This is a genomic window from Sphaerisporangium aureirubrum, from assembly GCF_042658925.1.
Classification (GTDB): Bacteria; Actinomycetota; Actinomycetes; order Streptosporangiales; family Streptosporangiaceae; genus Sphaerisporangium; species Sphaerisporangium aureirubrum.
Genome location: NZ_JBHSRF010000029.1, coordinates 1 through 57,468, shown reverse-complemented (window position 1 = coordinate 57,468; position 57,468 = coordinate 1). Strand labels below are relative to the sequence as shown.

At 72.5% G+C, this 57,468-nt stretch carries 47 protein-coding genes; 29 read left to right on the top strand and 18 right to left on the bottom strand.

Annotation, left to right across the window (positions count from 1 at the left end; genetic code table 11):
• The first annotated feature begins 48 nt into the window (after positions 1–48).
• A complete protein-coding gene (locus ACFP1K_RS20295; protein WP_380755568.1) occupies positions 49–909 on the top strand; it encodes a hypothetical protein in 861 nt (286 codons plus the stop codon).
• Between the two features lie 56 nt (positions 910–965).
• On the opposite strand, the gene ACFP1K_RS20290 is transcribed toward ACFP1K_RS20295, so the two are convergent.
• The 3 genes from ACFP1K_RS20290 to ACFP1K_RS20280 all read right to left on the bottom strand — a co-directional run bounded on the left by ACFP1K_RS20290 (position 966) and on the right by ACFP1K_RS20280 (position 7,332).
• The gene (locus tag ACFP1K_RS20290) at positions 966–2,270 is read right to left on the bottom strand and encodes a M1 family metallopeptidase (RefSeq protein ID WP_380755566.1); all 1,305 of its coding nucleotides are present in this window, start codon (positions 2,268–2,270) and stop codon (positions 966–968) included.
• 21 nt (positions 2,271–2,291) lie between these two features.
• A complete protein-coding gene (locus ACFP1K_RS20285; RefSeq protein WP_380755564.1) occupies positions 2,292–6,260 on the bottom strand; it encodes a Pls/PosA family non-ribosomal peptide synthetase in 3,969 nt (1,322 codons plus the stop codon).
• 277 nt (positions 6,261–6,537) lie between these two features.
• Positions 6,538–7,332 carry a hypothetical protein gene (locus tag ACFP1K_RS20280; RefSeq protein ID WP_380755562.1) on the bottom strand — a complete coding sequence of 265 codons (795 nt, stop codon included), beginning with the start codon at positions 7,330–7,332 and terminating at the stop codon, positions 6,538–6,540.
• A 193-nt stretch (positions 7,333–7,525) separates the two neighbouring features.
• Between ACFP1K_RS20280 and ACFP1K_RS20275 the strand changes: the two genes are divergently transcribed.
• Complete coding sequence (locus ACFP1K_RS20275) at positions 7,526–8,083, top strand: DinB family protein (RefSeq protein ID WP_380755560.1); 558 nt, start codon at positions 7,526–7,528, stop codon at positions 8,081–8,083.
• Positions 8,084–8,141: 58 nt separating this feature from the next.
• On the opposite strand, the gene ACFP1K_RS20270 is transcribed toward ACFP1K_RS20275, so the two are convergent.
• Both ACFP1K_RS20270 and ACFP1K_RS20265 read right to left on the bottom strand, forming a co-directional pair.
• Complete coding sequence (locus tag ACFP1K_RS20270) at positions 8,142–9,104, bottom strand: FkbM family methyltransferase (RefSeq protein ID WP_380755558.1); 963 nt, start codon at positions 9,102–9,104, stop codon at positions 8,142–8,144.
• Positions 9,105–9,211: 107 nt separating this feature from the next.
• Positions 9,212–10,624 (bottom strand): M1 family metallopeptidase, encoded by a 1,413-nt coding sequence (locus ACFP1K_RS20265; protein ID WP_380755556.1) that lies wholly within the window; start codon positions 10,622–10,624, stop codon positions 9,212–9,214.
• 372 nt (positions 10,625–10,996) lie between these two features.
• Between ACFP1K_RS20265 and ACFP1K_RS20260 the strand changes: the two genes are divergently transcribed.
• From ACFP1K_RS20260 to ACFP1K_RS20240, 5 genes are read left to right on the top strand one after another with little or no spacing between them, the layout of a single operon-like run.
• Complete coding sequence (locus ACFP1K_RS20260) at positions 10,997–13,501, top strand: glycoside hydrolase family 97 catalytic domain-containing protein (RefSeq protein WP_380755554.1); 2,505 nt, start codon at positions 10,997–10,999, stop codon at positions 13,499–13,501.
• Positions 13,502–13,550: 49 nt separating this feature from the next.
• Positions 13,551–14,825: an ABC transporter substrate-binding protein gene (locus ACFP1K_RS20255; protein ID WP_380755552.1), complete on the top strand. Its 1,275-nt coding sequence runs from the start codon at positions 13,551–13,553 to the stop codon at positions 14,823–14,825.
• The gene (locus ACFP1K_RS20250; RefSeq protein ID WP_380755550.1) at positions 14,822–15,751 is read left to right on the top strand and encodes a carbohydrate ABC transporter permease; all 930 of its coding nucleotides are present in this window, start codon (positions 14,822–14,824) and stop codon (positions 15,749–15,751) included. Before ACFP1K_RS20255 ends, ACFP1K_RS20250 begins: the two co-directional genes overlap by 4 nt.
• Positions 15,744–16,589 carry a carbohydrate ABC transporter permease gene (locus ACFP1K_RS20245; protein ID WP_380755548.1) on the top strand — a complete coding sequence of 282 codons (846 nt, stop codon included), beginning with the start codon at positions 15,744–15,746 and terminating at the stop codon, positions 16,587–16,589. The genes ACFP1K_RS20250 and ACFP1K_RS20245 overlap by 8 nt, the downstream gene beginning before the upstream one ends.
• 12 nt (positions 16,590–16,601) lie before the next feature.
• Positions 16,602–18,758 carry an alpha-galactosidase gene (locus ACFP1K_RS20240; RefSeq protein WP_380755546.1) on the top strand — a complete coding sequence of 719 codons (2,157 nt, stop codon included), beginning with the start codon at positions 16,602–16,604 and terminating at the stop codon, positions 18,756–18,758.
• 10 nt (positions 18,759–18,768) lie between these two features.
• Here ACFP1K_RS20240 and ACFP1K_RS20235 read toward each other — a convergent pair whose 3' ends face one another.
• The gene (locus tag ACFP1K_RS20235; protein WP_380755544.1) at positions 18,769–19,632 is read right to left on the bottom strand and encodes an AraC family transcriptional regulator; all 864 of its coding nucleotides are present in this window, start codon (positions 19,630–19,632) and stop codon (positions 18,769–18,771) included.
• A 153-nt stretch (positions 19,633–19,785) separates the two neighbouring features.
• Here ACFP1K_RS20235 and ACFP1K_RS20230 point away from each other — a divergent pair, with 153 nt between their 5' ends.
• From ACFP1K_RS20230 to ACFP1K_RS20210, 5 genes are read left to right on the top strand one after another with little or no spacing between them, the layout of a single operon-like run.
• Positions 19,786–20,517, top strand: coding sequence for an SDR family NAD(P)-dependent oxidoreductase (locus tag ACFP1K_RS20230; RefSeq protein ID WP_380755542.1), 732 nt, complete (start codon positions 19,786–19,788; stop codon positions 20,515–20,517).
• 34 nt (positions 20,518–20,551) lie between these two features.
• Positions 20,552–21,697 carry a galactonate dehydratase gene (gene dgoD / locus ACFP1K_RS20225; RefSeq protein ID WP_380755540.1) on the top strand — a complete coding sequence of 382 codons (1,146 nt, stop codon included), beginning with the start codon at positions 20,552–20,554 and terminating at the stop codon, positions 21,695–21,697.
• On the top strand, positions 21,691–22,527 hold the full coding sequence (locus ACFP1K_RS20220; RefSeq protein ID WP_380755536.1) for a hypothetical protein: 837 nt from the start codon (positions 21,691–21,693) through the stop codon (positions 22,525–22,527). The genes dgoD and ACFP1K_RS20220 overlap by 7 nt, the downstream gene beginning before the upstream one ends.
• Positions 22,520–23,167 carry a bifunctional 4-hydroxy-2-oxoglutarate aldolase/2-dehydro-3-deoxy-phosphogluconate aldolase gene (locus ACFP1K_RS20215; RefSeq protein WP_380755531.1) on the top strand — a complete coding sequence of 216 codons (648 nt, stop codon included), beginning with the start codon at positions 22,520–22,522 and terminating at the stop codon, positions 23,165–23,167. Before ACFP1K_RS20220 ends, ACFP1K_RS20215 begins: the two co-directional genes overlap by 8 nt.
• Positions 23,167–24,099 carry a sugar kinase gene (locus ACFP1K_RS20210; protein WP_380755527.1) on the top strand — a complete coding sequence of 311 codons (933 nt, stop codon included), beginning with the start codon at positions 23,167–23,169 and terminating at the stop codon, positions 24,097–24,099. The genes ACFP1K_RS20215 and ACFP1K_RS20210 overlap by 1 nt, the downstream gene beginning before the upstream one ends.
• Positions 24,100–24,242: 143 nt before the next feature.
• On the opposite strand, the gene ACFP1K_RS20205 is transcribed toward ACFP1K_RS20210, so the two are convergent.
• Positions 24,243–25,520: a S1 family peptidase gene (locus ACFP1K_RS20205; protein ID WP_380755525.1), complete on the bottom strand. Its 1,278-nt coding sequence runs from the start codon at positions 25,518–25,520 to the stop codon at positions 24,243–24,245.
• Positions 25,521–25,652: 132 nt separating this feature from the next.
• Here ACFP1K_RS20205 and ACFP1K_RS20200 point away from each other — a divergent pair, with 132 nt between their 5' ends.
• Positions 25,653–26,108, top strand: coding sequence for a GNAT family N-acetyltransferase (locus ACFP1K_RS20200; protein WP_380755523.1), 456 nt, complete (start codon positions 25,653–25,655; stop codon positions 26,106–26,108).
• Positions 26,109–26,163: 55 nt separating this feature from the next.
• On the opposite strand, the gene ACFP1K_RS20195 is transcribed toward ACFP1K_RS20200, so the two are convergent.
• A complete protein-coding gene (locus ACFP1K_RS20195; protein ID WP_380755521.1) occupies positions 26,164–28,992 on the bottom strand; it encodes a hypothetical protein in 2,829 nt (942 codons plus the stop codon).
• 276 nt (positions 28,993–29,268) lie between these two features.
• Positions 29,269–31,557, bottom strand: coding sequence for a carbamoyltransferase HypF (gene hypF / locus ACFP1K_RS20190; RefSeq protein ID WP_380755519.1), 2,289 nt, complete (start codon positions 31,555–31,557; stop codon positions 29,269–29,271).
• 196 nt (positions 31,558–31,753) lie between these two features.
• Between hypF and ACFP1K_RS20185 the strand changes: the two genes are divergently transcribed.
• The 3 genes from ACFP1K_RS20185 to ACFP1K_RS20175 all read left to right on the top strand — a co-directional run bounded on the left by ACFP1K_RS20185 (position 31,754) and on the right by ACFP1K_RS20175 (position 34,835).
• Entirely contained in the window at positions 31,754–32,407 is a 654-nt protein-coding gene (locus tag ACFP1K_RS20185; RefSeq protein ID WP_380755517.1) for a TetR/AcrR family transcriptional regulator, read from the top strand.
• A gap of 101 nt (positions 32,408–32,508) precedes the next feature.
• The gene (locus tag ACFP1K_RS20180) at positions 32,509–34,029 is read left to right on the top strand and encodes an MFS transporter (RefSeq protein WP_380755515.1); all 1,521 of its coding nucleotides are present in this window, start codon (positions 32,509–32,511) and stop codon (positions 34,027–34,029) included.
• A gap of 182 nt (positions 34,030–34,211) precedes the next feature.
• On the top strand, positions 34,212–34,835 hold the full coding sequence (locus ACFP1K_RS20175) for a LysE family translocator (protein ID WP_380755513.1): 624 nt from the start codon (positions 34,212–34,214) through the stop codon (positions 34,833–34,835).
• A 7-nt stretch (positions 34,836–34,842) separates the two neighbouring features.
• Here the strand turns inward: ACFP1K_RS20175 and ACFP1K_RS20170 are convergent, their stop codons facing one another.
• Both ACFP1K_RS20170 and ACFP1K_RS20165 read right to left on the bottom strand, forming a co-directional pair.
• A complete protein-coding gene (locus ACFP1K_RS20170; RefSeq protein WP_380755511.1) occupies positions 34,843–35,253 on the bottom strand; it encodes a hypothetical protein in 411 nt (136 codons plus the stop codon).
• 64 nt (positions 35,254–35,317) lie between these two features.
• Positions 35,318–35,605, bottom strand: a complete 288-nt coding sequence (locus ACFP1K_RS20165) for a hypothetical protein (RefSeq protein WP_380755509.1) — start codon at positions 35,603–35,605, stop codon at positions 35,318–35,320.
• A 381-nt stretch (positions 35,606–35,986) separates the two neighbouring features.
• Between ACFP1K_RS20165 and ACFP1K_RS20160 the strand changes: the two genes are divergently transcribed.
• Together ACFP1K_RS20160 and ACFP1K_RS20155 are read left to right on the top strand one after the other, a co-directional pair.
• A complete protein-coding gene (locus ACFP1K_RS20160; RefSeq protein WP_380755507.1) occupies positions 35,987–36,865 on the top strand; it encodes a helix-turn-helix domain-containing protein in 879 nt (292 codons plus the stop codon).
• A gap of 45 nt (positions 36,866–36,910) precedes the next feature.
• On the top strand, positions 36,911–37,120 hold the full coding sequence (locus ACFP1K_RS20155; protein ID WP_380755505.1) for a DUF397 domain-containing protein: 210 nt from the start codon (positions 36,911–36,913) through the stop codon (positions 37,118–37,120).
• A gap of 16 nt (positions 37,121–37,136) precedes the next feature.
• On the opposite strand, the gene ACFP1K_RS20150 is transcribed toward ACFP1K_RS20155, so the two are convergent.
• The gene (locus tag ACFP1K_RS20150) at positions 37,137–37,358 is read right to left on the bottom strand and encodes a DUF397 domain-containing protein (RefSeq protein ID WP_380755503.1); all 222 of its coding nucleotides are present in this window, start codon (positions 37,356–37,358) and stop codon (positions 37,137–37,139) included.
• A 135-nt stretch (positions 37,359–37,493) separates the two neighbouring features.
• Positions 37,494–38,366, bottom strand: a complete 873-nt coding sequence (locus ACFP1K_RS20145) for an LLM class F420-dependent oxidoreductase (protein WP_380755501.1) — start codon at positions 38,364–38,366, stop codon at positions 37,494–37,496.
• A gap of 297 nt (positions 38,367–38,663) precedes the next feature.
• Between ACFP1K_RS20145 and ACFP1K_RS20140 the strand changes: the two genes are divergently transcribed.
• From ACFP1K_RS20140 to ACFP1K_RS20120, 5 genes are all read left to right on the top strand, one after another.
• A complete protein-coding gene (locus tag ACFP1K_RS20140) occupies positions 38,664–39,209 on the top strand; it encodes a (2Fe-2S)-binding protein (protein ID WP_380755634.1) in 546 nt (181 codons plus the stop codon).
• Positions 39,209–40,183: an FAD binding domain-containing protein gene (locus tag ACFP1K_RS20135; protein ID WP_380755499.1), complete on the top strand. Its 975-nt coding sequence runs from the start codon at positions 39,209–39,211 to the stop codon at positions 40,181–40,183. The genes ACFP1K_RS20140 and ACFP1K_RS20135 overlap by 1 nt, the downstream gene beginning before the upstream one ends.
• Positions 40,180–42,387: a xanthine dehydrogenase family protein molybdopterin-binding subunit gene (locus tag ACFP1K_RS20130; protein WP_380755497.1), complete on the top strand. Its 2,208-nt coding sequence runs from the start codon at positions 40,180–40,182 to the stop codon at positions 42,385–42,387. The genes ACFP1K_RS20135 and ACFP1K_RS20130 overlap by 4 nt, the downstream gene beginning before the upstream one ends.
• 334 nt (positions 42,388–42,721) lie before the next feature.
• Positions 42,722–44,140, top strand: coding sequence for an amidase (locus ACFP1K_RS20125; RefSeq protein ID WP_380755495.1), 1,419 nt, complete (start codon positions 42,722–42,724; stop codon positions 44,138–44,140).
• Positions 44,141–44,244: 104 nt separating this feature from the next.
• The gene (locus ACFP1K_RS20120) at positions 44,245–44,967 is read left to right on the top strand and encodes an SRPBCC family protein (protein WP_380755493.1); all 723 of its coding nucleotides are present in this window, start codon (positions 44,245–44,247) and stop codon (positions 44,965–44,967) included.
• A 21-nt stretch (positions 44,968–44,988) separates the two neighbouring features.
• Here ACFP1K_RS20120 and ACFP1K_RS20115 read toward each other — a convergent pair whose 3' ends face one another.
• Complete coding sequence (locus ACFP1K_RS20115) at positions 44,989–45,561, bottom strand: TetR/AcrR family transcriptional regulator (RefSeq protein ID WP_380755491.1); 573 nt, start codon at positions 45,559–45,561, stop codon at positions 44,989–44,991.
• 144 nt (positions 45,562–45,705) lie between these two features.
• Here ACFP1K_RS20115 and ACFP1K_RS20110 point away from each other — a divergent pair, with 144 nt between their 5' ends.
• On the top strand, positions 45,706–47,031 hold the full coding sequence (locus ACFP1K_RS20110; protein WP_380755489.1) for a serine hydrolase: 1,326 nt from the start codon (positions 45,706–45,708) through the stop codon (positions 47,029–47,031).
• A 1-nt stretch (position 47,032) separates the two neighbouring features.
• Here the strand turns inward: ACFP1K_RS20110 and menC are convergent, their stop codons facing one another.
• Both menC and ACFP1K_RS20100 read right to left on the bottom strand, forming a co-directional pair.
• Positions 47,033–48,133, bottom strand: a complete 1,101-nt coding sequence (menC, locus tag ACFP1K_RS20105) for an o-succinylbenzoate synthase (protein ID WP_380755487.1) — start codon at positions 48,131–48,133, stop codon at positions 47,033–47,035.
• A 168-nt stretch (positions 48,134–48,301) separates the two neighbouring features.
• Positions 48,302–49,444 carry a M20 family metallopeptidase gene (locus tag ACFP1K_RS20100; RefSeq protein ID WP_380755485.1) on the bottom strand — a complete coding sequence of 381 codons (1,143 nt, stop codon included), beginning with the start codon at positions 49,442–49,444 and terminating at the stop codon, positions 48,302–48,304.
• Positions 49,445–49,586: 142 nt separating this feature from the next.
• On the opposite strand from ACFP1K_RS20100, the gene ACFP1K_RS20095 reads away from it, so the two are divergent.
• The 4 genes from ACFP1K_RS20095 to ACFP1K_RS20080 all read left to right on the top strand — a co-directional run bounded on the left by ACFP1K_RS20095 (position 49,587) and on the right by ACFP1K_RS20080 (position 53,256).
• Positions 49,587–50,399 carry a hypothetical protein gene (locus ACFP1K_RS20095; RefSeq protein ID WP_380755484.1) on the top strand — a complete coding sequence of 271 codons (813 nt, stop codon included), beginning with the start codon at positions 49,587–49,589 and terminating at the stop codon, positions 50,397–50,399.
• 104 nt (positions 50,400–50,503) lie between these two features.
• On the top strand, positions 50,504–51,481 hold the full coding sequence (locus ACFP1K_RS20090; protein ID WP_380755482.1) for a phosphotransferase enzyme family protein: 978 nt from the start codon (positions 50,504–50,506) through the stop codon (positions 51,479–51,481).
• Between the two features lie 365 nt (positions 51,482–51,846).
• A complete protein-coding gene (locus tag ACFP1K_RS20085) occupies positions 51,847–52,977 on the top strand; it encodes a HesA/MoeB/ThiF family protein (RefSeq protein ID WP_380755480.1) in 1,131 nt (376 codons plus the stop codon).
• A 156-nt stretch (positions 52,978–53,133) separates the two neighbouring features.
• Complete coding sequence (locus ACFP1K_RS20080; protein ID WP_380755478.1) at positions 53,134–53,256, top strand: hypothetical protein; 123 nt, start codon at positions 53,134–53,136, stop codon at positions 53,254–53,256.
• A 53-nt stretch (positions 53,257–53,309) separates the two neighbouring features.
• On the opposite strand, the gene ACFP1K_RS20075 is transcribed toward ACFP1K_RS20080, so the two are convergent.
• Positions 53,310–53,924 carry a TetR/AcrR family transcriptional regulator gene (locus ACFP1K_RS20075; RefSeq protein ID WP_380755476.1) on the bottom strand — a complete coding sequence of 205 codons (615 nt, stop codon included), beginning with the start codon at positions 53,922–53,924 and terminating at the stop codon, positions 53,310–53,312.
• Between the two features lie 128 nt (positions 53,925–54,052).
• On the opposite strand from ACFP1K_RS20075, the gene ACFP1K_RS20070 reads away from it, so the two are divergent.
• Positions 54,053–54,724 carry a methyltransferase domain-containing protein gene (locus ACFP1K_RS20070; RefSeq protein WP_380755474.1) on the top strand — a complete coding sequence of 224 codons (672 nt, stop codon included), beginning with the start codon at positions 54,053–54,055 and terminating at the stop codon, positions 54,722–54,724.
• On the opposite strand, the gene ACFP1K_RS20065 is transcribed toward ACFP1K_RS20070, so the two are convergent.
• Positions 54,708–56,660: a sigma-70 family RNA polymerase sigma factor gene (locus ACFP1K_RS20065; protein WP_380755472.1), complete on the bottom strand. Its 1,953-nt coding sequence runs from the start codon at positions 56,658–56,660 to the stop codon at positions 54,708–54,710. The two genes, ACFP1K_RS20070 and ACFP1K_RS20065, sit on opposite strands and share 17 nt — an antisense overlap.
• Between the last annotated feature and the right edge of the window lie 808 nt (positions 56,661–57,468).

Sequence of the window (57,468 nt, the reverse complement as noted above, 5' to 3'; positions counted from 1 at the left end):
CGACCGAATTCGCCGCCAGGTGGCGTCCTATTGGGAGGGGAACAACGCGTGCATCCGTACAGCGAGCAGGGCAAGGATCCGCAGGGCGAAGGCGGCCCGGACCAGCAGTTACAGCTGCTGTTGGAGGAGGAGCAGGCGAAACGGCAGGCCGAGGAGGAGGAGCAGGGGCAACCGCAGGTCCAGGTACAGGTACAGGTACCGGTGCCGGCCGCCGCGGCGCTGCCTGGTCACACCCTGCCGGAGTTCACTGTCACGGGGGAATTCCAGACCAACGTGACCCTGGAGAACGCGGTGGTCACCACGTCCGCGATCCAGGCGCACGCCAATATCGACCGCAGAGTGGTCGGTGCCGAAATCGGTACCGACCTCGGCTGGGTCCAGACCATGTTCAGCGCGCGAATGCAGGCCGACTACCACCACCCCCCACTGCAGGTCTACGGCCATTCCCTGGTCAGGCGGACGACCGAGCCCGTGATAGACGGCAACGACAACGACGACATCTGGTACGGCGACCCGCGCCGTTTCGACGGCGGCGACCCCTTCATCGGGATCGACTTCTACGACTCGCCACAGTTCAGCGTCCCGCTGGCGTCTCCGCTGGGCGGCCGGCTCACCCGGTTCTCGGGCTCGTGGGAGTTCGGCTGCTGGCTGGTCACCCGCAGTCAGAACCTGCGCTCCAAGTTCCTCTACCACCAGATCTGGACCGCGTCCTTCCATGCGGAACGCGTGCCTCAAGGGCTCGAGCTGTCCAATTACGACCTGACCCTCGGGGACGCCGGCCCCGGGCCCGGAACGGTCCACCCTCTGATGGACGGACCGCCGTCGACCACCTTCCTGGACGCGCCCGGTACGTGGATCGTCCTCGACGCGCCCCAGCGCCTCCCTCCGGACGGGGTGGACTTCACCTGACCGGGTCGGAGCAGTACACCGGCCACCGGGGTGGAAGCCCCGGTGGCCCGCGGGGTTCAGGACATGCCGCCGGAGAGGGGGGGCAGGCGCTCGGTGTGGAGCCAGGCGGTGAAGAGGGGGGTCAGGGGGGCCGGGGAGTGGCGGGTGGCCAGGTTGACGAAGTGGGGGGTGGTCGTGGTGCTGTGCTGGTAGGTGGTGGTCCATTCGCGGAGGAGGGTGAAGAACGGCTCGTCGCCAAGGGTTCGTCTGAGGGCGTGGAGGGTGAGGGCGCCGCGTTTGTAGACACGGTCGTCGAAGAGGCGGCGGGGGCCCGGGTCGGACAACAGGAAGTCCTGGGGGAGGGTGGAGAGTTTGCGGTGCCAGCGGGTGGCCAGGGTGTCTGCCGATTCGCCGCCGGAGGATTCCGACCACAGCCACTCGGCGTAGGCGGCGAAGCCCTCGTGCAGCCAGATGTCGCGCCAGCAGCCGACGGTGAGGCTGTTGCCGAACCACTGGTGGGCCAGTTCGTGGGCGACCAGGCGTTCCTCGCCGCGGCGGCCGTTCAGGTGGTTGCGGCCGAAGATGGACAGGCCCTGGGCCTCGACCGGGATCTCCAGGTCGTCGTCGACCACCACCGCGGTGTACGACGGGAAGGGGTAGGGGCCGAACAGGTCGGTGAACAGGTCGATCATCTGGCCCTGGCGGGCGAAGTCGGCGCGGGCCCGCGACGCGAGGCGGAGCGGGTAGAGCAGGTGCTGCGGCACCGGGCCGGGGATCTCCGCCACCTGGTAGCGGCCGATCTGCACGGTCGCCAGGTACGTCGCCATCGGCTCGGCCTGCTCGTACACCCAGGTGGTCGTGGACGCGGCGCGGCGGGAGGAGGTCAGGCGGCCGTTGGCGGCCACCGTGTACGCCGATCCGGTGGTGATCGACATGCGGTAGGTGGACTTGTCGGCGGGGCGGTCGTTGCACGGGAACCACGACGGCGCCCCGGTCGGCTGGCTCGCGACGATCACGCCGTCCGTCAGCTGCTCCCAGCCGAGGCCGCCCCAGCGGCTCGGCAGGGGGCGCGGACTGCCCCCGTAGCCGACCTCCACGACGAACAGCGTGCCTTCCTGCAGAGGCCGCGCCGGGGCGACGCGCAGCTTGTCGTCGCGGTGCGTGAACCGGGCGGGCACGCCGTCGACGGTCACCCGGGTGACGCGGAGGGCGTCCGCCAGGTCGAGCGTGAATCCGTCCAGGGACCCGGTCGCGAACGCCGAGATGACGGCCGACGCGCGCAGCCGGTTGGCGCCGACCCGGTAGTCCAGGGTCAGCTCGTAGTGCTCGGCCCAGTAGCCCTCGTTACCTCGTTCCGGGAAGTAGGAGGATCCCACGCTCACGTTCGGTCAATGCCTTCCGGATCATTTCGACGAGGGCGAGGCCCACGGCCTGATCGGGTTGCCGAACCAGCGGGTGCGCTCAGGCACCGTCTCGCCGCGCATCACCAGGGACGCCGGTCCGATCGTGGTGTCCTGCCCGATCGTCGCCGCGGGGAGGACGACTCCGTGCGGCCCGAGCGTCGCCCCGTTCCGCAGGACGACCCTATCGATGCTCATCACGCGATCATGGAAGAGGTGGGTCTGCAGCACGCACCCGCGGTTGACGCTGGCACCGTCGCCCACCTCGACGAGGTCGGCCTCGGGGAGCCAGTAGGTGTCGCACCAGACCCCGCGGCCGACGCGCGCGCCGAGCGACCGCAGCCACAGATTGAGCGGCGCGGTGCCGAGCCAGCCCTCGGCGAACCAGGGCGCGGCGAGCACCTCGACGAAGTTGTCGGCCAGCTCGTTGCGCCACACGAACGAGCTCCACAGGGGACGGCTGCCCGCGGTGATCCTGCCGACGAGCGCCCACTTGGCCGCGGTGGTGACCGCGGCGGCCACCGCCCCGGCGCCCGCGAGGACGAATCCGACCGTCAGGGCCGCCACCGGGAAGCCGTACGAGCCCGCGAGGGACTCCAGCGTCGCCGCGACCAGCACGGCGAGCGCCACCGTGGCCACCGCGGGGACGATGCGGCAGATCTCCACGACGGCCCGCGCCGCCTTGAGCCGGGACGGCGGGTCGTAGGTGCGGCTCCGGTCGCTCGCCTCGGCCGTCCTGCGCAGCTCGACCGGGGGCATGCCGAGGTAGGACGACCCCGCCTTGGCCTTCTTCGGCGTGGCCGACAGCACGCCGACCAGGCCGTCCTTGGGGACCTTGCGGCCGGGCGCCGTCATGCCCGAGTTGCCGAGGAAGGCGCGCTTGCCGATGCGCACGTGGTCCACCCGCAGGCTGCCGTTGACCAGCTCGTACGGGGCGACCATCGTGTCGTCGGCCAGGAACGCCCCGTCGCCCACGGTGGTCATCGTGGGCAGCGCCAGCACGGTGGACAGCTCGACGTCGCGGCCGACTTTCATGCCGAGGGTGCGCAGCCACGCGGGGGTGAGGATGCTGGCGTACAGGGGGAACAGCCAGACGCGGGCCGAGGCCATCAGACGGCCGGTCGCCCAGGCCTGCCACGCCTGGCGGCTGTGCACCGGGTGCCGCCCGGGGCGCAGGCCGATGCCGAGCAGCCGCACGCACACCACGACGATCAGTGCGAAGGCCGCCAGCGAGGTCACCGTGGCGGGCGCGACGCCGTAGAGGGCGGCGGGCAGCGCCTCGGTGAGCGTGGCCGCGTCGCGGACGAAGACGCTGAGCACGACCAGGCCGCACAGCGCCGCCAGGATCGGGATCAGGCTCAGGAACATCGCCGACACCCCGTACATCACTTCCCAGCGCCGGGACCGCGGCGGCCGTTCCGACGGGGGGAACCGCCGCGCCTTGCCCTGCCGGGTGGCGGGAGCGCCGGCCCAGCGTTCGCCCGAAGGGACGGCGCCTTGGACGACGGCACCCGGTGCCACCTGCGCGTTCTTGCCGACGCGGGCGCCGGGGAGCAGGGTGGCGCGGGCGCCGATCGTGGCGGCGGCGCCCACGCGGATCTCACCGACGCGCAGCACGTCGCCGTCCAGCCAGTGGCCCTGCAGGTCCACCTCGGGTTCGATCGCGGCGTTCCTCCCGAGCCTGAGCATGCCGGTCACCGGGGGCAGCGTGTGCAGGTCGGTGCCCTCGCCGATCTGCGCGCCGAGCGCGCGGGCGTACCGGGCGATCCACGGGGCGCCGGACAGCTGGCCCACCCCGATCTGGAGGGCGAACTGCTCGGCGAACCACAGCCGCAGGTGCGTGCCCCCGCCGCGGGGGTAGGCGCCGGGCTTGAGCCCGCGCAGCAGCAGCCGGGCGACCGCGGCGGCGACGCCGATGCGTCCCCAGGGTGAGATGAACAGCAGCCAGCCGGCCAGGACCCACCACCACGAGACGGTGGGAGCCCAGGGCAGCGACAGGACGTTGTTCAGCGTGGCCAGGCCGACGATCCAGCGCATGCCGCCGACGGTGAGCAGCGGCACCATCAGCGCCGCCTGCGCCAGCGCGGCGCGGCGCGGCACCGGCGTCACGGCGCGCTCGGCGGCCGTCACCTCCGGAGCGGCCAGTGCGCTCAGGCGCGCCGCCAGCCCGCCCAGCGTCGGGTGCGCGTAGACGTCGCCCACCGCGGCGGCGGGGTGGCGGGTGCGCAGGGCCGACACCAGCCGGGCGACGGCCAGGCTCGTGCCGCCCAGGGCGAAGAAGTCGGCGTCACGGTCGCCGGCCTCCACGCCGAGGATGCCGGTCCACTGCTCCGCCACCCACCGTTCGGCGTCCGACAGCTCGGCGGCGGTGGCGGAGGACGCGCCGCCGGGCAGGGGCCACGGCAGGGCGTCCCGGTCGATCTTGCCGGAGGTGCGCGTCGGCAGGTCGTCGACGAGCGCGATGCGGGGGACCAGCGCGGCGGGCAGCGCCTCGGCGAGGCGTTCGCGCGCGGCCTCCGGGTCGAAGCCCTCGCCGGGTACGACGTAGCCGACCAGGAGCTGGTGCCCCGAGCCGGTCGTGCGGACGGCGGCGGCCGCGCCGAGCACGCCTGCGAGTGACCGCATCGCGGCGTCGACCTCGCCGAGCTCGATGCGGCGGCCACCGAGCTTGACCTGCTCGTCCGCCCGCCCGACGAAGATCAGGCCCTGCCGCTCGGCCTTCACCAGGTCGCCGCTGCGGTAGGCGCGGGCCCAGCCGAGGGACGGCAGCGGCGCGTACTTCTCGGCGTCCTTGCCGATGTCCAGGTAGCGGGCCAGGCCGGCGCCGCCGATCACGAGCTGACCGGTCTCGCCCATGGCGACGGGCTCGCCCCGGTCGTTCACCACCGCGAGGTCCCAGCCGTCCAGCGGCAGGCCGATGCGCACCGGCTCCTGGCCGGTCAGCGGGGCGGCGCAGGCGACGACCGTGGCCTCGGTGGGGCCGTAGGTGTTCCACACCTCGCGCCCGGGCACGGCCAGCCGCTCGGCCAGCTCGGGCGGGCAGGCCTCACCGCCGAAGATCAGCAGGCGTACGTCGTCGAGGTTCTCGACGGGCCACAACGACGCCAGGGTGGGCACCGTCGACACGATCGTGATGCCCTTGTCGGCCAGCCAGGGACCGAGGTCCATGCCGGTGCGCACGAGCGCGCGCGGGGCCGGGACCAGGCACGCGCCGTGCCGCCACGCCAGCCACATCTCCTCGCACGACGCGTCGAACGCCACGGACAGGCCGGCGAGGACGCGGTCGCCGGGACCGATCGGCTCGTCCGCGAGGAACAGGCGCGCCTCGGCGTCGACGAACGCGGCGGCGCTGCGATGCGTCACCGCCACGCCCTTCGGCTTCCCCGTCGAGCCCGACGTGAAGATGATCCAGGCGTCGTCGGTCGCCTCGGGCGGCCCTTCGCCACGGTCGCTTCCGGCGCCGCGCACGGTGATCGTGCGGCTTTCGCCGATGACCGCGTGGACGGCCGCTTCGGCGAAGACCAGTTCGGCCCGTTCCTCGGGGTCGTCGGCGTCGACGGGGACGTACGCCGCGCCCGCGGTCAGCGTCGCGAGGATCGAGACGTAGAGATCGGTGGTGCCGGACGGCACGCGGACGCCCACGCGGTCGCCGCGGCCGACGCCCGCCGCCCTGAGCCGCCGGGCCAGGCCCTCCACCTCTTCGCTCAAGCTCTTGTAGTCCAGGCGGGTCACCCCGTCGTCGAGCGCGGGCTCGCGGGGGTGGCGGCGGGTGGTGTCGGCGAGGATGTCGACCAGGGTCCGTGGCGGCGGGGCCGCCGGTCCGGCGAGGAAGAGGGCCGGGTCCGCGTCCGGGACGGCCGGGCCGGGGGTGCTCGGACGATGACGGTCGTCCAGGAGCGTGGGGTCCGCGCCCGTCAGCATGTGGTGCGGCGAAGGGGGGCTCTGCTCGGTTTCCACCGGTGATGGGCGCAAGAAAGCTCCTGGTGAGTGCCCGGACGATCGCCTGGGTCTACGTCAGAGGTTAGGTGATCTACGGATCCGGCGGATCACCCTTGTTCGCCTCTTCGGGCTCCGAACCGGCCCGACGACGCTTTTGGACATCGCCCGATACTAACTTCCGTCGCCTGACCGCCTATTCCCGGCAACCCGCCGTACGCCTCCAGGACACCTTCCGGATCGCGGACGTGCGCGGGGCCGGGGCGAGATCGACGTCTCCCGGCCCCGGTCACCGCCCGGCGAGGATCACGGCCTAGTTGTACTTGTACAGCCGGGTGGCGATCCTGTGGCCCTGGTCGAACACCGAGGCGCGGTACATGCTCACCGAGAGATCGCCGTGCACCGCCTTCCCGCAGGTGTTGGACCCCGCCAGCTGGTGGATCTCGAAGCGCGCCGTCGGGTCGCCCGCGAGGAAGTATTCGGCGCGGGCCTGGTGCGCGTCCGCACGCGTGTCACAGGCGAAGACGAAGGTGGTCCTCTCGGCGAAGCACGTGCTGGCGGCGCGCCTGGTCGAGGTGCAGACCTTGGAGCGGGCCTGCGCGGAGGCCGGGGTGACACGGGTTTCCCGCTTGACGGGGTACTCGGTGTCGGTGCGCACCGTCTTCCATCGGCTGGCCTTCACCCGGTGGCCACCGCGGTACAGCGCGGCCCGGAACGTCACCGTCTTGCCGACCTCGCGGTTGCCCCGGACGGTGTCCGCGCCGGCCAGGTTGTGGATGACGTACTTCGTGCCCAGGTAGCCGTTCATGTAGTAGTCGACGACGGCGTGGAGTTTGTCGCTCGCCGTGTCCTCGATCGTGATGCCCGGCCGATCGCTCGTGTCGGGGCCCACGCAGGCCGCCGCGCCTCTGACGCGGACGCAGGTGGGCTTGTCCTGCCCGGTCACGGCGGCGGGGGTCACGGCGGCGGGCGGGTGGGCCGCGGGGGAAGCCTTGCTCAGGGAGGCCGGGGCGGGCTCGGCGAGTGCGGGGGGTGCGGTCAGGGCCGTCGTGGCGGTGACGATCGCGATCACCGAGATCAGGACCCGGACCGGGATTCTGTGCTCCATGTTCACTTAGATGCCGGGCGGCGCGGTTGTGTTGGGCCTGGAAACCGACATTTTCCTCGGGGACCGCTGCGGGCTCACCCGTCACACGCCGGAGGGAATTCTCGTCGACGGGATATTCAGGTCAGGAAGTGGCCGCTATGGCTCGTAACGTGGGGTTCAGAGAACGGGCCGGGGAACGGAGAGGGTGGAGATCATGACCGTTGGCGGGCAGATCGTGGAGGACGAGCAGATGGGGTCGTCGGAGATCGGGGGAGAGCGGGGCGATCTGCTGGCGCTGCTGGGGAAGAGCCGGCATTTCCTGCGGTTCACCACCCGAGGGCTCAGCGACGAGCAGGCCAGGCAGCGGACCACGGCCAGCGAGTTGTGCCTGGGAGGGCTGATCAAGCACGTCATGGGGGTCGAGCGGGGGTGGGCCGGCTTCATCCTGGAAGGGGCGGGCGCGATGCCGGACTTCTCCGCGATGACCGAAGAGGACTTCGCCGAGTGGGGGAGCCAGTTCCAGTTGCTGCCCGGGGAGACCCTGGCCGGGGTGCTGGACGAGTACGCCGAGGTGGCCCGCCGGACGGACGAGCTGGTCGTCTCGGTGCCCGATCTGGATCTCCTGCGGGAGCTGCCCAAGGCGCCCTGGTTCCAGGAGGAGGCGTGGTCGGTCCGCCGGGCGTTCATGCACATCGTCGCGGAGACGGCGCAGCACGCCGGGCACGCCGACATCATCCGCGAGTCCCTGGACGGGGCCAAGACCATGGGGTGAGACCGCCCACGAGCGGCTGGGACGCGGGAGGGCGCCGCGTAGCCGGGGGTTCGCCCGGCTACGCGTGGATGAGCCGCCCGACCGCGTCCAGGTGCTCCTGGCGGCCGATCGCCAGGAGGTTGGAGCGGTAGAGGCCGATCGTGCCGGGGGCGTCGAGGGCGGCCCGGGTGCACGGGCGCAGGTGGTTGCTCAGTTCGTCGATCAGGAAGACCTGGGGATAGTGGGCGAAGACCAGGTCGAGCAGGGGGCCGGTGGGGGAGCCGCAGTTCTCCTGGAGCTCGGGGTGGAGCTCGAACAGCAGGGTGGGGGAGGCGGCCATGGCCTGGACGGCGCCCTGGAGGACGAAGCCCTCGTAGCCCTCGACGTCGATCTTGATGATGTCGGGCGCGGGGAGGCGGTTGGCGGCGAGGTAGGCGTCGACCGAGGTCATGGGGATGGTGATCGCGCCGGTGCGGGTTCCGACGTTCGCCGCCGCGGCCGAGTGCTTGCCGGACTGCTCGGCCGACAGGTGGACGGTCAGCTCGCCGGGGGACGCGCCCACGGCCATCGGCTCTATGGTCACGCGGGGGGCGAGGCCGTTGCGGTCCACGTTGCGGCGCAGGTAGGAGAGGTTCTCCGGGACCGGCTCGAAGGCGATCAGCCTGCCGGCCGGGGGGAGGTGGGTCGCGCCGGTGCAGGCGTAGACGCCGATGTTCGCGCCGACGTCCAGGATCGAGTGGCTGGCCTCGGCCAGCTGCTCGAAGATGCCCACCTCGAATTCCTCGTAGTAGCCGCCGGAGACCGACGGCATGATCGTTTTGTCCCAGAGCGGGCCGGTCAGGACGACGCCCCGGTACCGGGCCTCGGCGTCGCGATCGCCGGCGGTGACGGCCAACCGGAAGACCTGGTGGTAGATCCGGTTGACCAGGGGTAAGCGCCGGACGCTCCGGCCGCGTAACAGCACGCGGGCCACCCGGCTCCTGTTCGCCGCCCTGGCCGCTCGCATCGCCGTGACGGCGAGATCCCGCCGGAGTCGCTTCATCGATATGGCCATGATGTGAAGTCTGCTGCGGCCGGCGGCCGTTCGGGGAGAAACGCGGGAGGCCGCCGGTCGCGCCCCACGGGGCGGACCGGCGGCCTCCCGACGGGTCACCAGGTGGTGGGCTTGCCCTTCTGGTACAGCCACACGTCGAAGAAGGCGGTCAGGTCCATGCCGGAGACGCTCTGGGCCTCGGCGACGAAGTCGGCGGTGGTGGCGTTGCCGTACTTGTGGGTGGTGGCCCAGTCCTTGAGGAGCTTGAAGAAGGCGGGGTCACCGATCTTGCCGCGGAGGGCGTGGAGGGTCATGGCGCCGCGGTTGTAGGGGACGTTGCCGAACATGTTCACCGGGCCGGGGTCGGTGGTGACGGTCTGCCAGAAGGACGACGTCGCGGCGCGGCCGTAGTTGCCGCTGCCGTCGAAGGTCTGCTGGGCGGTGGCGCCACCGCTGTGCTCGGTCCACAGCCACTGGGCGTAGGTGGCGAAGCCCTCGTTGAGCCAGATGTCGGACCAGCGCTTGACGGAGACGCTGTCGCCGTACCACTGGTGGGCGATCTCGTGGGCCATCGTGTTGACGCTGGGCGCGCTGGAGAAGATCGGCTTGGTCTGGCTCTCCAGGGCGTAGCCGACGTCGGGGGCACGGTCGACGATCGCGCCGGCCGAGGCGAAGGGGTAGGGGCCGAACAGGGTGTTGAAGTACTCGATGATCTCGGGGATCTTCGCGACGGTCGCGGCGGACTGGGTCGCGAGCTGCGGGTCAACGGCGGTGTAGATGGGGATTCCGCCGGGCGTGGACGACTCGGCCACCTGGAACCTGCCGATGGTGATCGTGGCGAGATAGGTCGCCATGGGCTCGGTGGAGTCCCAGACGAACGTCGTGCGGCCCTTGGCGGTCTTCTGCGACAGCAGCTGCCCGTTGCCGACGGCGGTGAGGCCCTCGGGGACGGTGGCGTGGAAGGTGAACGTCGCCTTGTCCGTGGGGTGGTCGCTGCCGGGGAGCCAGGCGGCGGAGCCCTGGGGCTCGCCGGGGACGAAGACGCCGTCGTCGGTCGGCACCCAGCCCTCGATGGAGTCGTCCGGGTCGGTGATGACCGGGGGGACACCCGCGTACTTCACGGTCACGGTGAACTCCGTGCCGGTCTTGAGCTTCGGCCGCGGGGTGACGATCAGCTCCTGGCCCTCCCGCCGGAACGACGCCTTGTGCTTGCCGACGGTGAGGGAGCTGATCTGCGGCCCCCGGAAGTCGAGGTCGAACTGGTCGAGGTCCTGGGTCGCCACGGCGGTGATCGTCGTGGTGGCGTCGATGCCCTTGGTGGCCGGGTCGAACGTGAAGGCGATGTCGTAGTGCCGCACGTCGAAGCCGCCGTTGCCCTCGTCGGGGAAGTACGGGTCTCCCACGCTGGGCGCACCCGCCGTGTACCGCGGGCCGCCGTGGCCGTCCGGGGACGCCAGCGCCGGCTGCGCGGCGACCAGCACGGACAGGCCGGCCGCGACGGCCGCGCCACGCAGACTGCGAATCCTCATGCGATTCCTCTCAACGATCTCGACCGGAATTTACGCCGAGGACGATCTTCCTCCGGAGGAAGCGGCGGTTTCGGTTACGACGTCGGCGACGGTGTCCGACAAGACGTCAAAGATCGTACAAAAACGCCGTAAACCGTTCAAGAGTGTATGAAACACCTGTTGGATGGCCCGTAGGCGGCCTCGCGGCCGAGCGCCGGGGAGCCTGGCCGGAGGGATGCGCGCCGGTCGCCCGGATGGGCCGATGGGATAGTCGGATCGTCCAGGTGGTGTGCCGGTTCCACCATTCCGGTTGCTCTCAGCTGGGATCATAGTTAGCTCACTCGAGGGCACCCGCCCTAGTGAAGTCCATTTCCCCTCCGCCTGGAGTACCTGGTGAGTGACGCGGTGACGAGTGCGGTGAGTGCTCAGGTCCGGAGCACGGACGCCGGCGTGTGGCTGAGCGTCGCCCGGGACGGCGAGGTCGTCTTCGACCGGGTGCCGCTCGGCGTGGTGGTCGACGGCGCCGAGCTCGGCGCCGCCGCGGAACTCGTGCGTGTCACCGAGCGGACCGTGCGCGACCGGTTCCTGGCCCGCTCGGGCAAGGCCGCCGGCGAGCACCGCTACGAGCACCGGGAGGTCGTGTACGGCTTCCGGGAGGCCGGCGTCGAGTGGGAGGTCGTGCTGCGCGTGGCGCGGGACGGCGTCGCGGTGCGGTACGTGCTGCCGGCGCTGGACGGCACGGCCCGGGTGACCGGCGAGCGTACGGCCGTCACGGTGCCCGCCGGGGCGACCAGCTGGGTGCTGGACTACCAGACCTGGTACGAGACGCCGCGCTACCGGGCCGGCACCGAGGAGCTGGCGGGGGCGTACGGGTTCCCCTTCCTCATGCGGGTGGCGGACGAGCGATATGTCCTGATCACCGAGTCGGGGATCGACGGGCGGTTCGCCGGGGCGCACGCCGAGGTGGCGGAGGGGACGCTGCGGGTCGTGGCCGCCGACGACGCGGTGGAGGTCACCCGAGGCCCGGTGACGCCGTGGCGGGTGTTCATCGTCGGGACGCTGCCCGAGCTGGTGTCCTCGCTGTTCGTCGACGAGCTGGCGCCGGCCGCCTCGCCCGAGCTGGAGGACGCGCCGTGGATCCGTCCGGGGCGGGCGGCGTGGTCGTGGTGGTCGGACTTCTACTCCGGGGCGCGGCTGGACAAGCAGAAGCACTTCGTGGACGTGGCCGCCGATCTCGGGTGGGAGCACCTGCTCATCGACTGCGGATGGGAGGAGACCTGGGTGCCGGAGATCGTGGCCTACGCGAGCCTGCGCGGCGTCCAGGTGCACCTGTGGACCATCTGGCGGGACCTCAACAGCCCGGAGGACCTGCGCAGGCTGGCGCTGTGGCGGTCGTGGGGGGTCGCGGGGATCAAGGTCGACTTCATGGAGTCGGAGTCCAAGGACCGCTACCGCTGGTACGACACGATCCTCACCGAGACCGCGCGGCTCGGGCTCATGGTCAACTTCCACGGGTCGGTGATCCCGCGCGGGTGGTCACGGACGTTCCCCCAGGTGATCGGGTACGAGGCGATCCGCGGGGCCGAATACTACGTGTTCTTCGAGAACCAGGCGCTCACGGCGGCGCACAACGTCGTCCAGCCGTTCACCCGGAACGTGGTGGGCGGGATGGACGCCACGCCGGTCGCGTTCGGCGCGGCGAATCGCACGACCGGCGACGGGCACGAGCTCGGCCTCTCCGTGGCGTTCGAGTGCGGCATCACCCACTTCGCCGACCACGTGGACGCCTACACCGCACGGCCCCTCGCGGCGCGGTTCCTCGCGGAGCTCGCCCCGAGCTGGGAGGAGACGAGGCTGCTGGCGGGCGACCCCGACACCCACGCGGTGATCGGCCGCCGGTCCGGTGACCGGTGGTTCGTGGGCGGCATCGCCACCGGGGAGGCCCGCACCATCCGGGTGCCGCTCGACGGGCTCGGGGTGGGGCCGGACGCCCAGGTGTGGATCGTGAGCGACGCGACCGGCCGGCGATCGGCCGGCGAAGCACCGGCCACCGACGCGAACGGCGAGGCGCGGGCCACCGGGCTCGTGGAGCGGACGGTGAGCACCGGGGACGGGTTCGACGTCCAGGTGGCCAGGGACGGCGGCTTCGCCGCCGTCGTGGCGCCGGCGGGGACTGATCTCTTCAGGGCCGCGCCCCGGCCGGTCCTGCGGGCCCCGGACGTGCACCCGGCGGTCGCCGAGGTCGGACCGGACGGGACGGCGTCCCTGACGACCGCTCCGGACGCCAGGCTGCGCCTGCCCCCGGGCTGGACGGCGCGCCGCACCGGTGAGACCGGGTGGTCGGTCCGCCCCGCGGCCCTGCCGCCCGGCGGGCTCGGCGTGGTGACGGTCGAGCGGGACGGCGACGGGCCGGTGCCGGTCGTCGCGCACGCCCGCGTCGTGCGGCCGCTGACGCCGGGAAGCCACGCGCTGCCGGACCTGCCGATGATCGCGTTCGTCAACGAGGACGGCCCCGTCGAGCGCGACCAGTCGAACGGCGGAGGCAACCCCGGGGACGGGCGGCCCATGCGGGTGGCGGGGCAGGCGTTCGAGCGCGGTCTCGGCACGGCGCCGTACTCGGAGGCGCGCTTCCACCTCGGCGGGGCCGCCGAGACGTTCACCGGAGCGGTCGGCGTGGACGACGAGTCGGCCGGCGCGGCCAGGGTCGCCGTGCTCGGCGACGGCCGCGAGATCTTCACCGCCGTCGTCCAGGCGGGAAAACCCGTCACCGGCTTCGCCCTGGAGGTCCGGGGCGTGCGGACCCTGTGCCTGCGCGGCGAGGCGGCGGCACCGGAGGACACCGGTGTGCACGTCGACTGGGTCGACCCGGTCGTCCATGTCACACCCACCAGTCGGTAACACCGTGCCGGTCACGCCGACCGGTGCACAGCACGATCAGAGGAACACCATGAAACGCACGTTGACGGCCGCGGCGGCGATGGCCGCGGTGGCGACACTGCTCACCGCCTGCTCCGGTGGATCCGGATCGGGTGCCGGTGCGAGTGCCGCGCCGGCGGAGAAGGTCACGCTCACCTACGCCAACTGGAGCGAGGACCAGTCCCCCGCGATGAAGCAGATCGCGGCGGAGTTCGAGAAGGCCAACCCGAACGTCACCGTCAAGGTCCAGACGCTGCCGTGGACCGAGTACTGGTCGACGCTCCAGGTCGGCGCGGCGGGCGGCACGGCGCCGGACGCGTTCTGGATGCTCGCCGACCACTTCCGCGAGTACGCCAAGGGCGGCCAGCTGCTCGACCTGTCGGACACGGTGAAGTCCGCCGGGATCGACCTGGCCGCCTACCCGAAGGCGGTCACCGACTCCTACACCTACGACGGCAAGACGTTCGCGCTGCCCAAGGACTTCGACACCAACGGCGTCTGGTACAACAAGGCGCTGTTCGACGCGGCGAAGGTCGCCTACCCCGACGACACCTGGACCTGGCAGAACGTCCAGGACGCCGCCAAGAAGCTGACCGACAAGGGCAAGGGCGTGTGGGGCATCGCGGCCCCGATCGACGCGCAGGGCGGCTTCTACAACACGATCCTCCAGGCCGGCGGGCAGATCATCAACCCGGAGGGCACCGCGTCCGACTTCGCCAGCCCGGCCGGGGTCGCGGGCCTGAAGTTCTGGACCGACCTGCAGGCCGCGGGCTCGTCGCCGACGCTGCAGCAGCTGTCGGACACCGAGGCCGTCTCGATGTTCGAGAACCAGAAGGTCGCCATGTACGTCTCCGGCGCGTACTGGGCCTTCCGCTTCCACAACAACGCCGACCTGAAGGGCAAGGTCGACGTGGCGCCGCTGCCGCAGGGCGTCAAGCGCGCCACCGTCACCAGCGGCATCGGCAACGCGGGGTACGCGGGCAGCAAGCACCCCGAGGAGCTGAAGAAGTTCCTCGCCTTCCTCGGCGGCACCAAGGCCGCGGAGATCCAGGCGGCCACCGGGACGGTGCTCCCCGCCTACAAGGGGACGCAGCAGCCGTGGCTCGACGCGATGCCCGAGTACAACCTGAAGGTGTTCATCGACGCCATCGACTACAGCGTGCCCTTCCCCGTGGCGGGCAACGCGTCGGAGTGGCAGGGGCTGGCGGCGCAGTACCTCACCCCGGCGTGGAACGGTGAGAAGCCGGTGGAGCAGGCGGCGAAGGAGTACCAGGACGCCGTCGACAAGGTGCTCGCGAAGCAATGACGTCCGCGACGACCACGCCTGTACGGCGGCCGGCCGGCCGCCGTACAGGCGTCAGCGAGCCGAGTGCCTGGTGGGCGGCGGCGTTCATCGCCCCCGCCCTGCTGGGCCTCGCCGCGCTCTACGTGTGGCCGTTCCTGTCCACCTTCGTGAAGAGCTTCCAGGACGTGCCGGCGTTCGGGCCCGCGACCTTCACAGGTGTGGACAACTACACGGCCCTGCTCGGGGACGAGGAGTTCGGGAAGGCGTTCGGCAACTCGGCCCTCTACACGGGGATCATCCTGCTCGGCATCCCTCTGGCCGTGGTGCTGGCCGCGCTGATCGAGCAGGTCGGCCGGGGGCGCGCGGTGTACCGGGTGCTCTTCTTCCTGCCGGTGGTCACGTTGCCCGTCGCCGTCGGCATGGTCTGGCGGTTCATCTACAACGGCGACTTCGGGCTGCTGAACACCGTGTTGTCGTGGTTCGGGGTGGACGGGCAGTACTGGGTGGCCGACCCGCGCTTCACGATCTACGCGTTCGGCGTGGTCGGCATCTGGATGAGCCTCGGCATCAACATGATCATTCTCGGCGCCGGGCTGCAGGCCATCCCCAAGGACCTCTACGAGGCGTCCGCCCTGGACGGCGCCGGGCGGGTGCGGCAGTTCGTGCACATCACGGTGCCGCTGCTCACCCCGAGCATCTTCTTCGTGACGATCCTCAGCGTGATCGCCGCACTGCAGATGTTCGACCTGATCTTCGTGATGCTGCGCGGGGTGAACAACACCGCCCTCGCCGACTCCAAGACGATCGTCTACCTCTTCTACGAGAAGGCGTTCGTGCAGTTCGACCAGGGGTACGGCGCCGCGATCGCCATCGTGCTCCTCATGGTGATCATGATCGCCACGGCCCTGCAGTTCCGCCTCCAGCGATCGTGGGTGTTCTATGGCTGAGTCCGCCGCCCGGCGGCGCGGCAGGCCCGCCGCCACCTGGCCGATCCACGCGATCCTGATCGTCGCGGCCTTTGTCATGGTGGTGCCGTTCGTCTGGCAGATCCTCACCATGTTCAAGACGACCCCCGAGGCGACCAGGATCCCGCCCACGGTCCTGCCGGAGAGCTTCACCCCGCACGCGTTCGCCACGTTCTTCTCGACCACGCCCTTCTGGTCGATGTTCGCGGTCTCGACGGGCGCACTGGTGATGAGGGTCGCCGGGCAGCTGGCGATCGCCTCCCTGGCCGGGTACGCCTTCGCGCGCATCCGCTTCCGGGGCCGCGAGCCGCTGTTCGGCCTGTTCGTGGCCATGCTGATGGTGCCGAGCCAGCTCTTCCTGATCGGCCAGTACGGGCTGGTCCGGGACCTCGGCCTGCTGGACACGCTGCCGGCGCTCGCCATCCCCGGGATGTTCTCGGCGTTCGGCACCTTCCTGATGCGGCAGGCGTTCCTCACGATGCCCAAGGACTACGAGGAGGCGGCCCGTCTCGACGGCGCCAACGCCTTCCAGGTGTTCTGGCACGTGATGCTGCCGATGGCGCGGCCCATGCTGGCCGCGCTGGCCGTGCTGACCGGCCTGTACTCGTGGAACGACCTGCTGTGGCCGCTCATCGTGTCGCCGTCGGGGGAGAACCGGCCGCTGCCGGTGGGCCTCGCCGGGTTGCAGGGGCAGTTCGGCACGGACTACCCGACCCTCATGGCGGGGGCGTTCGTGTGCTCGATCCCTCTCGTGATCGTCTTCCTGGTCCTGCAACGGCAGTTCTTCGCGGGCATCGCGAGCAGCGGACTCAAGGGATGACAAGGAAAGAACATGGTTGACGACGGACGGCGCGCGCCGATCCACCTGCGGGCCGGGGGCACCAGCCTCGTCGTGGCCGTCGACGGCGGCCGCCTGCCGCGCGTCCTGCACTGGGGCGCCGACCTCGGCCCCCTCAGGGACGACGCCCTGGCCGATCTGCTGCGGGCCGCGCTGCCCGCCGTCGGCGACAGCGCGGTCACCTACCCGCAGCCCGTCCCCGTCCTGCCGCAGCTGGCGGAGGGATGGCTCGGACGGCCGGGGCTCACCGGCGACGACGACGGCCGGCGCTGGGCACCGCGGTTCCGCGAGGCGGAGCACCACCTCGACGTCGCCGCCGCCGGGGGGCCCATGCTGCGCTGCGCGGCGCGCGACCCGGAGTACGAGCTGGCCGTCGAGATCGAGATGCAGGTGCTCGCCGCGAGCGGGCTCGTGCGCCAGCGGGCCCAGGTCACCAACCACGGCGCGACGCCGTACCGCGTCCAGGGCCTCGAACTGGCCCTTCCCGTGCCGTCGGACGCCGCGGAGGTGCTGGACCTGACCGGCCGCTGGGCCCTGGAGCGCGTGCCGCAGCGGCGCCCGTTCCACGTCGGCGAGTGGGTGCGGGCCTCCCGGGGCGGCAAGCCGGGGCTGGAGCACACCATGCTGCTGGTCGCCGGCGAGGAGGGCTTCGGGTTCCGGCACGGCCAGGTGTGGGCGACGCATCTGGCCTGGAGCGGCAACCAGGTGCTCGCCGCCGAGCGCACCCCGGCGGGGACCCGGCACCTCGCGGCGGGGGAGACGCTGCTCGCCGGCGAGGTGGTCCTCGGGCCGGGCGACTCCCACCGGAGCCCGTGGCAGTACGGCTCGTGGGGCGTCGGGCTGGACGGCCTCGCCGCGCGGTTCCACCGGCACCTGCGGGCCCGGCCCGTCCACCCCCGCTCGCCGCGGCCCGTCGTGCTGAACACCTGGGAGGCGGTCTACTTCCGGCACGACCTCGGGGTGCTGTCCGCGCTCGCCGAACGCGGGGCGGAGATCGGCGCCGAACGGTTCGTGCTGGACGACGGGTGGTTCCTCGGCAGGCGCGACGACACCACCTCGCTCGGGGACTGGACGGTCGACCCTGCGGTCTGGCCGGACGGCCTGGAGCCGCTGGCCGCCAGGGTGCGCGAGCTCGGCATGGACTTCGGGCTGTGGTTCGAGCCCGAGATGGTCAACCTGGACTCGGAGCTGGCCCGCGCGCACCCCGGGTGGGTCTTCGACGCCGGGCACGGCCCCGGGCTGCCCTCCCGCTACCAGCACGTCCTCGACCTCGGCCACCCCGAGGCGTACGCGTATCTTTTCGAGCGCATGAGCACCCTGGTCGGGGCGCTCGGCGTCGCCTACATCAAGTGGGACCACAACCGGTACCTGCTCGACGCCGGGCACACCCCCGCCGGGCGGCCGGGCGTGCGCCGGCAGGTCGAGCAGGCCTACCGGCTGATGGCCGAGCTGAAGGCGGCCCACCCGGGGCTGGAGATCGAGTCGTGCGCCAGCGGCGGCGGGCGGATCGACCTCGGCGTGCTGGAGTTCGCCGACCGGGTCTGGCCGAGTGACTGCAACGACCCGCACGAGCGGCTGGAGATCCAGCGCTGGACGGGCCTGCTGGTGCCGCCGGAGATGCAGGGCACGCACATCGGCGCCGAGGAGTCGCACACCACCCGCCGCGTCCACCCGCTCGACTACCGGGCGGAGAAGGCGCTGTGGGGACACCTTGGCGTCGAGGTCGACCTGCTCACCGCCGATGAGGGGACCCGCGCCGCGCTCGCCCGGTGGGTGGCGTTCCACAAGGAGCACCGGGCCCTGCTGCACTCGGGCGAGGTGGTGCACGCCGACCTCGCCGACCCGGCCCTGCGCCTGGAGGGGGTCGTGGCGGGCGACCGGAGCGAGGCGCTGTACGCGTTCAGCGTCGTCGAACGGCCGTCCACCTGGCCGCCGGGACGGATCCGGCTGCCCGGCCTCGACGACGAGCGCGTCTACACCGTCCGGGCCGTGCATCCCGGCGCGGGCCCGGCGGCGGGCGCCGTGCCGCCGCCCTGGCAGCGCGACGGCGTCACCCTGCCGGGGCGGGTGCTGCGGCTCGCCGGGGTCGAGGCGCCGTCGCTGGACGTCGACCGCTCGGTGCTGCTGCGCGTCGCCGCCGCCGCGCCGTGACAGGGGGCGTCTACCCCTTGTCGCGGTTGCGGTACTCGGTGGGGCTGACCTCGTGCGTCCGCTTGAAGTGACGGGAGAAGTAGAACGGGTCGTGGTAGCCGACCTCGCGGGCGATGCCGGCGACGGTCTCGTCGGTCAGGTCGAGCAGGTTGCGCGCCTGGGCCATCCGCAGCGCCGTGTGGTGGGCGAGCACCCCGCCCCCGGTCGCGCGGCGGAACAGCGCGCTCAGGTGGGACGGCGAGACGCCGACCAGCGCCGCGAGGTCGGCCACCCGCACGGTGCTGTCCAGCCGCTCGGCGAGGTAGGCCATGGCCCGTTGCAGGGGGTCGCCGGGCTCCGGCATGGCGCGGTCGATCACGATCTGGGTGAGGAGCTTCCACGCCGCGCCGGCCGCGCCCATCAGGCTCGCCGGGGAGTGGTCGCGCTCCAGGATGGTGACGATCTCGTCGAGCAGGGCGATGGCGCGGTCCAGCCGCCGGACGGGGATCACCGGCCGGGACGGGCTCGCGCCCATCTCGTCGATCAGCTCCGGGAGGTCGCCGCCGCGCAGGTGGCACCACCAGATCGTCCATGGGGCGTCGGTGGACGCGCCGTAGGAGTGCGGGGCGCCGCGCGGGATCACCAGCGCCGTGCTCGGCCCGACGCGGTGCTGCGCGCCCCCGACGTCCGCCCAGCCCGTGCCCGCCGCGCACACGATGAGGATGGTCTCGTCGGTGCCCCTCGGCCTGGTCATCAGGTGATCTGTCGCGTTGGGGTAGTGGCCGCAGTCGGTGACCACCAGGCGCCTGGTCACCGGGCGGGACTGCGCGTCCGCGAGGACGGGGCGCGGCACGACGGTCAGCCGCTGGTTGCGGAAGCCCTCCTGTATCGGCATCGCGCCAGTATGGCACAGACCGTCGGATCGTCCAGGTAGTCCCGAGCTTCGGACATTCCCCCCGGGGCGCCGGCACCTGTTGACTTGTCGCGACACACACGCCCGGCGCTCGCGTAGCCGGCCGGGCTCGGCGCCACCGGGGGGACATGGATCATGGGACGGGGATTGCTCAGCGAGAGGGTCGCCGTGGTGACCGGAGCCGCCTCGGGCATCGGCGCCGCCGTGGTGGACCGCTTCCTGGCCGAGGACGCGCGGGTGATCGCGGTCGACGTGGCCGAGCAGCCCGCCGGCCGCCCGGGGGTGCTGGCCCTCACCGGTGACGTCGCCGACTCCACGACCTGGCGCCGCGTCGCGGACGCCGCGCGCGAGGAGTTCGGGCGGCTGGACGTGCTCCACAGCAACGCCAGCGTGGTGGTGCGCGCCCCCGCGCACGAACTGGCCGAGGGCGACTGGAACCGGCAGATCGCGGTCAACCTCACGGCCTCCTACCTGGCCGTCCACGCCTGCGTCGGGCTGCTGCGCGAGAGCCGGGGCGCCGTCGTGCTCAGCTCCTCGGTGCACGCGCTGGCGGGACTGCCCGCGCACCCGGCCTACGCCGCCGCCAAGGGCGGCCTGGTGTCGCTCGGCCGCCAGCTGGCCGTGGAGTACGGCCCCGAGGTGCGGGTCAACACCGTGCTCCCCGGGCCGATCCTCACCCGCGCGTGGGACGGCATCGGCGAGGAGGACCGGCGGCGCAGCGTGGCGGGCACCGCCGCCGCGCGCTTCGGGCGGCCCGACGAGGTGGCCGCCGCGGTGACCTTCCTGGCCTGCGACGAGAGCTCGTACGTGACCGGGGCGTGCCTGGTCGTCGACGGCGGCTGGACCGCGGTGAAGGACTCCGCGTGACGGGCACGGCGGGCGAGCGGGAGCGGAGGGCACAGTGAAGATCACCGGCGTCGAGACGTTCCTCGTGCCTCCCCGGTGGCTGTTCTGCCGGGTGGCGACCGACGAGGGGATCATCGGCTGGGGCGAGCCGGTCGTGGAGGGGCGCGCGGAGACGGTCCGCGCGGCCGTCCACACGCTCGCCGAGTACCTCGTCGGGCAGGACCCGCTGCGCGTCGAGGATCATTGGCAGGTCATGGCCAAGGGCGGGTTCTACCGCGGCGGCCCGGTGCTCTCCAGCGCCCTGGCCGGGCTGGACCAGGCGCTGTGGGACATCGCGGGCAAGGCGTACGACGCCCCCGTGCACATGCTGCTCGGCGGCCCGGTGCGCTCCCGGGTCCGCATGTACGCCTGGGTGGGCGGCGACGAGCCGGCCCAGCTCGCCGACGGCATCGCCGCCCGGCTGGAGGCCGGGTTCACCGCCGTCAAGATGAACGCCGGCGGGCGCGCGGCCCCGCTCGGGACGGCCGCCGACGTCCGGGAGGTGGTCGGCCGGGTGGCGCTGGCCAGGGACCTGCTCGGCCCCGGCCGGGACGTCGCCGTCGACTTCCACGGCCGCTTCACGGCGGCCGGCGCGCGGCGGATCCTGCCGCTCATCGCCGAGTACCACCCGTTGTTCGCCGAGGAGCCCGTGCTGCCGGACCGGCCGCACGTCCTGCGGGACGTGGTGACCGCGAGCAGTGTCCCCATCGCCACCGGCGAGCGGCTGTACTCGCGCTGGGACTTCCGGCCGGTGCTGGAGGCGGGTGTGGCGGTGGTGCAGCCCGACCTGTCGCACGCGGGCGGGATCTCCGAGACCCGCAGGATCGCCGCGCTCGCCGAGGTGTGGGACGCGTACCTCGCCCCGCACTGCCCGCTCGGCCCCCTCGCGCTCGCCGCCAGCCTGCAGGTCGCCTTCGCCACCCCGAACTTCCTCATCCAGGAACACTCGATCGGCATCCACTACCACCAGGGCGACGACCTGCTCGGCTACGTGCTCGACCCCGAGGTGTTCCGCTTCACCGGCGGCCACGCCTCCCGTCCCACCGGGCCGGGGCTCGGCGTGGAGATCGACGAGGACGCCGTGCGGCGCGCGGACAAGTCGGGGCACGCCTGGCGCAACCCGGTCTGGCGGCACGACGACGGAGGCTTCGCCGAATGGTGACGATGGTCCGCGTCCCGCTGCGTCCCCGTCTCGACCTGGACCACGGCGGCAGATGGACGTCCCTGCACGGCGGAGGCCGCGAGTGGCTGTGGACGCGCCCCGACCCCGCCCGGGGGAGCGTGATTCCCGGTTCGGATTTCGTGGACGCCGGCGGGCTGGAAGAGTGCCTGCCCACGGTCCGTGGCCTGCCCGACCACGGCGACGTGTGGAGCCGTCCCTGGGAGGACTCGGCCGGCGCCGGGCTCGTGCGCGGCGACGGCTTCGAGCTGCTGCGCCGCGTCACCGAGGAGACGGGCGCGGTGGTGGCCGAGTACCGCCTGTCGGCCGACCCCGGGTACGCGTTCGTCTGGGCCGCCCACGCGCTGCTCGACGTCGGCGAGGACGCCCGGCTCCTCGCGCCCGCGGCGACCCCCGCCCGGGTGTACCCCGAGGCCGCGGGGATGCTCGGCCGTCCCTGGCCCTCCGGTGCCCCCTACCTGGAGGGCCCCTGGCCCGCCCCCTTCGGTGTCCCGCTCGACCGGCTCGGGCCGGACGACGGGACGACGGCGGGGGCCGTGCTGCGGTGCGCCGCCGTGCGGGTGGTGGACGGGCCCGACGTCCTCGCGCTGCGCGTGGAGGCGCCGCCGGAGGTGCCGGTGTCCACCGCGCTGTGGCGTAACCTCGGCGGGTTTCCCGCCGGGGCGCCGTACCGCAGCATCGGCGTCGAGCCCATGCTCGGCGCGGTCTTCGACCTGGCCGAGGCGGGTCCGGGGGACGCGGCGGTCGTGCCCCCTTCCGGTGAGTTGACGTGGCGGCTGGTCCTGGCCGCGGAACGGATGAGCGATGGCTGAACTGGATCCGGCGGCACGGCTGCGGGAGAGGCTGGCCGCGCGGCGCCTGCTGGCGATCGTGCGCGGCAAGGACGCCGGGGCGGCGCTGCGCACGGTGGTCGCCCTGGTCGAGGCGGGCGTCGAGCTGGTGGAGGTGTCGCTCGTCACGACGGGCGCGCTGAAGGTCATCCGGGACGCCCGCGCGGCTCTCGGCGACGCGGCTGGGCTCGGCGCCGGGACGGTCCTCACGGCCGCCGACGCGCGGGCGTCCGCCGACGCGGGCGCCTCCTACCTCGTCACCCCCGCCGTCACCGAGGCGGTGGCGGAGGGCGGGCGCCTCGGGCTGCCCGTCCTCGCGGGCGCGTTCACCCCCACCGAGGTGGTGGCCGCGCTCGGCGCCGGAGCCGCCGCCGTCAAGCTGTTCCCCGCCTTCCTCGGCGGCGAGGCGTACCTGCGCGCGCTGCGCGACCCGTTCCCCGGCGTCGCGTTCGTCCCGGTCGGCGGCGTCGGCCCCGCCGAGGCGGCGGCCTACCTGCGTGCCGGGGCCGTGGCGGTCGGCGCCGGATCCCCGCTGGTGGGCGACGCCGCCGACGGCGGCAGCCTCGCGGCCCTCACCGGACGCGTCCGCGCCTTCGAGGCCGCGCTGGGGGGCGCGTCGTGATGGACGTGGCGACCTTCGGGGAAGCGATGGCGGCGGTGCGGGCGGACGGGCCGGTCCGCCTCGGCGGGACGGCGCGGCTGTCGGTCGCGGGGGCCGAGTCCAACGTCGCGATCGGGCTGGCCAGGCTCGGTCACCGGGCCGGGTGGACCGGGCTGGTCGGCGACGACGAGACCGGCGAGCTCGTCCTGCGCACCCTGCGGGCCGAAGGCGTCGACGTGACGCACGCCAGGGTGGGCACCGGCGGCCCGACCGGCCTCATGCTGCTCGAACAGCGGGCCGGCGAGCTGACCAGGGTGATCTACCACCGCGCGGGCTCCGCGGCCTCCTTCCTCACCGCCGCGGACGTGCTACCGGCCCTCGACCCGCCGCCTCGCCTGCTGCACGTCACCGGCATCACCCCCGCCCTCGGCCCCGGCCCCGCCGAGGCCGTCCGCACGGCCGTCCGTTCCGGCGTCCGCGTCTGCCTCGACGTCAACCACCGCTCCCGCCTCTGGGACCGCGCCCGCGCCGCCGCCACCCTCCGCCCCCTGGTTCCCTACCTCGCCGTGGTGGTCGCCTCGGAGGACGAACTAGACCTCATCGGCCCCCCCGAGGCCGCCACCGAACAGGAGCGCGTGGCGTCCCTGCTGGCGGCCGGCGTGACCGAGGTCGTGGTCAAACGCGGCGCCGCCGGCGCGACCGCGTACACCCCCGCCACCACGGCACACCTCCCGGCCCGCCCGGTACGCGTCGCCGACACCGTCGGCGCTGGTGACGCCTTCGTCGCCGGCTACCTGTCGGCCCTGCTCGACGACCTCGACCTCCCGTCCCGCCTAGCCCGCGCCACCACCACAGCGGCCTTCGCCGTCGCCTCCCCCGGCGACTGGGAAGGCCTCCCCACCCGCCGTGAACTCCCCCTCCTCGACACCCCACCCGGCACCACCCTGCGCTGACCCGCCACGGCGGCACTCGTGACGCTCGCGACACGCCCGAGGACAGGCGCCCACGTACGTCGTCTGCGCCTACCCGCGCCGGCCGGTCCCTGGAACCCCGGAAGGCCTGGTGCCCCCGGCGGGGGCACCAGGCCGGGTTCATCTCAGTGGACCATCACGTACGCGCCGAAGGCGAGTACGACGTCCCAGGCGCGGGAGAAGATGATCACTCGGCCGCCGTTGAGGCCGCCGCAGTAGACCGGGTTGCTCTGTGCCGAGGTGATGCCTTGGGCGGCCACATCGTTGAACCAGTTGGTGTAGGAGAAGATCGGGCCTCCGCTGTCTCCCTTCGCCACGGCGCACTCGCCGACCACGCTCTTGGCGCGGACCATGTGCTTGACGTACTGGCCGTTGCTGTAGGTGCCGCTCCAGCCGGTCTCGGTCACCTTGATGAGGCAGTTCTCCCCGAGCGAGGATCCCGAGTTGCACACGAAGTTACCGACGTGCGCCTTCCACAGGGCCACCACCCGGTTGCTGGTGGAGGAGGCGCTGCCGCCGTCGAAGACGTCGGCGGTCGCGTCCGCCTCGACGATGGCGGCGTCCCGGTTGGAGATGCGCCACGTCATCGGCCCCATGTAGTTGGACGCGCTGCCGAAGCCCCCGCCGTCGTAGAACTCGTTCCAGACGTTGCCGCAGTGCGCGGCGGTGAGGAACCCGCGGTTGTCGTACTTGTCCCAGACCGCGAAGCCCGCCGTGCAGCCGGAGCCGGTCTGCTTGTTCCAGGTCCGGCCGCCCGCGTAGTAGCTCGGGACGTCGTCCTGCCTGCTGTAGGAGGGCTCGTACAGCTCCCCCCGACCCAGCGTGACCGGCGCGGTGGCCCCGCTCGGCCGCTGCAACTCGTCCGGGCCGGTGTTCTCCCCGGCGACCGAGAGCCGCACCCCGCTGCCGTCCGGCCGCGGGGCCGCACCGGTCACCTGACCGGACTCGGCCCACCGCTCCGCCTCCTGGAGCAGCTGGGACTGGCTGAAGGCGGCCGGCAGCACCGACACCGGCGCCGCCTGCCGTCCCTCGTCGACGGCGTCCTGCACGGCGCGCGGCACCGGCCCCCGCCAGTACAGGCGCACCTCGTGGTACTCGGGGTCGACCACGACCCCTCCGTACCCCTCGGCGTTCTCGGCGACGGCGAGGACGCGGTCGGCGACCCCGTTCAGCCGGGTCTGCTCGGAGAACAGCGCGTCCCAGCCGGTGAACCCGGCGGGCACCGGCCCGCGCGGTCCCGTGCCGTCCCCGGCCGGTGTCTTGTCCCCCGGAACGCTGCCGGCCTGCCGTGTGAGATCCGGGTCGCCGGCGGCCCCCGCCGTCGCCGCTCCGATGCTCAGGAACGGAACGAGCGCGCACGCGGCGCTCAGGACCGTAAGGCGTAAACGGACTTTCCTCTGCATGGTGTTGCCCCCGTGTCGGTTTGAACGAAAGGCGATTACAGCAGGCCGCACGCGGGGCGTTCCGCGTTAAATTACCCGGACGGTAGGTGCCTTCCACGCTTGTGCGCCGGGAGGGGAAAGGGTGGGAGCGGCGTGAGGATCGTGGTGGACGACCTGTCCGGGGCGCGGATCGCCGAGTTCCTCGGCGAACATCTGGAGGAGATGCGGTCCCTGACTCCACCGGAGAGCGTGCACGCGCTCGACCTGGACGGGCTGCGCGAGCCCGGGGTCACGTTCTGGTCCGTCATGGACGGCGACGCCCTGGTGGGCTGCGGCGCGCTCAAGAGGCTGGACGCGGAACACGCCGAGGTGAAGTCGATGCGGACCACGTCGAGGCGCAAGCGCGGCGGCGTAGCGTCCCTGCTGCTGGAGCACATGCTCGCCGAGGCGGGACGCATGGGATTCCGGCGGCTGAGCCTGGAGACGGGCTCGGCCGAGCCTTTCCTACCCGCCAGGAGGCTGTACGAGAAGTACGGGTTCGAGTACTGCGAGCCGTTCGGGGACTACCGGCTCGATCCCAACAGCGTGTACATGACGCGGGTGCTGTAGAACGGCGTCGCGGCCGGACCACCGGGTCCGGCCGCGACGTGTCTTCGAGCGGGCGTCAGTGGGCGGCTCTCACCTTCACCTTCGCGGTGGTGCCGTAGGCCGAGCCGGCGCCGGTGGCGGTCAGCGTCACGAAGCCGCTCGGGGTGCCCGGGGGGATCGTGGCGGTGAGGGAGACCGTGCCGTGGCGGTCGGCCAGGACGCGGCCCAGGGAGGTGGCGTCCAGGCGGAACTCCACGCTCTCACCCGGGCGGTAGCCGAGGGCGCGGAGCGTGGTGGGGGCGCCGGAGACGACGGAGCCCTGGACGAGGAGGCGGCCGGGGTTCTGGGAGGCGGCGTACTCGGCGCAGACGTCGCCGGGGACGCCGACCTCGGGGGCGGGGGTGCCGTTGGTGACGCCGTCGTCCTCGCGGACGGTGAGGGTGTTGAAGCCCTTGTCACCCATGACGGCGCCGGAGGTGTTGGTGACCGAGACCTTGAAGGAGGTGGACGGGGTGGAGCTCGGGAGGGCGTCGCCGAAGGTGGGGACCTGGACGGGGACGCAGGTCTGGCCGGGGAAGAAGGTCACCTTCCGCATCGTGGCGGCGGCCCGGCCGGTGGCGGAGCCGAAGACGCTGACGTAGGCGGTGACCGGTTGGTGGGTGCGCTCGGAGAGCACGGCGGCGACCGTGGTGGTGCCGGGGGCGGCGCCTTCCTCGGCCCGCGCGGGGACCATGTTCACGGTCGTCTGCTGCGCGGGGGAACGTGCGCCTACGGCGCGGTTCTCGGCCGAGAGGTCGGAGATGTAGACGCCGCCGGGCTCGGCCGCGCCGGTGAACCGCACCTCGCGCAGGTCGCCGGTGTTGAGGCCGGTGAGGGACGAGACGGGGATCGTGACCTGCTGAAGGATCACCTTGCGCAGCCACGGCGAGGTGACGCCGGGCAGGCGGGTGACGGCGACGGGGTTGAGCTTGGACACCGGGGAGGACCAGGTGCGCCTGCCGTCGGTGACGCTGACGACGAGGTCGGTGGCGGTGGCCACGGACTCGTCGGCGGCGATCTTCACCGACAGCTGCTGGTAGCGGCGCACGTTGCGGGCGGCGGGCGGGACGGCCACGCGTACCTGGCCGGTCGCCGAGGTCCACTTCATGTGGAGCATCGGCGAGGACGGGATGTTGAACGCCCACAGCGCCGGCGACCAGTGCGGCAGGGCCGCCTGGTCGAGCGTGGTGGCGCAGAACGGCGCCGTCTGCGGGAGCGCCACGCCGCCGGTGCCGCCCATGCTGGCGCACACCTCGGCGGTGGCGTCGCCGGAGACGCGGACGGCGGGGTCGGGCCGTTCGAAGGTGGCGATGTCCGTGCGGGACCGGGCCGGCAGGGTCGCGGCCGAGGTGATCCGGGCGAACGTCGTCGCCGGCGCGGCGGTGGCCGAGCCGTCGAACAGCGGCAGGAACTGCTTCTCGCCGCCGAGCACCACCCGGAAGAAGCCCGCCATGTAGGTGGCGCCGACCTGCACCTGCTGGGCCGGGGTGAGCCGGGTCGTGGTGGCCGCCGCGGGGTCGCAGACCGGGTCGCCGGCGCCGGGGCCCGAGGTCGACCAGTCGTCGCCGGTGCTCGCGGGCCAGCCGCCGGGCGTCCAGATGGTGTTGAAGAAGTTGTGGTTGGTCCCCATCACCAGGACCGCCGAGCGCAGCACGTCGTCGGCGAAGTTGTGCCGCGAGTCGTCCACGATGTGCTGGCCCATCAGGTTCTCCACGTCGCCGTCGCAGTACGGCAGGATCGTGGCCAGCGCCGCGTTCGGCACCGAGATCCGGTCGTAGTCGACCGGCGCGAGCGGCAGCACCGCCTTGATTCCGTACTGCTTCCACACGGGGAGGGCGTCGTTGAGGGTCGACGCGGCCGTCACGCCCTCACCGCCCCGGGAGTGCCCCATGATGCCGACGTTCCCGAGGTCGAGCCGCCTGACCAGGTCGCGCGGCGCCACGGCGCCGGTGAGTGCCTGGTCGAGGGCGACGTCCCTGCCGGTGAACGCGTCGTGGTAGACGACACGCTGGCCCGCGTCTGCCTTCTTCAGCATGTCCAGGGTGTCGAGGATCAGCTGTCCCCGGGCCTGGGCGCCGTAGTCGGCGGCGAGCTGGTTGTCGTTGGCGTTGACGGCGTTGGCCGAGATGGAGACGACGGCGTATCCGTTGCTCGCCAGGGCGCGGGCGGGGGCGTCGTAGCCGAGGTAGCTCGGGATGGTGAAGCGCTGCGCGGTGCTGTCCGAGGTGGCGCGGCAGGGCCACCGGGCCGGGTTGGCGGGGCCCGAGCCGTAGCAGGAGGAGTGCCGGCCGTGCAGGAAGATCACGACGGGCTTCTCGCCCCGGCCGTCCGGCAGGTAGATCTTGCCGGTCATCTCGCCGCGGATGCCGCCGATGTTGAGCAGCGGGATCGCCTGGTCGCCGAAGTCGTAGACGGCTTCCGAGACGCGGTAGGGGCCGGGGGTGGAGGGATCGGTCCGCAGCACCTCGGGGGCGACGTCGGGCATGGAGTGCCCCCGGCCGCGGGCGGCCGACGGCGCGACGGACGTGTCCGGTACGGCGTCGGTGGTCACCGACGTGGCGTCCGCCACGGAGGGGTCGGTGGTGACCAGGGAGAGGGACTTGCCGTCCTCGGATTCGGTCGCCGGGCCGAGGATCCTGCCGTCGGCCGAGAGCGTCGGGGCGCTCGCGGTGACGGGGAGTTCCCCGGCGAGGTCGAGGGTGACCCGGAAACCACCCGCGACACGGGTGACGTGCCAGCCGGGGCCGGAGGCCACCTCGTCGGCGGGGGGCTCGGCGGAGGCGGTCGCGGGGATGAGGGTGGCGGGGAGGCAGGCGAGCGCGAGTACCGCGGCGAGGTGTCTCGCGCGGCGGGGGAGTTCGAACAAGAGGGGGCCTTACTCACAGGGGGCTGTGTCACCCGTCGGCCGTCGTGGGGCTTGTGACGACTGTCGAGCGATTCGCACCGTATGCCCGGCTTGTGAACTCCAGCGGGCGATCTTGTTACCGGCCTGTTCCAGGCCGCCCCCGCCCGTTGTTGGGACGGCGATCCCGCCGCGACACCCTCGACGTGCCGCGGCGGTCAAGGTCGCGCGACGTGCCGCGGCGGTTAGGGTCGCGCGAGGTGCCGCGGCGGTTCAGGTCGCGCGAGGTGCCGCGGCGGTTCAGGTCGCGCGACGCGTCGCCCGGCTGGGACGGCGCGACGTGACGTCCCGCGCCCCGGCGACCACGGCCTGGCCGAGGCTGATCCCGCCGTCGTTCGGGGGGACCCGCCGGTGCGTCAGCACCCGGAAGCCGGCCGTGCGCAGGCCGTCGACCGTGCGGCCGAGCAGCAGCAGATTCTGGAACACCCCGCCGGACAGGGCGGCCGTGGAGAGGCCGCAGGCGTCCCTGAGCTCCGCGCAGCGGCGCACGATGACGGCGGCCACGCCGTTGTGGAACCGGGCGGCGATCACCTCGGGGGCGACCCCCGCCAGCAGGTCGTCCGCCGCGGCCCGCACCAGGTCGGCGCCGCGGATCCCCCCGGCGGTCACGGACGCGGCGTAGGCGCCCCGCTCGGCCGGGTCGGCGCGCTGTTCCAGCTCGATCGCGGCCTGGCCCTCGTAGGTGATGGTGTCGCGCGGGCCGATCAGGGCGGACACCGCGTCGAACAGGCGCCCGGCGCTGGAGGTGAGCGGCGAGCCGACGCCGCCGCGCGCCAGGGAGAGCACGTCCTTCCAGCGCTCCTCGTTGCGCCGCGCCACGTCCAGCCCCTCGGGGGGCCGCCCGTCGTACGCGGCGTCGAGGTAGGCGGCGGCCATCCGCCACGGCTGCCTGATCGCGGCGGTGCCGCCGGGCATCGGCACCGGGACGAGATGGCCGGCCCGTTCAAAGGAGGCCAGGCCGGCGAGCAGGAACTCGCCGCCCCAGATGGTGCCGTCCGTGCCGTAGCCGAGGCCGTCGAAGGCCACCCCGATGACCGGCCCCGGCTCGCCGTTGTCGGCCAGGCAGGACGCGATGTGCGCGTGGTGGTGCTGCACGCCGACCAGGTCGACGCCGTCGAGCTCCACGGCGTGCTTGGTGGAGAGGTACTCGGGGTGCAGGTCGTGCGCGACCACCTCGGGCACGATGCCGAACAGCCTGGAGAAGTGCTCGATGCCGTGGGTGAACGACCGCAGGGTCTCGTAGTTCTCCAGGTCGCCGATGTGGTGCGAGACGAAGGCACGCGTGTCCTTGGCCAGGCAGAAGGTGTTCTTCAGCTCCGCGCCGCAGGCCAGCACGGGGCGCGGCACCGCCCAGGCCAGCGTGACGGGCGCGGGCACGTGGCCGCGGGAGCGCCGCAGCACCGACCCGCCGCCGCCGAAGGGCCGCACCACCGAGTCGTCGGTGCGGATGTGGATGGGCCTGTCGTGGGTGAGGAACGCGTCGGCGATCCCCGCCAGCCTGGCGAAGGCGTCGGCGTCCTCGTAGGCGATCGGCTCGTCCGACACGTTCCCGCTGGTCAGCACGATGGGCGCGCCCGTCGCCGCGAGCAGCAGGTGGTGGAGCGGGGTGTAGGGCAGCATCAGCCCGAGGTGCCGGTTCCCCGGCGCCACCGGCGCCGCCACGGGGCCGTCCCCGGCGCGCGGGAGCAGGACGATCGGCCGTCCCGCCCCGGTCAGCAGCGTGGCGGCCAGGTCGCCGACCTCGCACAGCGACCGTGCCTGGTCCAGGCCGGCCACCATCACGGCGAACGGCTTGTCCTCCCGGTGCTTGCGCCGCCGCAGGTCCGCCGCCGCCGTCTCGTCCGACGCCAGGACGGCCAGGTGGTAGCCGCCGAGCCCTTTCACCGCCACCACGCGGCCGTCCATCAGCAGCGCGGCGCACCCCGCGATCGGGTCGCCCGGCAGATCCTCTCCCCGCCCGGACGCCAGCCGCGGCCGCGGGCCGCAGTCGGGGCAGCAGGTGGGCTGGGCGTGGAAACGCCGGTCCGCCGGGTCGTGGTACTCACTCGCGCAGGCCTCGCACATGGCGAACCCGGCCATCGTGGTGAGCGCGCGGTCGTACGGCACGCCCCGCACGATCGTGAACCTCGGGCCGCAGTTGGTGCAGTTGATGAAGGCGTACCCGAATCGCCGATTCCCGGGATCGGCCAGTTCGCGCAGGCAGTCGCCGCAGGTCGCGGTGTCCGGCGAGACCAGCGCCCGCCGTGCCCCCGACCCGTCGCTGCGCACGATCGCGAAGCCGCGGTCCCCCCGCGGCTCCCCCTCCACCACGCGGACCCGCTCGATCCGCGCCAGCGGCGGCGCGTCCCGCCTGAGCGCCGCCAGGAACTCCGCCACCAGCCCCCGGGGCCCCTCGACCTCGGCGAACACCCCGTCCGCGTCGTTGCCCACCACCCCGGCCAGCCCGAGGCCGGTGGCCAGCCCGTACACGAACGGCCGGAACCCGACCCCCTGGACGACCCCCTCCACCCGCACCTCGACGCGTCTCACCCGCCCAGTGTGCGCCGGGCCTCACGCGCCGGGAAGCGACCCGCCCGGAGAAGATCCACGAGCGCCGTGTAGTTTGTGACGCAGTTCACAAAGCTTCGCGAAATATCCAGGCAGGTTCTCCCGGTTAGCACGTGTGTCACGGAAACGGGGATTCTCTCCCCGTTTACCGCGACAGACGAGAGAAGGGAGCACCACCGTGGGCACCGTGAACATGCTCGCCGAGCGGAGCCGTGGTCCCCGGCTGCGGGCGGACGCGTCCCGCAACCGGGAACGCATCGTGGCCGCCGCGCGCGAGGCGTTCGTGGAGTACGGCGCCGAGGTGACTCTCGACCAGATCGCGCGGCGGGCGGGTGTGGGCAACGCCACCATCTACCGGCACTTCGCCGACCGCTCCGAACTCAACCGTCAGGTGACCCTGGAGGTCATCAACCGAATAGTGGAACTGGCCGAGTCGGCGCTCGACGAGCGGCCGGACGCGTTCGAGGCGCTGCGGTACTTCGTGCACGGCGCCGCCGCCGAGCGCATCGGGGCCCTCTGCCCGATGTCGTCCGACGGCTGGGAGACGATCGCGGCGGAGCTCGAAGAGAAACGCGACCGGCTCGCACGGGCCGTGGAAGCGATCATGGACCGGGGGCGCGGCGAGGGCCTGTTGCGTCCGGACGTCTCCTCCGGAGACATCATGATCGCGATCACCCAGCTCACCCGGCCATTACCGGGCATGGGATGCCTGCACCTCGAAAGGTTCTTCGACCGTCATCTGGAGCTGTTCCTCGACGGCCTCCGCGCCCCGGCGCGCTCGGTCCTGCCAGGAGCCGGCGCGACCTTCGCGGATCTCCAGCGCCCCCACTGACCCATCACCCCGCCGACGCCTGAGTTCCGTCCCCGAACACTTCGTCATCAGGTCCCTCCGGCCTGCTGATTTTCCTCTCCGCACCGTTAGTGAGTAGACGCATGCCTGAAACAGCCCAGGTCCTTCCGGACCCCCGGCGCTGGAAAGCCCTCGCATTCATCGCCATAGCTCAGCTGATGGTCGTGCTCGACGCGACGATCGTGAACATCGCCCTGCCGTCCGCGCAGGCGGACCTCGGCATCTCCGACGCCAACCGCCAGTGGGTGATCACCGCCTACGCGCTGGCGTTCGGCGGGCTCCTGCTGTTCGGCGGCCGCATCGCGGACATCTGGGGCCGCAAGCGCGCCTTCACCGCCGGCCTGATCGGCTTCGCCGTGGCGTCCGCCATCGGCGGCGTCGCGGTCAACGAGGCGATGCTCCTCGGCGCCCGCGCGCTCCAGGGCGCGTTCGGCGCGCTGCTGGCGCCGGCCGCCCTGTCACTGCTCGCCGTGACGTTCACCGAGGCCCGCGAACGGGCCAAGGCGTTCGGCGTCTACGGCGCCATCGCGGGCGGCGGCAGCGCCGTCGGCCTGATCCTCGGCGGCTTCCTCACCGAGTACCTCGACTGGCGCTGGACGTTCTACGTGAACATCCCGTTCGCCGCCGTCGCCGTCGTCGGCGCCTACCTCGTCGTCCGCGAACCCGCCGGGGGCCGCAACGCCCGCGGCCTCGACATCCCCGGCGTCGTGCTGGCCACCCTCGGCCTGGTCTCGCTGGTCTACGCGTTCACCCGCGCCGAGTCCGACGGCTGGACCGCGGGCGCGACCATCGGCCTGTTCGTCGCGGCGGCCGTGCTCCTGGTCGCGTTCGTGCTGGTCGAGAGCAAGGTGCGGTCGCCGCTGCTGCCGCTGCGCGTGGTGATGGACCGCAGCCGCGGCGGCGTGTACCTGGCGCTGGGGCTGGCCATCATCGCGATGTTCGGCCTGTTCCTGTTCCTGACCTACTACCTTCAGGTCGTCAAGGGATACACGCCGGTGCAGGCCGGCTTCGCCTTCATGCCGATGGTCGCCGGCATGATCATCGGCTCGACGCAGATCGGCGCCCGGCTGATGACCCGCGTCTCGCCGCGGCTGCTGATGGCGCCGGGCTTCCTGCTCGCCGCGCTCGGCATGCTCATCCTGACCCAGATGGCGACCGACAGCTCGTACGTCGGGCTGGTGCTGCCCGCGCAGGTCCTGCTCGGCCTCGGCATGGGCACCGCGTTCATGCCGGCGATGAGCCTGGCCACGTTCGGCGTCGAGCCGCGCGACGCGGGTGTGGCGTCCGCCATGGTCAACACCTCGCAGCAGGTGGGTGGCGCCATCGGCACCGCGCTGCTCAACACCATCGCCGCCAGCGCGGCCACCGCCTGGGCCACCTCGCACGCCGCCGAGGCACCCACCCTCGGCAAGGTCGCCTTCGCCAACCAGACGGCGGTGCACGGCTACGCCACCGCGATCTGGTGGGCGGTCGGCATCCTGGTGCTGTCCACGATCATCGTGATCACACTCATCGACGCCGGCCACCAGGGCGGCGCCCCCGCCGTCGCGTCCGGCCAAGACGGCGAAGAGGAAGCACCGGCGATCCCGGTGCTCGCCCACTGACCCGCCCCTGAACGCCCGGGCCCGCGCCTCCACCCGGAGGCGCGGGCCTTCGCGCGTCCGAACCTATCTGAATGCTTCACAGCGGTTCGAAGATTCTCGCCGGGCGGACACGTGACGCCCCGCGACGGCTGCGATCGTGTGAGAACGGAAACTCCGGGCCGGGGCCGGGTTAGGGTCGACGGATGGATTGGTCGGCCTATGGAGTGTTCGTCACCTTCGCGGTGATCGTGGTGCTGCTGCCCGGCGCCGACTTCGCGGTGGTCGTCGGGAACACGTTGTCCGGCGGCCGGCGCCGGGGCAGCTGGTCGGCGATCGGTGTGACCAGCTCCAACATGGTCCAGGGCGCCGCGGGCGCCGCCGGGCTCGGCGCGCTGATCGCGGGCGCGCAGCCGGTGCTGCAGGTGGTCAAGTGGGCGGGCGTGCTGTACCTGCTCTACCTCGGCGCACGGACCGTCCGCTCGGCGGTACGCGGCCGCTACGCGCCGCTGTCCGGCGACGGCGGCGACGGCGCCGCACTGGGCGGCTGGCGCCAGGGCTTCCTGTCCAACATCACCAACCCGAAGGTCCTGATGTTCTACCTGGCCGTCCTCCCCCAGTTCCTCCCGCACGGCGCCGGCCTGCCCGTACTCCTCCTCTTCGCCGTCACCCACGCCCTCCTGTCCCTGACCTACCTACTCCTCCTCACCACCCTCCTGCACCGCATCCGCCCGCTCCTGACCCGCCGCCCGGTCCGCCAAGCCCTCGACGCCGCCACCGGCCTGGCCCTGCTCGCCTTCGGAGCCCGCCTGGCCACCGAGCGCGTCTGAGCAGGCATCACCGCAGCACCAGCATGATCACCTGCGCCCCGAAGTGATGCGGGGAGATGGTGGCCCGCCGCGCGAAACAGGCCGTGGCGATCTCCGGAAGATAGTCGCCGACCAGCTCCGGCGAGAGCCCCCGCCGCAACCACACGACCAGCACCACCCCCTCATCCGAGACCGTGGTCGCGAGCACAAGCGGCAGCCGCCCCTTCCTCGTCCGCATCGCGGTGTCCAGACAGACCCCCTGAAACCGATGCCGCACCACCAATGCCCGTCCCCGGCCGACGATCCACCGCCGCAGAGCGGGCGTCCCCACACAGGCCAGCCCCACCCCACCGATCGCGGCCACCACCGTCCCCTGCGCCTGCGCGATGGTCGTCCAGTACCCGACCGCCAGCGCGACGCAAAGCAGTGCGACTTCCACCCGCCACCGCAAGCCCACCCCCAGCAGCGCGAGCGGCCCCGTCGCACGGGGAATCGGCGGGTGACTACGCGGATGCCCGGCGCCGCCGATGAAACCCCCGCACCGGCGGGAGACCACCTCCCCGGTCGAACTCGTCCCGGAGGCCCTCCACCGGCTCCTCCCGCTCCTCCTGCGCGCGGGTGACCCGCAGCCCGTCGAAGCGTGGGTCCCGGTAGACGCGTCCACCGAACCGCGTCCTGCTGATCCGCCACCCCATGGCGCGCGCGGTGCGATCCTGCCTCGCCCAGATCGCCAGGTCGGCATCGAGGAGCAGGGTCTTGAAATGCCCGCGCACGTTGTTACTCTCGGTCATACGGCACTCGTCCCTCTGGATCGGATGGACAACGGCTGAAGCTCAGGGCCGGGCCGGCGGGTGACAGCCGCCGGCCCGCTCGCTTTTCGCGCGAGGCGCGCCGCTCAGGCGTAGAAGGATTCAGCGCAGCTAAGGCGGGTGGGCGCCGGCGATCTCACGACGCCCCTGTGACCGTGTCACCGCCGGATGTCTCATCTTGGCTGCTTTCCTGCCCCGCTTCGGCTGGTGGGGCTAGCCTCAGAATGAGTGACAGGGATGCCCGCTGCAATTCCCGCTGGGAACTTTTCCGGGACTCCCGCCGGGATAGTTTTCGGGCTTCCCGGCAAGGATTGCGAATCACCCGTGCCGGGTATCACAGATGAATGTGAGAGGAGGCGGCCGGTGGCCCGGGAACCCAGTCCCACCGTCTGCCGACGAAGGCTGGCCGCCGAATTGCGCCGCTTCAGGGAAGACGCCCGGCTGAACGGCGTCCAGGTGGCCAAGCAACTCAAATGGTCGACCTCGAAGATCTCCCGCCTGGAGACCGGCCAGATTCTTCCGCAGCGCGGCGACGTCGAATCCCTGCTGCGCCGCTACGCCGTGGACGGTGAGACGGCCGAGCGCCTGCTGACCCTGACGGAGATCGCTCAGCACAAGGGTTGGTGGGAGGACTACGCCGACATCCTCTCCGAGACGCTGCTGACCTTCATCGGGCTGGAGGCCGGCGCCGCCGAGGTCCGCAGCTGGCAGTCGACGGTGGTGCCCGGCCTGCTGCAGACCAGCGACTACGCCCGCGCCGGGGCCAGCATCCTGATGCCGTTGGAGGCGATCTCCCCCGGCGAGGTCGAGCGGCGTACCCGCCTGCGGCTCGGACGCCAGCAGCTGCTCACGGCCGAGGATCCGCTGGTCTACGACACGGTGATCGACGAGGCCGTTCTCCTGCGCAGGTACGGGGACGAGGGCGTGATGCGCGACCAGCTGCATCACCTGCTCAAACTGACCGAGTCGCCGACCATCACGATCCGCGTGCTGCGCCTGAAGGGCCCGCACCCCGCCGACTGGAGCAGTTTCCTCCACATGAGATTTCCGGCCGTGGACGGCCTCGGCGCCCTCTATGAGGACGTCGTCTACACCGAGGCCTACAGCGCGCAGGTACTGGAGGAACGCGAGGAGATCACGCACCGGTACGCCCGGATATTCGACCTTCTGGCCGAGGCGGCGCTGGGCGAGGACGAGTCACGGGAGCTGATCGCGGACCTGGCGGACGCCATAGAGTGTTAAAAGCCGTGAGCGGCCGGGAATAGGTAGACTGCCGCTAAAGAGGAGATGTGCATGGGTGTCCCGATTGCTCCTCCGACCGTATGGCGTAAAAGCAGCTATAGCCTCTTAAACGGCGAGTGCGTCGAGGTGCGGTTCATCGGGCGTGGGCACGTGTGCATTCGAGACTCGAAGGTCCCCGCCGGCCCCTTTCTGATGTGCGCGTCCGGCGACTGGACGGCCCTGGTCCGCGCCGTTCAGGACGGGGTCTGGCAGTAAGGGACGAGAGAAACTTTCAGGCGCCGAACCGGCCGTCGCGAACACCTGCGACGAAGGCACGCCACGCGGTGGGCGTGCACGTGATGACGGGGCCCGTCTGACGCTTGGAGTCACGCACGAGAATGGCGCCGTCCGAGACCGTGGCGCACTCGAGGCATTCCCCGTTGCTGGAACTGAAACTGCTCTTCATCCAGGAAAGAGCCGCTCCCACCTCGATGCCAATACCGAACTCGGACACCGTGTCTCCATATCTCGCGGACTACGCCCGGACAGAGACACCGGAGCGGCGAGGACCATCATGCCCGACCACGGGCCGCCCGACTGCGGGATTGATCGAACAATGATCACAATCTTGTCAACGCGATAGGCGGCGTCAGGCTTTGCGGATGTCGAGAGCCTCGGCGGCGGTTTCCAGAGCGCCGAGGTGGTCGTCGACGGTGTGGAGGCCGGCTTTCATCATGTTGAGGGCTATGTGGGTGGCGCCGGCGGATTGCCACTGGTGGGACAGGGTGCGTAGGGCTTCGGGGTCGCCGGTCCAGGCGAGGCGGCCTTCCATGCCCAGCGTGGCGGGGTCGCGGCCGGCCTCGGTGGCCGATCGGTGGATGATCGACTTGGCTTCTTCCAACTCGGGGCCGGGGGGCATCTGGGGGAACCAGCCGTCGGCGAGGCGGCCGGTGCGGCGGTAGGCGGCGGGGGAGTGGGCGCCGAACCATATGGGGATGGGGCGCTGGACGGGGAGGGGGGCCAGGCCGGCGGCGGTGACGTGGTGGTAGGTGCCGTCGAAGGTGACGACCGGTTCGGTCCACAGGCGGCGGAGCAGGTCCACCTGTTCCTCGATGCGCTTGCCGCGGGTGGTGAAGTCCTCGCCGAGGGCCTCGTACTCGACGTGGTTCCAGCCGAGGCCGACGCCGAGCCGGAAGCGGCCGCCGGTGAGGATGTCCACCTCGGCCGCCTGCTTGGCCACCAGGACCGCCTGGCGCTGGGGCAGGATGATGATGCTGGTGACCAGTTCCAGAGAGGTCAGCGCGGCCAGGAAGCCGAACATGACGAAGGGCTCGTGGAACGTCGAGCGCACGTCGTAGGGGCCGCTCCAGCCCTTGTGGACGTCCGGGTCGGCGCCGATGACGTGGTCGTAGGCCATGATGTGCCGGTAGCCGAGGCCTTCGACGCCCTGGGCGTAGGCGCGCAGGGCACCCGCGTCGTCGCCGCCGATCTCGGTCTGGGGAAAGACGACACCGATCTGCATCTTTGCTCCTCGGAACTTTCACGTGGACTCGCTGATCATCATTCCGTGTCCGGCGCTGCTCAACCATGCGGAGCGGTCCCGTGTGCGCGTGCCGCGCGGGAGGCGGACGCGGGCGGCGGTTGGCGGGGGAAGACATCGGTGCTTTGATACTTTCGCTGACGGCCCGTAAATTTTCGGGGTCGAGGCGGCGAGGGTGATTCCACTGCCGGCGTGATACGCGGAGGAGACGGCGTGCCACGATCTGATCCGCAGGAAAGCTTCGAGAGCGGGACGTCCGGGGTGTCCCGCCGAGGATTCATGGGAACGGTGGCCGCCGGGGTCACGGCCACCTCGCTCGGCCTCACCACCGCGGGCGAGGCCCAGGCGGCGCGGGACGACGCGCTCGTGGACGTCGTGCTGGAGGTCAACGGCGACAAGTCGGCGCTGCGCCTGGACCCCCGGGTGACGCTGCTGGACGCGCTGCGCGAACGGCTCGCGGTCACCGGCCCCAAGAAGGGGTGCGACCGGGGGCAGTGCGGGGCGTGCACGGTGCACGTGGGCGGGCGCCCCGTGCTGGCGTGTCTCACGCTGGCCGCCGCGGTGGCGCACGAGGTCACCACCGTCGAGGGCGTCGCCAGGGACGGCGTGCTGCACCCGGTGCAGCAGGCGTTCATCGACCAGGACGCGTTCCAGTGCGGCTTCTGCACGTCGGGCCAGATCATGTCGGCGATCGCGTGCGCGCGCGACCGCGGCGTCAGGAGCGACGACGAGATCCGGGAGTTCATGTCCGGCAACATCTGCCGCTGCGGGGCGTACTCCAACATCACAGCGGCGGTGAAGCAGGCCAAGGGTGGGGGCGGCTGATGCGCGCGTTCACGTTCGCCGCGCCCGCGTCGGTCGAGGCGGCCGTCGGCGGCGACGGGCAGACGGCGTTCCTGGCCGGCGGCACCACGCTGGTCGACCTGATGAAGCTGGAGGTCCTCACCCCGTCGCGCGTGCTGGACATCAACGCGCTGCCGCTGCGGGGCATCGAGGCAGGACGGGACGGCCTGCGCCTCGGGGCGCTGGAGCGGATGAGCGACATCGCGGCGGACCGCGCGGTGGCCGAGCGCTATCCCGTCATCGCCGAGGCGCTGCTGCTCAGCGCGTCCCAGCAGATACGCAACATGGCCAGCATCGGTGGCAACCTGCTGCAACGCACCCGCTGCGGCTACTTCCGCGACGTCACCTCCCCGTGCAACAGGCGCGAGCCGGGCAGCGGCTGCCCCGCCGTCGACGGCGCGAACCGCATGCACGCCATCCTCGGCACCAGCGACTCCTGCGTGGCGACCCACGCCAGCGACGTCGCGGTCGCGCTGGTCGCCCTGGACGCCGCGGTCCGGCTGCGCGACGCCACGGGCACGCGCACGGTGCGGCTCGCCGACTTCTACCGGCAGCCCGGCGCGACCCCGCAGGTGGAGAACGTCCTGCGGCCGGGGGAACTGGTCACCGACGTGCTGGTGCCCGCGCTGCCGTGGGCCCGCCGGTCGGCGTACCTGAAGATCCGGGACCGGCAGTCCTACGAGTTCGCGCTCTGCTCGGCCGCCGTGGCGCTGGACGTGCGGGGCGGCCGGATCGCCGACGCCCGGGTCGCGGTGGGCGGGGTGGGCACCGTGCCGTGGCGGCTGCCCGCCGTGGAGGCCGCGCTGCGCGGCAGGCCGCCCCGCAGGCAGACCTTCGAGACCGCCGCCGACCAGGCGGTGCGCGGCGCCCGGCCGTTGCCGCACAACGCCTTCAAGACGGTCCTGCTGAAGCGCACGCTCGTCCGCGCGCTGCTGCGCCTGGAGGCAGGGACATGAGCACGTCGCCGCTCGGCGCCTCGCTGAACCGCATCGACGGGCGCCTGAAGGTCACCGGGTCCGCGACGTACGCCGCGGACGTCAACCCCGGGCGCCTGGCCTACGGGTACATGGTGACCAGCACCCGCGCCAACGCCACCCTCGAATCCATGGACGTCGCCGAGGCGCGCCGTTCGCCGGGCGTGCTGGCCGTCTACACCCCGTTCGAGCCACTGAAGATCATCGTGCCGTACGGGCCGTTCCGCACCACCTGGGCGCCGCTCCAGGACCGCGAGGTGCACTACCGCGGGCAGCCGATCGGGTTCGTGGTGGCCGAGACCTTCGAGCAGGCGCGGGACGCCGCGATGACGGTCCGCGCGCAGTACCGGGAGAGACCGCCGGTGACCTCCCTGGAGGACGGCATCCCGGGCGCCGCCACGCCGCCGCGGGTGGACGGCGAACCGGCCGTGCTCACCTTCCTCGAGGACGGCGTGGCCACCATCGAGGAGGCGCTGGCAGCCGCCGAGCGCGTGGTCACCGCCACCTACACCACCGTGCCGCAGGGCCACTCCGCGATGGAGCCCCACTCGGCGGTGGCCGACTGGAAGGACGGCGCCCTCACCGTCTACAGCGGCAACCAGGGAGCGAGCCTGCAGGCCGCCGACCTGGCGGGCGCGCTCGGCGTCGAGGTGGGGAAGGTCCGCGCCATCAACCCCTTCGTGGGCGGCGCCTTCGGCGGCAAGGTCGCCACCTACCCGCCCACGCTGCTGGCCGCCGTCGCCTCCCGCGCGCTCGGGCGCCCGGTCAAGGCCGTGCTGAGCCGCGAGCAGAACTTCGCGATGACCGCCACCCGCCCGGCCACGGTGCAGAAGGTCACGCTCGGCGCTCGCCGGGACGGCACGCTCACCGCGCTGCGGCACGACGCGTGGTCCAGCTCCAGCGTGATCCTGCCCGGCAGCGAGGCCTCCGCCCACCACAGCTCACGCAGCTGGTACGCGGCGGCCAACATCGGCATCAGCCAGAAGATCGTCTCGCTGAACGTCCCGCCGACCACCATCATGCGGGCCCCGGGCGAGGCCACCGGCGGCTGGGCCCTGGAGACGGCGATGGACGAGCTGGCCGTCGAGCTCGGTGTGGACCCTATCGCGCTGCGCATGAAGAACTACGCGACCCGCTACCTCGGGCGCGACGTCCCCTACTCCAGCAAGCACCTGGACGAGTGCTACTCCACGGGTGCCCGCCGGTTCGGCTGGGACCGGCGCCTCACCACGCCGCGGGCGCGGCTGGACGGCGAGTGGTACGTCGGCATGGGCATGGCCACCGCGATCTACCCGGCTTACCGGTTCCCGGCCTCGATGATGGTGCGGATGCACGCCGACGGCAGCGCCACGGTCTCCGGCAGCACCGGCGACCCGGGCACCGGCATGTGGACGGTGCTGTCCATCATGGGCGCCGAGACCCTCGGGCTGCCGATCCACCGGGTGCGCGGCAACCTCGGTGACTCCACGCTCACCCCCGGCGGCTTCGTCGCGGCGTCGTCCAGCACCGCGAGCGTCGGCTCGGCCATCATGGCCGCCGCCGAGCTGGTCAAGCGCGAGCTGGTCGAGCTTGCGATCACCGACACCAGGTCGCCGTTCCACGGCCGCCCCGCTGAGGACGTCCGCTACCAGAACGGCGACCTCCTCTCCGGCGGCCGCCGCCTGGGCTTCGCCACGCTGCTGCGCACGCTGGGGCTGACGGGCGTCGAGGCCGTCGGCTCGTCGGCGCAGGGCCCCGAGGCCCGCGACCACGCCTTCGCGTCGTTCGGCGCGCAGTTCTGCGAGGTCCGGGTCAACCGGTGGACCATGGAGCCCCGGGTGACGCGGATGCTCGCCGTCATGGACGCCGGCACGATCGTCAACGCCAAGACCGCGCGCAGCCAGATCATCGGCGGCATGGTCTGGGGCCTGTCCGCCGCCCTGCACGAGGGCCTGGACGTCGAGCGGGACGGCCGCCTGGCCAACGGCAACCTCGCCGAGTACCTGCTCCCGGTGAACGCCGACGTCCGCGAGATCGACGCCCATTTCCTGGACCACCCCGACCTGACGTTCAACCCCGTCGGGGCGCGCGGCATCGGGGAGATCGGCGTCGTGGGCATGGCGGCGGCCGTCGGCAACGCGATCTTCAACGCCACGGGCAAACGCCTGCGCGCCCTGCCGATGACCATCGAGGCACTGCTCGCCTGACGTGGACGCTCCCGTGACGGTGGACGAGCTGTTGGCTACGCGGGGCGGAGCGCCTCCGGATGGGAGCCGCCGTAAATCATTCGACGGCCTCAGGACGGCGCTGGCAGCATGGGCGGTGATGTCACGAGCGTAGAGATATGTCGATCAGCAGGGGACGGCCCCCCGGAGCCTCAGGCCCGGTGTGGAGGGCGTCGCCCTGTGCCTCGCTGTGCGCCGGCGGCGGCGCGGCCGGACGGCCGCGTGCCGCCCCATCTGGACGACGGGGGTTCCGCCGAGACCGGAACCTGATCGATGTGCGGGCGTCGCGGACGCCACGCGGAAATGGGACATCCCAATGGAATTTCACGAATACGCGAGATATGACGCCGTCGGCCTCGGCGAGCTGATCAAGGCGGGCGAGGTGAGCGCCGCGGAGGTCGAGGCCGTCGCGCGGGAGGCGCTGGCGCACGCGGACGCCGAGGTGAACGGGCTGGCGATGCCCTTGTTCGACGAGGCGCTGTGGCACGCCGAGGGCGGGCCGTTCGCCGGGGTGCCGTTCCTGATCAAAGATCACGGGCCGGTGGCGGCCGGGGTGCCGTTCGCCATCGGGAGCCGGAGCATCCGGGGGGCCGTCGCGTCGCGGGACACCGAGCTCATGACCCGCTTCCGTACGGCGGGACTGTCCACCCTCGGCGTCACCACCGTGCCGGAGATGGCGATCAGTTTCTCCACCGAGTCGGTCAAGCACGGGCCCACCCGCAATCCCTGGGACCTGGAGCGGGGCGTCGGCGGGTCCAGCGGCGGTGCCGCCGCGCTGGTGGCCGCCGGGGCGGTGCCGATCGCCCACGGCAGCGACGGCGCCGGGTCCATCCGGGTGCCCGCCGCCTGCTGCGGGCTGGTCGGGCTCAAACCCAGCCGGGGCCGGGTGCCGTGCGGGCCCGACGCGGGCGAGGCGGGGCTCGGCATGAGCTACGAGTTCGCGCTCACCCGCACCGTCAGGGACGCCGCGCACCTGCTGGACGCCGTCCACGGGCCGGCAGTGGGCGACAAGTACACCGCGCCGCCCCCGCACGGCCGGTACGCGGACGACCTCGGCCGCGACCCCGGCCCGCTGCGGGTCGCGGTGACCACCGCGGCCTGGTCGGGCGCGACGGTGCAGCCCGAGGTGGCCGCGGCGGCGGTGCACACCGGGCGGGTGCTGGAACGCGCGGGGCACCACGTGACCGAGGCGAGCCCGGAGGTCGACTGGGACGCCGTCATGCGGAGCCAGGTGGCCGGGCTGGCCGCCATCGCCTCCCTCTACCTGCTGGCCCCGCAGCAGCCGGACCCCATCCGGATGGAAGCGGTGTCCCGGCGGGTGCTGGAGTTCGGCCGGCGGTACGGCGCGGTGGACCTGATGGCGGGCTTCGGCGCGCAGAACCAGGTCACCCGGTCGGTGGGCGCGTTCTTCACCGGCTACGACGTGCTCGTCACGCCCGTCCTCGCCCGCTCCCCGGCGCCGCACGGCACCCTGCGGTACGACGACCCGGCGCACACCGTGACGAGCTGGCTGGAGTCGCTCTTCGACTACAGCCCGTTCGCCGTGGTGTTCAACATCTCCGGCCAGCCCGCGATCAGCCTGCCCCTCGGGCACGGCCTGGACGGGCTGCCGATCGGCGTGCAGCTGGTCGCGCCGTACGGCCGCGAGGACCTGCTGTTCCGGGTCGCCGCGCAGCTGGAACGGGCGACGCCGTGGGCGGGCAGGGTGCCGCCCGTCCACGTCGGCGGCCACTGACACAGATGGCTTGGCGGGCCCGTTGTAGCGGAACAGCGGGCCCGCGGGCGATATTGCTACCGGATGCCGGTGGTACACGCCCACGAGTCACCAGGAGGACGGTCATGACCGACCCAGCAGCCCCGCCCGTCATCGAGGTCACCATCACGGCACCCGTGGAGACCGTGTGGCGCGCGCTGCGTGAGCCGGAGCTGATCCGCCGCTGGCACGGCTGGGACTTCGCGGAGCTGGACGAAGAGGTCGAGAGCATCTACGTCATCGGCATCGCCGCGGACGACACGGCGCGCGTGCTCACCATCCAGAGCGGCGACAAGGTCACCCTGCACCCCGCCGGCGACGACACACTGGTCCGCCTGTCCCGGGCCCCCATCGGCGCCGACCCCGAGTGGGACACCTACTACGACGAGATCACCGAGGGTTGGTACACCTTCCTCCAGCAGCTGCGCTTCGCCCTGGAACGCCACGACCTGGCCGAGCGCCGCACCCTGGTCCTGGAAGGCGCTCTGGAACAGCCCGGCATCCTGGTCGACGCCCTCGGCCTGCACGGCGTGGCCGAGCTGCCCCAGGGATCGCCCTACAAGGCGGAGACCCCCGCGGGCCGCCTGACCGGCGAGGTGTGGGCCGTCGCCCCCGGCCAGCTCCTGCTCACCGCCCAGGAACTCGGCGACGGCCTGGCCGTACTCGCCCAGCAATCCCACACCTCCTACCGCCCCGAAGGCGGCGTACTGATCCTGCTCACCACCTACGGCCTGGACGACACCGCGTTCGCCGCCCTGGAGACCCGCTGGACCTCGTGGTGGGACCGCCACCGGGTGACACCGGAATGACCCGCGGCGCGCACCGGCCGGTCAGGTCTGTGCGTCGAGCAGGACGCGGGCCGCGGTGAGGATGCTCTCGGGGACGGCGGTGGTGCGGACGAGGGCGTAGGACATGCCGCCGTCGAAGAGCATGATCAATTGGTCGGCGAGGGACTCGGGGGCGGGGGCGTTCATCAGGGTCGCCTGGCGGGCGAAGAAGGCGTGCAGGCGGAGTTTGTACTCAAGGGTGATCGGGCGGGCGGGGTGGTGGAGGTCGGAGAGTTCGGCGGTCGCGTTCAGGAAGAGGCAGCCGCGGAAGTCCGGCTCGGTGGAGTGCGCGCGCAGCGTGGCGAAGACGCTCAGGATCCGGTCGCGCGGCGCGGTGCCGTCGTCCTCGGGGGGCAGGTAGCGGTCCATGGCCGCGCCGCCGGTGACGGTGAGGTACGCGGCCACCAGCTCGTCCTTGCCGGTGAAGCGCTGGTACAAGGTTCGCTTGGACACCCCGGCGGCCTCGCTGATGCGGTCGACGCCGGTCGTGTTGATGCCCTCGGTGTAGAACAGCTCGCCCGCGGTCTTCAGGATGCGCTCGCGGACCGTGTCCGGCCTGGTCTCCTTGCTACCCACCCGGCCGAGTCTACCCGGGGTGGAAACAGACCGGTGTACACCGGGCGTCGCGGTCGCGATGCGTCACCATGCGGACGCGCACCGCCGGAAAGGCTACAGTTTCGGCGGACATCTCCCTGTCTGTGACTGCGAAAGGATTCTCCAGTGGCCGTAGCAGCGGATCCCGGCCGATGGCACGCACGCCTCGGGGAGCTGATCGCCGAGTACGGTGTGCCCGGCGCGACCCTGGCCTACCTGCACGAGGGTGACGTCCACGAGTACGCCGCGGGCGTGCTCAACGTGGCGACCGGGGTCGAGGCGACCCCGGACTCCCTCTTCCAGATCGGCTCGATCACCAAGCTGTGGACGGCCACCCAGATCATGAAGCTGGTGGAGGCGGGCGAGCTGACGCTGGACACGCCGGTGTCCGCCGTCATGCCGGGCTTCCGGGTGGCCGATCCGGAGGTGTCCTCCGCCGTGACCCTCCGGCACCTGCTCACGCACACCTCGGGCATCGACGGCGATCTGTTCCTGGACACCGGCAGGGGGGACGACTGCGTGGCAAGTTACGTCGCGGCCTGCGCGAACCTCGGGCAGAACCACCCGCTCGGCGCCACGCACTCGTACTGCAACTCCGGGTTCATCATCGCGGGACGGGTCGTCGAGTGCGTCACCGGCAAGGTGTGGGACGCCGCGCTGCGCGAGCAGATCGTGGAGCCGCTCGGGCTGACCCACACCTGGACGCTGCCGGAGGACGTGCTGCGCTTCCGCGGCGCGATGGGCCACCACAACGGCGCGCCAGCCCCGGCCTGGGGCCTGATGCGCTCCTGCGGGCCGGCCGGGCTGATCTGCGCCAGGGCCGCCGACGTGGTCGCCTTCGCCCGCGCGCACCTCGGCGCCGGGCTGCTCGCCGACCCCCGGGCGATGTGGCGGCCGCAGGTGGACGTCCCCAACCCGCACGCGCTCGGCAAGCAGTGGGGCATCGGCTGGGTGGTCGACGACTGGCAGGGTCAGCTGGTGCTCTCCCATGGCGGCAACACCATCGGCCAGTCGGCCATGTTGTGGATGGTGCCCGGCACCGGGACGATCGTGTGCGTGCTGGCCAACGGCGGGCACACCGCGGCGTTCCAGCACGCCGTGGCCACCGAGCTGTTCGGCGAGCTGATCGGCGTGGCCGTGCCGCCCATGCTGGGGCCGCCCGCCGTGCCGTACGAGACCGACGTCGAGCGGTACGCCGGGGTGTACGAGCGGGAGGGCAATCGGCTGACGCTGACCGTGCGCGACGGCCGTCTCCGGCTGCACGACGAGATCACCGGGGCGCTCGCGGGCACGGAGGAGCCGCAGGAGATGGACCTGATCCCGGTCAACGACACCACGTTCGTCGGGCGGCTGGAAGGACGGCCCAACTGGATGTCCGCCGTCTTCTACGAGCTGGCCGACGGCCGGCCGTACCTCCACCTCGCCGCCCGCGCCACCCCGAAGGTCGCCTGACTCACCGGGCGATCCACTCGGTGGCGACGGTCACCTCGTCCAGCGCCGCCGGGATCGGCTCCACGCCGATGCCCGGCCCGGTGGGCACGTCCAGGTGGCCCTCGCGCAGCGTGAACGGCTCGGTGACGTCGGCGGTGTAGTAGCGCCGGGAGGCCGAGGTGTCGCCGGGCAGGGTGAAGCCGGGCAGCGCGGCCAGGGCGACGTTCGCGGCGCGGCCGATGCCCGTCTCCAGCATGCCGCCGCACCAGACGGCGACGCCGTGCGCGCCGCACAGGTCGTGGATGCGCCGGGCCTCCAGGTAGCCGCCCACCCGGCCGGGCTTGATGTTGACGACCTGGCAGGCGCCGAGGGAGATGGCGGCGGCGGCGTGCGCGGCGGACTCGATGGACTCGTCCAGGCAGATCGGGGTGGTGATCCTCGTGGCCAGCCGCGCGTGCTGCACGATGTCGTCGTCGGCCAGCGGCTGCTCGATGAGCAGCAGGCCGAATTCGTCCAGCCGGGCCAGGTGGGGGGCGTCGGTCAGGGTGTAGGCGGCGTTCGCGTCGACCTGCAACGGCACGCCGGGGCCGAAGCGCTCGCGGACGGCGCGCACCGGCTCCAGGTCCCAGCCGGGCTCGATCTTGAGCTTGATCCGGAGGTAGCCCTCGTCCAGGTACCCGGCGACCGCATCGAGCAGCGCGGGGACCGAGTCCATGATGCCGACCGACACCCCCGCCGGGACGCGGGTGGCCGACGCGCCGAGGAACGCGGCGAGGGACTGGCCGGTGCCCCGCAGCGCGGCGTCCAGCACGGCCGTCTCCAGGGCCGCCTTGGCCATGCGGTGTCCCTTGAACGGCCGCAGGGCGCGCTCGACGGCGTAGGGGTCGGCGTGCGCGGGCAGCGCGGGGATCAGGAAGCGGCGCAGCGCGTCGGCGGCTCCGTCGACGTACTCGGACGAGTAGAGCGGCGCGGACATGGCCACGCACTCGCCCCAGCCCTCGGTGTCCGCGGTGACCACCCGCAGCAGCAGCACCTCGCGCATCGTCTCGGTGCCGAAGGAGGTGCGGAACGGCGCCACCAGCGGCATCGCGATCCGGCGCAGCTCGATTCCAGTGATCTTCATGGTGATGTGCGGCGCCCGCGCCGCGTCTCCCTTCCGTTCGGATGCGACCCCCGGCGTGACGGATACGCCCCCGGAAGTGACGGCCTCCCGATCGCGCCGCGCCGTCCCTCCGCCGCGCCGTGCCGTCTCACCGCCGCGTCCGCTCCCTGTGTGCCGCGCTGTTCCGGGTCACCCGCGGACCGCCTCGATCAGGCCCGCGAGCAGCGCGGCGCGGCCCGGCATCTCGGCCACGATCACGTGCTCGCCTTCGGCGTGCGCGCCGCCGCCGACCGCGCCGAGGCCGTCCAGGGTGGGGCAGCCGGCCCCGGCGGTGAAGTTGCCGTCCGAGGCGCCGCCCACCCCGGCACCGGCGAGCGGTGGGAGGCCGAGGCCGGCGGCGACCCGCTGGGCCAGGGCGAACAGGGCGGCGGAGGAGTCCGGCTCCAGCGGCGGGCGGTTCGGCCCGCCGAGCACCTCCAGCCGCGTCCCGGCGATGCGCGGGGACAGGGCCCTGAGCAGCTCGTCCACCCGGTGCTGCGCGGCGAGGGTCGGCACCCGCACGTCCACCGCCACCCGGGCCCGCGCGGGCACGGTGTTGACCGTCGTCCCGGCCGACGACAGGGTCGGCGTGATGGTGACCGGACCGAGGATCCCCGCGTCCCCGTCCTCCCGCCCGCTCCCCTGCGCGCGGGACGCGCCGTTGACGTGGTCGGCGAGGGTGGTGATGGCGAGGATCTGGTGGGCCAGTTCGACGCCGGCGTTGGCCCCCTTGCCGGGGTCGAGGCCCGCGTGGGCGCCGCGGCCGTGCACGACCAGCTCGTAGTTCGACGTGCCCTTGCGCGCGATCTTGAGGGCGCCGCCGTCCGCGCTGGCCTCCAGCACGAACGCCGCCGCGCAGCCCCGGGCCGCCTCCTCGATCAGGGGGCGCGAGGTCGGCGACCCGAGCTCCTCGTCCCCGGTGACCAGCACGCACACCCCGTCCGGGGACGGCAGCGTGGCCAGCGCGTGGAACATCTGCACCAGCCCGGCCTTCATGTCGAACACCCCCGGGCCGCGGGCCACGCCGTCCACGACCGACCACGGGTTGGCGCTCAGCGACCCGATCGGCCAGACGGTGTCGTGGTGCCCGACCAGCAGCACCTTGGGCGTGCCGAAGCTCCAGCGCAGGTGGGTGACCCCGTCGATCACGACCGTCTCGGGGGGCTCCCCGAGCGCGCGCCGCCCGAGCTCTCCCACCAGCGCGGCGCTGCGCGCCACGGCCTCGTGGTCGGCTGAGAAGGATTCGCAGGTGACCAGCTCGGCCAGGTCCGCGAGCATGGTGTCCAGATCCACCGGCGTCCTCCGATCGTGGGGCTACCGTCGACCGTATGCCAGGCGGGCGACCGGCGGCCCGCCCGGGGTCGGTGATCGGCCGGTGCGCGATTCTGTGCGAAACATCCGAGACCGGGGTGATCCGGCGGAGTACATTGGCCCCGTGGCGGAGCCCGGCACCACCTCCGACCCGGCGCCGGTGCCTCCCGCGCCGTCCACGCCTCCCGTGCGGGGCGTCGTGCTCACCCCCGGCGTCCTGGTCACCGCGGCCGTCGCGGCCTTCTCCCTGGCGATGGTCGTCCTGCTGGTCGCCGGCGTCGGGTCCTCCTTCTGGCGGATCGTCACGCTGCTGGCCGCGAGCGCGGGCGTCGCGGTGGTGGTGGTCCGGCTCCCCGCCTCGTGGCGGGCGCGCGGCGGGCTGCTGGTCACGGCGTTCGTCGCCACGGCCGGGCTGCTCCCGGTGCTCGCCGGTGCGGAGCCCGAGCCCAAGCCGTCCGCCCGGGTGAACGTCTCCTACCTGGCCGACCTGGTGCGGCGCGGGCCGTTCACCGAGGAGCTGCCGCGGCCGCTCACCATGGACGGCTTCAAGGACGTCCTGGTCTCCGACGCGCTGGACAAGGTGGACGCCGTCGCGCTGAAGCTGTCGTGGCCGGACGAGAAAGACCCCTTCCAGGGCTTCGAGGGCCCCAACGCGCACATCGAGATCTACGACACCCCGCAGCGGGCCGCCGAACGCGCCAGGCAGCGGTTCGCCGCGCTCAGGAAGCAGTACGCCGACTCCGGCCCGGCCCAGCAGAACGCCGCGAGCTACTTCGTCTTCACCGACACCGAGCTGTTCGCGGGCGGTTCCCGTGGACACGCGTACGTGGAGGCCTACTCGTTCGGCCCGAGCAACGCCGACCTCGCCCTGGCGAGCGGCACGGTGACCGCCGTACTCAGGTACACCGACCGCATGGCGGCCCAGGCCACCGGCTGACCACGCTCAGCCCATCGGGCCCGCCGCCCGGGGCGCCCTCGCCGGGACCCGGCACGGGAAAATTCGCTTCTGGAGCGGGCACTGCCGCCGGTAGCCTCGGCCGCATGCGCGATCAGCCGATGGACGTCGACGAGGGCGCGCTGCTCGGTGCCCTGAAGGAATGGGGCCTCGCCCCCGAGACGGTGACGTACGCCCCCGTGGGCTTCGGGGACCACCACTGGATCGCCCGTGCATCCGGCGGGGATCGGTGGTTCGTCACGGTGGCCGACCTGCCGGGCAAGACCTACTGCGGCGACGGCGCGGACGCCGCGTTCGGCGGGCTGCGCATGGCCATGGACACCACCTGGCACCTGAGCGAGCGGGCCGGGCTCCCGTTCGTGGTGGCCCCGCTGCGCACGCCGGACGGCGAGACGGTCCTGCGGCTCGGGCAGCGGTACGGCCTCAGCGTCTTCCCGTACGCGGACGGCGCCCCCGGCGAGTTCGGGCAGGCGCTCACGCCGGAGGAACGCGCGCCGGTCATCGACATGCTGGCCGTTCTGCACGGGACCGCGACCCCGGCGCCGGTCCCGGTCGCGCGTCTCGAACTGCCGGCCCGCGCGGAGCTGGAGGAGGCCCTCGCCGAGGCCCACAGCCCATGGCACGGCGGCCCGTACGCCGAGCCCGCCCGCGCCCTGACCGCCGAGCACGCCGCCGGCCTGCGGCGCCGCCTGAGCGAGTTCGACCGGCGCGCCGCGGCCGTCCGGGGCGAGCCGGTCGTCACCCACGGCGAGCCGCACCCCGGCAACGTGCTCCGCGCACCCGGCGGCGCCCTGCTCGTCGACTGGGACACCGTCGGCCTGGCCCCGCCGGAACGGGACCTGTGGCTGGTCGCCGCCGAGCCCGCCGACCTCGACCGCTACGCCTACGCCACCGGCCGCCACCTCGACCCGTCGGTCCTTACGCTCTACCGCCTCCGCTGGTCCCTTGCGGACGTGTCCCTCTTCCTGTCGTACTTCCGCTCCTCGCACGGCCGGACGGCCGACGCCGAGCAGTCGTGGGCCGGGCTGACCGGCACCGTGGAATGGCTGACCACGAGCGGATAGCGCGGGCCCGTATCGTTTGCGGACCGGACAAAAGATTGCCTTTGCGAACCGCTTCAATAGCGCGACGGCAGCGGGCCGCTGGAGCGCATTCTTATCCCCGCCGGCGCGGACCCGCCGCAGGTACACGGGGTGGGCCGAATTAAAAGAGCCGCCGGCCCATGTGATGGGAGAAACACCCGCCGAAATATGTTTCGGGGGGGAATGCTCGGGCCATGGATGCTTTTTTCGTGTCGATGCACAGCCCTTGCGAGGGCCCGTCGGTGTGGACGCCGGTGACTGAGGAACAGGTCGTGGCCCCTGGCGCCGTGGCGGAACGACTGATCGCCGCGGCCCCTCGGTGACCCCGCCCGGCTGGGGGGCGTGCGGTGACCGCCGGCACAGACGAGGAACCGGACGCGGGCGCCGGGATTCTGCGCCCCCGGGTGAAGCGGGAGCACCGTCCCCACCGGTACGGGGACGGCAGGGTGCGGGTGGGTGGCGCGATCTACGGCCTGGCCGCCGAGATCAGCGACCCGCAGGGCTGGGTCTGGGCGGCGCTGACACTGATGGACGGCACCCTGCCGGTGCCGGAGATCGTGGAACGCCTCGAACGGCGGTTCCCCGAACTGTCGGCCCGGCAGGCGGAGTCGGTGGTCGTCCAGCTCATCGGCTCCGGCTACGTCGAGGACGCCGCCGCCGAGCCGCCGTCCGAGCTGACGCCGCGCGAACTGGAGCGTTACAGCAGGAACTACGCCTACTTCCGGCGCGTCGACCTGATCCCGCGCGCGCACGGCTGGGAGGCGCAGCTCGCGCTGAAGCGGGCGCGCGTGGTGGTGCTCGGGCTCGGCGGGACCGGCAGCCACGTGGCCTGGGCGCTCGCCGCCGCGGGGGTCGGATGGCTGCACTGCGTGGATCCGGACGTCGTCGAGCTGTCCAACCTGAGCCGTCAGGTGCTGTACGCCGAGGCGGACGTCGGCATGGCCAAGGTGGACGCCGCGCTGCGCCGGTTACGCGAGGTCAACTCCGACGTGGCCGTCAGCGGCGACCGTGCGCGGGTGGCGAGCGCGGCGGAGCTCGGGCGGCTGGTGCGCGGCGCCGACATGCTCGCGCTGTGCGCCGACGAGCCCGGCGGCCACGGCCTGCGCGTCTGGGCGAACCGCGTGTGCGCGGGGGCCGGCATCCCGTGGGCGGGCGGCGGGTACAGCGGCCCGCTGGTGACGGTCGGCGTGTACACCCCCGGCGGGCCGTGCTACGAGTGCGTCAGCGCGGCCGAGCAGGCCCGGCACCCCCCGGGGGCCCGGGTCGACCTCGGCGGGCCCGGGGTGCTCGCGACCTCGGCGGGGCTCACCGGGCACCTGCTGGCGCACGCGGTGATCACGCAGCTCACCGGTGTGCCACCGCTGCCGTCCGGCCGGGTCTTCGGCCTGAACCTGATCGCGCCGGACCAGCACATCGACATCCGCCACCCCCGGCGCGGCGACTGCCCGGTGTGCGGGCCCGGCGCTCGCGCAGAGTGATGGGGATCTGCGGGGATACATGGTGGTACGGGTGGTTATATCGCTTGACCGCGCAGGTCGGCGCTCGGAGGATCGAGCCACATCGCCGGGGCCGTCCTAGCCGACGGGGTTGACCGGACTTCCGCCGGCCCTGGTTACAGCAAGGGAAGGGAAGCCATGACCTTCGCGGAACGCGAGATCCTGCCCGCCGAGAAGGAGGGGGAGGTGCGGGCGACGATCGTCATCCGCAGGCTCGACCAGTCCGAGACCACCACCGACAGCTCTGGTAACTCCAACTGATCTGACATTCCCTGCACTGATAGTACGAAGGTCCCCGGTACCGGGCCGGCCGTTCAACGGCCGTGGCCCGGCCCGGCGCCGGGGGCCTGCGCGAGAAGTGCCTCGGCGCCGGGCACCACCAGGCTCAGGAAGGCGTCGTTCAGGACCGCCGGGGTGGCGGTGAAGTCCCCGTCCACCCATTCGCGGACCAGCGCCATGAACGCCCCGACGATGCCGGTGACCACCAGGTCCAGCGACTCCGGCGGGCGCCGCCCGTCCGGCAGGGACGCCAGCAGCTCCTCCCGCACGACGGCGGCCAGCACCTGCTCGGCGTGCGCCACCACCGTCGTCCCGCCCCTGCGGCCGATCAGCGCGCGCACCAGGCGCCCCTGCTCCCGGACGTGCTCGAACATCGGCAGGCTGAAGGAGAACAGCGCGGCCGGCGCGGCCCTCGGGACGGGATGCAGGATCCTGACCAGCTCGTCGAGGTTGCTGAACAGCACCTCCTGCTTGCCGGTGAAGTGGGCGTAGAAGGTGGAGCGGCCGACGTCGGCCCGGCCGATGACGTCGGTGACGGTCACCGCGTCGTAGCCCTTCTCCAGGATCAGCTCGACCAGGGCCTGCTGGACGGCCCGCCGGGTGCGGCGGACGCGGCGGTCCGGCGCCTGCGGGCCGGTGATTCCGAACATTTCTCGACCCCTGTCCGGTACGGCACAACCTCGCCGATCTGCTGATTGACCCACCGAGGTCAACGAACGGAGTATACGTAACCGAACACTCTGTTCAGGAAACCCTCTGACACGGGAGGCGGAGAACCATGTGCCACGGCAGGAAGCACGACCACGGGGACCAGGGGGGCGGCACGATCGACCACCCCCGGGCGTACGAGGCGCTCGCCGCGGTGATCCTCGCGGGGCGCCGGCGCCGGATGTACACGCGGATGGCCGAACTGTCCGGCGTACGGCCGGGGGACCGCGTGCTGGACGTCGGCTGCGGCACCGGATACCTGACCCGGCTGGTCGCCCCCCGGGTCGGGCCCGGAGGGCGGGTGACCGGGCTGGACGCCTCGGCGCCCATGATCGAGTACGCGCGGCGGCGGGCGCCGGGGGACTGCTCCTACGTGGTGGGCGAGGGGCAGGACATGCCCCTGCCGGACTCCTCGTTCGACGTCGTGGTGTCCAGCTTCGCCGTGCACCACATCCCCGCCTCGGCCCGCGCCGCCACCGTGCGGGAGATGTTCCGCGTGCTGCGGCCGGGCGGGCGGCTGCTGATCGCCGAGTTCCGCCCGCCGCGGGGGCACGCGGTGGAGCACGTGCTCAACGCCCTGTTCGGGCCCGCGCTGCGCACCGGCATGCGCGAGCTCCTGCCCGGTCTGTGCGCGGAGGCCGGGTTCCAGGTGGAGCGCGTCGAACCGTTCCGGCCCGTGTCGTTCCACCTGGTGGCCGTGCGTCCCGCCGCGGACCGGGAGCCCGCTAACGGGCCTTCATGAAGGCCCGCCCGGCCGCGGTCGGCGTGCCGTCGTCGCGGAACAGGCCGCTGTTCGGCTTGCCGCTCTCTGCGGGCAGGCCGAACCAGGCGTAGCGCTGGACGTACGGCAGGGCGGCCAGCATGCGGGTGGAGGCGGTGACGAAGGCGGCCTGCTGGCTGTCGGTGGGGAAGCGGGCGCCGCGCGAGAAGTCGATCAGCGCGTACTCGGTGAGCCAGATCGGCTTGCGGTAGCGCTTGTACACGGCCTGCAGGTAGTTCTTCAGCTGCCCCGTCGCCGCCGCGGCGCGGAAGTCGCCGCCGTACCAGTGCAGGGTGATGAAGTCGACCCGATAGCGCTTCTTGGCCGCGCCGGACATGAACCGGTCGAGCCAGCCGCCTCGGGTGTCCCCGCCGAACGCCACGGCCGGGCTGCCGAGCACCCGGCCCGCCTTCATCAGCTTGGGCCACAGGGCGAGCGCCTGCTCCACGCTCATGTTGGACTGCGCGGTCATGTCCGGCTCGTTGAACCCCAGCAGATACGGCCCCGCGGCCCGCGCCTCGGCGAGGGTGCGCGCGTCCACGCTCTTGGCCCCCCAGATCATCGGCACGAACCTCGCCCCCCTGGGCGTGGTGATCCCGTCGTGCCGCGTGGACCAGTTGTAGTACCACTTGGCCCCCGACCGGGCGAGCGCCGTGCTCACCCCGCGCATCTTCCACACCCCCACCCCCTTCTTCACCGACACCGCAGGAGCGACGGTGCGACGCGGCGTAGGAGCAGGCGTGGGCTTCTGCGCACGACGTTTGGCAGGCGACCGCGACGGCGTCGCCGCAGCCACCGCCACCGGCGCGGACCCCACCACAGGCGCCGCGGCCTCAGCAGCCGGCGGCCCCGCGTTCAGATGCCCGGCCAGCAACACCCCAGCCACCACGACCACCGCCCCACCAAACGCGGCCGACCCGGCCACCGGCCCATTGGACAACATCGCCATCACTCCTCGCGGTCGATCATTGATCACACGCACGGCCCGATGGGCCCCACCTCCACCCGGCCGGACTCCAGCCGTGTGCGCTCCGCCGTTGCCGGGCACGAGCGTCACCCCGCCGTCCCCGGGGGGCGCCTGCACGCCGCCGACGTGCGCGGCTCCAGGCCCGGACAGCGACGGAAGATACTTTGCGATCATGGCGGCGGGGACCGGAAGCAGAGGGATCCCACCCAGCAGGCGTTCGACGGGCAGCAGCCCGGCGGTGCGGTGACCGCAGTCCGCGCAGGAGTGGATGTGGCGGGCGAAGCGCTTGCGCCACAACGGGCCCGGCGTACCGTCCCAGTTCCAGGCGAGCTCCCTCAGGTCGCCACACCCCGCCCCGGACCCCAGGGCGCGGACGACCGTGCGCGCGACCTGCACCTGCTCCTTCATGCGCTGCACACGCACGGCGGCGTGCCGCCCCGACAGACCGAGCGCGGCGGCGAGGTCCGCCCGCCCGAGCTCGCCGGTCTCCTCCAGCCACCAGAGCGCCAGCAACGCCCTGTCGTCCTTGTCCAGCCAGCGTGTGGCCTCGGCGACCTCGCGCCGCTGGTCGGTGAGCCCGAGCCGCAAGATGGTCACGGCCGCGAAGTCCGACGCCGGATCCGGCACCTCCTCCGCGGTGTCCAGCCCCGTCCCGCGATGCCGCGCCGTCCTGCGGTCCCGCTCATGGTCCCGCACCTGCCGCACCGCGATGGCCACCAGCCACGACCGGTACGCCGAGGTGTCCCGCAGCCCCCGCAGCCCGTTCACCACCCGCAGCAACGTTTCTTGAACCACGTCGTCCACATCGGCGTGCCCGCCGAGCGCCCGCCCGACGATGTTGTAGACAAGCGGAAGCGAATCGGCCACCAACGTGTCCAGCGCCCGCCGGTCCCCATCCCGCGCCGCGGCCACCAGAGCCGCGTCCGGCCCACTCCCACCTACTCCGGCCATCGCACTCCACTCCCGCCCTCGCTCCACGCCCCAACGCCACCCGCCCCCACCGAACCGGGACGATTCTCCACCACGACCTGACCGAAAAGTCCGTCTTTAGGGGAGACGGCCCAGAGGGACCCCAGATAACGAAAACCCGTCACCGAATCTCGCCGTCCCACCCCCCCGCACGGTCCCACCCCACCCGCACGTCGCCCTCCTCGCCGAGGAGCTGCTCTCCCTCGGCGCCGAGCGGTGGGACGTGGCGCGGCGAAGTCGGCGCCGCCGTACGGCGGAAACCACACCTATCCACCCGCCACGGAAATGGTCCTCGCAGAGGGCGCGCTTCGCGCGGAAGCCGCAAGGGCTGTCTTATGTGGGGGCAGGCCCCCACACCCCCGGCCCTGCCGGGCTCATAGTGCTCCACCGCCGCGCGTTCCGTCGGGCCGGTGTCGCGCCGTATGACGGCGCGGTGTTCGCCGTCCGCCTTCCCGCCGACCCGGCGCCGGACAAAGACGAACTCGACGAGGCGACGGGGGCTCTGGCGGCGCCGCCGTATGGCGGAAAACCACACCTATCCACCCGCCACGAAATGGTCCTCGCAGAGGGCGCGCTTCGCGCGGAAGCCGCAAGGGCTGTCTTATGTGGGGGCCAGCCCCAATGCCACTTAGCTTAAGTTGATCTTGTTGTGGTGTTGGATGGTGAGGGCGATAGTTGGTGGTTTTGTGTGGTGTGTGCCGATGTCGTTGTCGCGTTTGGCGTGGTATTGGTTGTGGCGGGTGCGTTTGACCACGCGGGGGTAGGTGCGGTGTCTGCGGGGCGGGTTGAG

Coding starts and splice junctions, on each gene's coding strand:
- ACFP1K_RS20180 (WP_380755515.1), top strand. CDS start 32,509: ATGCCTGAAACAGCCCAGGTCCTTCCGGACCCCCGGCGCTGGAAAGCC.
- ACFP1K_RS20165 (WP_380755509.1), bottom strand. CDS start 35,605: ATGACCGAGAGTAACAACGTGCGCGGGCATTTCAAGACCCTGCTCCTC.
- ACFP1K_RS20125 (WP_380755495.1), top strand. CDS start 42,722: ATGGAATTTCACGAATACGCGAGATATGACGCCGTCGGCCTCGGCGAG.
- menC (WP_380755487.1), bottom strand. CDS start 48,133: ATGAAGATCACTGGAATCGAGCTGCGCCGGATCGCGATGCCGCTGGTG.
- ACFP1K_RS20245 (WP_380755548.1), top strand. CDS start 15,744: ATGGCTGAGTCCGCCGCCCGGCGGCGCGGCAGGCCCGCCGCCACCTGG.
- ACFP1K_RS20130 (WP_380755497.1), top strand. CDS start 40,180: ATGAGCACGTCGCCGCTCGGCGCCTCGCTGAACCGCATCGACGGGCGC.
- ACFP1K_RS20255 (WP_380755552.1), top strand. CDS start 13,551: ATGAAACGCACGTTGACGGCCGCGGCGGCGATGGCCGCGGTGGCGACA.
- ACFP1K_RS20090 (WP_380755482.1), top strand. CDS start 50,504: ATGCGCGATCAGCCGATGGACGTCGACGAGGGCGCGCTGCTCGGTGCC.
- ACFP1K_RS20065 (WP_380755472.1), bottom strand. CDS start 56,660: ATGGCCGGAGTAGGTGGGAGTGGGCCGGACGCGGCTCTGGTGGCCGCG.
- ACFP1K_RS20215 (WP_380755531.1), top strand. CDS start 22,520: ATGGCTGAACTGGATCCGGCGGCACGGCTGCGGGAGAGGCTGGCCGCG.
- ACFP1K_RS20210 (WP_380755527.1), top strand. CDS start 23,167: ATGGACGTGGCGACCTTCGGGGAAGCGATGGCGGCGGTGCGGGCGGAC.
- ACFP1K_RS20135 (WP_380755499.1), top strand. CDS start 39,209: ATGCGCGCGTTCACGTTCGCCGCGCCCGCGTCGGTCGAGGCGGCCGTC.
- ACFP1K_RS20070 (WP_380755474.1), top strand. CDS start 54,053: ATGTGCCACGGCAGGAAGCACGACCACGGGGACCAGGGGGGCGGCACG.
- ACFP1K_RS20230 (WP_380755542.1), top strand. CDS start 19,786: ATGGGACGGGGATTGCTCAGCGAGAGGGTCGCCGTGGTGACCGGAGCC.
- ACFP1K_RS20205 (WP_380755525.1), bottom strand. CDS start 25,520: ATGCAGAGGAAAGTCCGTTTACGCCTTACGGTCCTGAGCGCCGCGTGC.
- ACFP1K_RS20175 (WP_380755513.1), top strand. CDS start 34,212: ATGGATTGGTCGGCCTATGGAGTGTTCGTCACCTTCGCGGTGATCGTG.
- ACFP1K_RS20120 (WP_380755493.1), top strand. CDS start 44,245: ATGACCGACCCAGCAGCCCCGCCCGTCATCGAGGTCACCATCACGGCA.
- ACFP1K_RS20240 (WP_380755546.1), top strand. CDS start 16,602: ATGGTTGACGACGGACGGCGCGCGCCGATCCACCTGCGGGCCGGGGGC.
- ACFP1K_RS20250 (WP_380755550.1), top strand. CDS start 14,822: ATGACGTCCGCGACGACCACGCCTGTACGGCGGCCGGCCGGCCGCCGT.
- ACFP1K_RS20155 (WP_380755505.1), top strand. CDS start 36,911: ATGTGCATGGGTGTCCCGATTGCTCCTCCGACCGTATGGCGTAAAAGC.
- ACFP1K_RS20220 (WP_380755536.1), top strand. CDS start 21,691: ATGGTGACGATGGTCCGCGTCCCGCTGCGTCCCCGTCTCGACCTGGAC.
- ACFP1K_RS20235 (WP_380755544.1), bottom strand. CDS start 19,632: ATGCCGATACAGGAGGGCTTCCGCAACCAGCGGCTGACCGTCGTGCCG.
- ACFP1K_RS20140 (WP_380755634.1), top strand. CDS start 38,664: ATGGGAACGGTGGCCGCCGGGGTCACGGCCACCTCGCTCGGCCTCACC.
- ACFP1K_RS20145 (WP_380755501.1), bottom strand. CDS start 38,366: ATGCAGATCGGTGTCGTCTTTCCCCAGACCGAGATCGGCGGCGACGAC.
- ACFP1K_RS20075 (WP_380755476.1), bottom strand. CDS start 53,924: ATGTTCGGAATCACCGGCCCGCAGGCGCCGGACCGCCGCGTCCGCCGC.
- ACFP1K_RS20275 (WP_380755560.1), top strand. CDS start 7,526: ATGACCGTTGGCGGGCAGATCGTGGAGGACGAGCAGATGGGGTCGTCG.
- ACFP1K_RS20080 (WP_380755478.1), top strand. CDS start 53,134: ATGACCTTCGCGGAACGCGAGATCCTGCCCGCCGAGAAGGAGGGGGAG.
- ACFP1K_RS20270 (WP_380755558.1), bottom strand. CDS start 9,104: ATGAAGCGACTCCGGCGGGATCTCGCCGTCACGGCGATGCGAGCGGCC.
- ACFP1K_RS20265 (WP_380755556.1), bottom strand. CDS start 10,624: ATGAGGATTCGCAGTCTGCGTGGCGCGGCCGTCGCGGCCGGCCTGTCC.
- ACFP1K_RS20280 (WP_380755562.1), bottom strand. CDS start 7,332: ATGGAGCACAGAATCCCGGTCCGGGTCCTGATCTCGGTGATCGCGATC.